At 63.0% G+C, this 57,671-nt stretch carries 27 protein-coding genes (1 of these 27 running past the window's edge); 12 read left to right on the top strand and 15 right to left on the bottom strand.

Annotation, left to right across the window (positions count from 1 at the left end; translation table 11 throughout):
* The 5 genes from AAEZ05_RS20540 to AAEZ05_RS20520 all read right to left on the bottom strand — a co-directional run.
* Nucleotides 1-668 carry the 5' portion of an EAL domain-containing response regulator gene (locus AAEZ05_RS20540; protein ID WP_350648617.1) on the bottom strand. Its footprint begins 538 nt before the window's first position, so 668 of the gene's 1,206 nt are visible here — the first part of the coding sequence; it begins with the start codon at nucleotides 666-668; the stop codon falls past the left edge of the window.
* Between the two features lie 114 nt (nucleotides 669-782).
* A complete protein-coding gene (locus AAEZ05_RS20535; RefSeq protein ID WP_350648615.1) occupies nucleotides 783-4,388 on the bottom strand; it encodes a transporter substrate-binding domain-containing protein in 3,606 nt (1,201 codons plus the stop codon).
* Nucleotides 4,389-5,015: a response regulator transcription factor gene (locus AAEZ05_RS20530; protein ID WP_045062614.1), complete on the bottom strand. Its 627-nt coding sequence runs from the start codon at nucleotides 5,013-5,015 to the stop codon at nucleotides 4,389-4,391. It lies immediately after the preceding gene.
* A 265-nt stretch (nucleotides 5,016-5,280) separates the two neighbouring features.
* Nucleotides 5,281-6,618 (bottom strand): lysine N(6)-hydroxylase/L-ornithine N(5)-oxygenase family protein, encoded by a 1,338-nt coding sequence (locus AAEZ05_RS20525; RefSeq protein ID WP_205892453.1) that lies wholly within the window; start codon nucleotides 6,616-6,618, stop codon nucleotides 5,281-5,283.
* 142 nt (nucleotides 6,619-6,760) lie between these two features.
* Nucleotides 6,761-7,243: a sigma-70 family RNA polymerase sigma factor gene (locus AAEZ05_RS20520; RefSeq protein WP_272873836.1), complete on the bottom strand. Its 483-nt coding sequence runs from the start codon at nucleotides 7,241-7,243 to the stop codon at nucleotides 6,761-6,763.
* A gap of 321 nt (nucleotides 7,244-7,564) precedes the next feature.
* Between AAEZ05_RS20520 and AAEZ05_RS20515 the strand changes: the two genes are divergently transcribed.
* The 3 genes from AAEZ05_RS20515 to AAEZ05_RS20505 are packed head-to-tail and all read left to right on the top strand — an operon-like array spanning nucleotide 7,565 to nucleotide 12,113.
* Entirely contained in the window at nucleotides 7,565-8,737 is a 1,173-nt protein-coding gene (locus tag AAEZ05_RS20515; RefSeq protein ID WP_350600384.1) for an efflux RND transporter periplasmic adaptor subunit, read from the top strand.
* Nucleotides 8,738-10,711 (top strand): MacB family efflux pump subunit, encoded by a 1,974-nt coding sequence (locus AAEZ05_RS20510; RefSeq protein ID WP_205892452.1) that lies wholly within the window; start codon nucleotides 8,738-8,740, stop codon nucleotides 10,709-10,711.
* A 7-nt stretch (nucleotides 10,712-10,718) separates the two neighbouring features.
* The gene (locus AAEZ05_RS20505; protein WP_350648613.1) at nucleotides 10,719-12,113 is read left to right on the top strand and encodes an efflux transporter outer membrane subunit; all 1,395 of its coding nucleotides are present in this window, start codon (nucleotides 10,719-10,721) and stop codon (nucleotides 12,111-12,113) included.
* 146 nt (nucleotides 12,114-12,259) lie between these two features.
* On the opposite strand, the gene pvdP is transcribed toward AAEZ05_RS20505, so the two are convergent.
* Nucleotides 12,260-13,888, bottom strand: coding sequence for a pyoverdine maturation tyrosinase PvdP (gene pvdP / locus AAEZ05_RS20500; RefSeq protein ID WP_350648611.1), 1,629 nt, complete (start codon nucleotides 13,886-13,888; stop codon nucleotides 12,260-12,262).
* Nucleotides 13,889-14,110: 222 nt separating this feature from the next.
* Here pvdP and pvdM point away from each other — a divergent pair, with 222 nt between their 5' ends.
* The 5 genes from pvdM (at nucleotide 14,111) to AAEZ05_RS20475 (ending at nucleotide 22,193) form a co-directional block, all read left to right on the top strand.
* A complete protein-coding gene (pvdM, locus tag AAEZ05_RS20495; protein WP_350648609.1) occupies nucleotides 14,111-15,460 on the top strand; it encodes a pyoverdine-tailoring dipeptidase-like protein PvdM in 1,350 nt (449 codons plus the stop codon).
* Between the two features lie 29 nt (nucleotides 15,461-15,489).
* Nucleotides 15,490-16,770 carry a pyoverdine-tailoring periplasmic protein PvdN gene (gene pvdN, locus AAEZ05_RS20490; RefSeq protein WP_350600390.1) on the top strand — a complete coding sequence of 427 codons (1,281 nt, stop codon included), beginning with the start codon at nucleotides 15,490-15,492 and terminating at the stop codon, nucleotides 16,768-16,770.
* A 101-nt stretch (nucleotides 16,771-16,871) separates the two neighbouring features.
* Nucleotides 16,872-17,750, top strand: a complete 879-nt coding sequence (gene pvdO / locus AAEZ05_RS20485) for a dihydropyoverdine dehydrogenase (RefSeq protein WP_350600391.1) — start codon at nucleotides 16,872-16,874, stop codon at nucleotides 17,748-17,750.
* Between the two features lie 77 nt (nucleotides 17,751-17,827).
* A complete protein-coding gene (locus AAEZ05_RS20480) occupies nucleotides 17,828-19,477 on the top strand; it encodes a cyclic peptide export ABC transporter (protein WP_350648607.1) in 1,650 nt (549 codons plus the stop codon).
* A 238-nt stretch (nucleotides 19,478-19,715) separates the two neighbouring features.
* Nucleotides 19,716-22,193 carry a TonB-dependent siderophore receptor gene (locus AAEZ05_RS20475; protein ID WP_350648605.1) on the top strand — a complete coding sequence of 826 codons (2,478 nt, stop codon included), beginning with the start codon at nucleotides 19,716-19,718 and terminating at the stop codon, nucleotides 22,191-22,193.
* A 178-nt stretch (nucleotides 22,194-22,371) separates the two neighbouring features.
* Here AAEZ05_RS20475 and AAEZ05_RS20470 read toward each other — a convergent pair whose 3' ends face one another.
* From AAEZ05_RS20470 to AAEZ05_RS20445, 6 genes are all read right to left on the bottom strand, one after another.
* On the bottom strand, nucleotides 22,372-22,719 hold the full coding sequence (locus tag AAEZ05_RS20470; protein WP_350648603.1) for a DUF6124 family protein: 348 nt from the start codon (nucleotides 22,717-22,719) through the stop codon (nucleotides 22,372-22,374).
* A gap of 487 nt (nucleotides 22,720-23,206) precedes the next feature.
* Nucleotides 23,207-24,163, bottom strand: a complete 957-nt coding sequence (locus AAEZ05_RS20465) for an alpha/beta hydrolase (protein ID WP_205892445.1) — start codon at nucleotides 24,161-24,163, stop codon at nucleotides 23,207-23,209.
* Between the two features lie 195 nt (nucleotides 24,164-24,358).
* The gene (locus AAEZ05_RS20460; RefSeq protein WP_350648600.1) at nucleotides 24,359-36,235 is read right to left on the bottom strand and encodes a non-ribosomal peptide synthetase; all 11,877 of its coding nucleotides are present in this window, start codon (nucleotides 36,233-36,235) and stop codon (nucleotides 24,359-24,361) included.
* Nucleotides 36,235-47,274, bottom strand: coding sequence for a non-ribosomal peptide synthetase (locus AAEZ05_RS20455; RefSeq protein WP_350648598.1), 11,040 nt, complete (start codon nucleotides 47,272-47,274; stop codon nucleotides 36,235-36,237). The genes AAEZ05_RS20460 and AAEZ05_RS20455 overlap by 1 nt, the downstream gene beginning before the upstream one ends.
* Before the next feature lie 182 nt (nucleotides 47,275-47,456).
* Entirely contained in the window at nucleotides 47,457-48,191 is a 735-nt protein-coding gene (locus AAEZ05_RS20450; protein WP_045058167.1) for a thioesterase II family protein, read from the bottom strand.
* Between the two features lie 86 nt (nucleotides 48,192-48,277).
* Entirely contained in the window at nucleotides 48,278-49,447 is a 1,170-nt protein-coding gene (locus AAEZ05_RS20445) for an MFS transporter (protein ID WP_350648596.1), read from the bottom strand.
* 185 nt (nucleotides 49,448-49,632) lie between these two features.
* Between AAEZ05_RS20445 and AAEZ05_RS20440 the strand changes: the two genes are divergently transcribed.
* Complete coding sequence (locus tag AAEZ05_RS20440; protein ID WP_045058165.1) at nucleotides 49,633-50,433, top strand: glucose 1-dehydrogenase; 801 nt, start codon at nucleotides 49,633-49,635, stop codon at nucleotides 50,431-50,433.
* Nucleotides 50,426-52,252, top strand: coding sequence for a glycoside hydrolase family 15 protein (locus AAEZ05_RS20435; protein ID WP_350600398.1), 1,827 nt, complete (start codon nucleotides 50,426-50,428; stop codon nucleotides 52,250-52,252). The genes AAEZ05_RS20440 and AAEZ05_RS20435 overlap by 8 nt, the downstream gene beginning before the upstream one ends.
* Before the next feature lie 38 nt (nucleotides 52,253-52,290).
* Here AAEZ05_RS20435 and AAEZ05_RS20430 read toward each other — a convergent pair whose 3' ends face one another.
* Nucleotides 52,291-53,274, bottom strand: a complete 984-nt coding sequence (locus AAEZ05_RS20430; protein WP_350648594.1) for a GlxA family transcriptional regulator — start codon at nucleotides 53,272-53,274, stop codon at nucleotides 52,291-52,293.
* An 88-nt stretch (nucleotides 53,275-53,362) separates the two neighbouring features.
* On the opposite strand from AAEZ05_RS20430, the gene inhA reads away from it, so the two are divergent.
* Entirely contained in the window at nucleotides 53,363-54,040 is a 678-nt protein-coding gene (gene inhA / locus AAEZ05_RS20425; protein ID WP_045058162.1) for an isonitrile hydratase, read from the top strand.
* A 472-nt stretch (nucleotides 54,041-54,512) separates the two neighbouring features.
* On the opposite strand, the gene AAEZ05_RS20420 is transcribed toward inhA, so the two are convergent.
* Nucleotides 54,513-55,001, bottom strand: coding sequence for an SRPBCC family protein (locus AAEZ05_RS20420; protein WP_350648591.1), 489 nt, complete (start codon nucleotides 54,999-55,001; stop codon nucleotides 54,513-54,515).
* Nucleotides 55,002-55,205: 204 nt separating this feature from the next.
* On the opposite strand from AAEZ05_RS20420, the gene AAEZ05_RS20415 reads away from it, so the two are divergent.
* Complete coding sequence (locus AAEZ05_RS20415; RefSeq protein ID WP_045058160.1) at nucleotides 55,206-55,610, top strand: lysozyme inhibitor LprI family protein; 405 nt, start codon at nucleotides 55,206-55,208, stop codon at nucleotides 55,608-55,610.
* Here the strand turns inward: AAEZ05_RS20415 and mrdA are convergent.
* Entirely contained in the window at nucleotides 55,601-57,493 is a 1,893-nt protein-coding gene (mrdA, locus tag AAEZ05_RS20410; protein WP_045058159.1) for a penicillin-binding protein 2, read from the bottom strand. The two genes, AAEZ05_RS20415 and mrdA, sit on opposite strands and share 10 nt — an antisense overlap.
* Between the last annotated feature and the right edge of the window lie 178 nt (nucleotides 57,494-57,671).

Here is a 57,671-nt window from a genome sequence, read left to right as displayed (position 1 = left end):
GCGGCCCGCTGCAGCATCAGCGCCTGTTCCAGCTGGGCGAACAGCAGCCGGTCCATCTGCCCGGTCCGCTCCAGTATCGGCAGGTACACCGCCGGCGACAGTACGCCCCTTTGCGGGTGCAACCAGCGGCTGAGCACCTCGACGCCACAGACCTGGCCAGTGTGCAGATGGAATTTGGGCTGGTACCAGGACTGGATCTGTCCTTGAGCGAGCGCCGCGCCCACCTCCTTCTCGCTGGCCAGCAACAACGGCGTTGCCGGCGCGGATGTCACCGGCAGACGGCTCAGGTGTTTGTCGAGCAACTCGCGCAGCGCCTGGGGGTGCAGTGGTTTGCCGACATCACCCAGCAACTCAAGCCCCAGCAGGGAGACGATCTGGTGCACCGCCCGCCGCAGGTCCGCCGACAGCGAACTGCTGATGATGATCGACCTGACCTGCCCGCTGGCACCCAGGCGGCGAAAGAACTCCAGGCCGTCCATGCCTTCCATCTGCAAATCGCACAGGGCGATGTCGACCGGCCCCACCTCCTGCAGGATGGCCAGCGCCTGCGCTCCGTCGCAAGCTTCGAACACCTCGCGACAGCCTGCCTGCCGGAACATGCTCACGGCCACTGAACGTTGAAAGGCGTGGTCTTCGAGTATCAGAACGCGCGGTGCCGGGCAGGTCATGTCATCTCGACTCGTCTTGGAAGGGAAGACGATTATCCAGCGGATCATATTTAGGAAACGCCCCAAACCTTGTAGGAAATTTCCCAAGTATTGTCTGATGATGTCTGAGTGCGGTCACGCCAACCGCTGCGCCAGCCGCTCCATCGCCTGATGCAACTCGTCAATGGCCTCGGTTAATTGCGCCGGGTTCACCACCTCGCAAGCCGTTTCCAGACGCTCGCATGCGCCGATCAGCCCCTGAGCCTTGATGATTCGCGCACCGCCCTTGATGCGGTGAGCCAGGTTCGCCAGCCCCGGCACGTCGTTTTGCGTGAACAACCGCATCAACCGCGCCATATCGTCATCGTTGCTGGACGCCAGGTCATCCAGCAGGCGCTTGATGGAGGCCTCGTCGCCCCGGGTCAACTGGTGCAGCCCGGCCAAGTCAATCTCGTCCGTGAGCGGGGTGGCTGCCTGCTCGGCACTCGGGGCGAGGCTCGACAGCCGGGCGCCGAGGTCCTCGAGGCTGATCGGCTTGAACAGGCAGTCATCCATTCCCGCATCCAGGCAGCGCTGCTTTTCCTCGGCTTGTGCATTGGCGGTAAATCCCAGGATGAGGCTGGGCACCAGGCCCTTGTCGCGCTCTTCCTGGCGGATCACCCGGGCCAGTTCATAGCCTGTCATGACCGGCATGTTGCAGTCGCTGATGACCACATCAAAAGGCTGGCTACGCCATGCGCGCAAACCCTGCGCGCCGTCTTCGGCATCCCGCACCCGATGGCCGAGGTAACTCAGTTGCTGGGACAGCAGCAAGCGGTTCGCCGGGTAATCGTCGACGATCAGGATACTCAACGCACGATGCGCCGGTGCCGGTGCGACCGGCACAGTCGCTGGCTCATGCCGAGGTTGCAGCGTAGGCAGATCGAGGACAACGTCAACCCGGGTGCCCTTCCCCACATGGCTGTTCAACGTCAGCTGGCCGCCCATCATTTCGCACAACGTGCGGCTGATGACCAGCCCGAGGCCCGAGCCGCTGCGCGCCGACTGGCGATTATTGCTGGCCTGGGTGAATGGGCTGAACAACCGTTGCTGATCCTCATCGCTAATGCCGATGCCAGTGTCGGCAACCTGCAGACGCAGCGTCAGGCGCTCGTCTGGACCGGGGTAAACCCTCACTTGCAGATGGACCTCGCCAGCCTCCGTGAACTTGATGGCGTTGCTCAACAAATTGGAGATGATCTGCTTGAAGCGCAGGGGGTCGACCAGCACCTCGCGATGGGCGGCGACATCCAGCTCAAGGCTCAGGCGCAGCTGTTTCTGTCGCGCCAGCCCCTCGAAAATACGCGTGACGGCGATCACCAGCTGACCCAGGTTGGCGCGCTCCGGGGCCAGGCTCAAATGCCCGGATTCAATGCGCGAGACATCCAGGATATCGCCGATCAGATCAAGCAGGCTGCGCGCTGCACCTGAGGCCACTTCGATGGCAAAACGGTCGGTCAGCCCCTGCTCGGCCTTCTTCATCGCCAGTTCCAGCATGCCGATCACAGCGTTCATTGGCGTGCGGATCTCATGGCTCATCGTGGCCAGGAAGGTGGTCTTCGCCCGGTTCGCAGTGTCGGCGTCGTCCTTGGCTTCGCGCAGCGCCTGCACCAGGCGCTGGCGCTCGCTGATATCGATCCAGCCCCCGATCAGACCACTCACTTCACCGTTACTGGCACGGTACGGCAGCATCCAGTGGTAGATGGTCAGTACGTTTGCGCCCAGGGTCAGCTGGCGATCCTGGACCTGGGGCCGGCCGTCCTTCATCACCTGCAGGTAATCTTCATGGCAGGCCGCCGCTTCCTGCACGTTCTTGAACATGCCCTCGATCACGGTCTTGCCGACCACCTCGTCGCGCTCGATGCCAAATACGTCGAGGTAACCCGAATTGCAGATCAGCAGCCGTGCCTGGCGGTCGCGCACGTAGATCGGGTGCGGCGTGCCGTCGATCAGCACGCGCATGAACTCCAGCTGATCGCTGAGGGCCACTTCCGCCTGCTTGCGTTTGGCAATCAGTTGGCGCAGGTAGGCGATCCAGCCCAGTGCCAGCAACAGCAACACAGCCGCCAGGGCGAAGCCTTGAATGATCGCCGCGCGATGCCGTACCCAATAGCTGTCGTCCACCACCACTTCGCTGCGCCAGCGGTTGGACACTTCGTCCAGCTCCTCCGGGGGAATACTCAGCAGGGTTTTGTCGAGGATCGAATACAGTTCGCCGGCATCGCGGGCGGTCGCAAAGCCCAGGCGCGCGGAGTCGGTGCCGACCGTGCTGGTGATCCGCAGCCGGTCGCGATACTGCCGGGAAATCATGTAGTGCGCAGTGATCAGCGCGCTGACTGCAGCATCGGCCTGACCGTTGGCCACCAGGGTCATGGCGTGCTCGGCGTTGTCGGCATCGATCAATTCAATGCCCGGGTACTGCTCGATCAACTGGTCGCGCATCGGCGTGCCGCGAATCACCGCCAGGCGTTTGCCACCCATCTCGTCCAGGGTCGCGGGACTGCCGCCGGAGGTACGGCTGACCAGCACGTAAGGCGTGCTGAGGTAGGGACGGGTAAACTTCAAGGACTTCTCGCGCTCGGCGCTGGGGGTCAGGCTGATCAGCAGGTCCGCCCGGCCGGATTCGACCTGTCGGATCAGTTTGGGGACGGTGTGCAGGCGCTGAATGTCGAACTTCAACCCGGTGCGCAGCGCGACCTTGGCCAGCACATCGGCACCCAGGCCGCGAAACTTGCCGTCCTGACCGTAAAACGACACCGGCAGGAAACTCTCGTCTATGGCCACCTTGACGTGGGGATGCTGCGCCATCCAGCGCCGTTCCGCGGCGCTGAATTGCAACACTTGCAACCCGCTCATGTTCGCCCCGCCCGCGCTCCAGCGTCGCTGGATGCTCACCCGCTCGCTCGCCGGAATCACCGCCAGCGCCGCATTGACGATGCGCAGCAGGCGCGGGTTGTCCCTGGTCACGGCAAAGGCGAAGTCGTTGACGTTGGTGTCGAGAAAAGCCGCCAATTGCACGTTGTTCAGGTAATTTTTGTTGATCAGGTAGTTGGCGCTGATGGAGTCGCCCAGGTAGACGTCAGCCGTGCCGAAGGCTACCGCACCGATCGCGCTCAAGGTCGAGGGATAGAGTTGCAAACGGGCGTTGGGAAAGTGCGCCTTGACGGCTTCCGGCGGCAGGTAGTGGTAAAGCATCGCCACCTGTTTTCCAGCCAGGTCCGGCGTGGCGTTCTGGCTATCGCCGATGCGGGTGACGAGGGTCGGCTGGTCTTCGGCGTAGGGGCTGGACATCACCAGCTGCGGGTTCGCCGCCTCGAAGTCGTTGGACGTACCGAGCAGGTCGACTTCGCCCTGCTGGACCGCGTGCACCACATCCGCCCGGGACGGATAACGCCGCACTTCGATGCGCACCTGCAGTAGCTCGGCGAGCAATGCCGCGTAGTCGGCCGTCAGCCCTTCATAGTCACGCCCGGTGCCAGTGATGCCAAAGGGCGGGTAGTCCGGTGCCGAAGCGCCCAACACCAATATGCCCTTGTCACGCAGCCATTGCCGGTCGGGCTCATCGAGCGCCACCTGGTAGCCTTCGATCTGGGAACGCCCCAGCAACCGCAGGTTTTCCACCGGCGCTGCTGCGGCCCATACGCAATGAACGGTGCGCGACAACAGCACCACGGCCAGCCATTTACCCCATGCCCGACTCATTCACACCAACTGATTGCGCTTGGCGAAATCGGCGAGGTACACCACGGACTTCACGTTGAGTTTTTCGATCAGGCGGGTCTTGTAGGTGCTGATGGTCTTGCTGCTCAGCAGCATGGCTTCGCCGATCTCCTTATTGCTCATGCCGTTGGACAATTGCTGCAAAATCGTCAGTTCTCGATCGGACAGGCTCTGGATCAGTTCCAGGTCAGTGGCCTGGGCATCACTGCGCCGCACTGAGCTGCTCGCCAGGTTTGGAAAGAAGGTGTAGCCGGTCAGGACGGCCTTGATGGCCCTGACCAGTTCGTCGAGGTCGTCATTTTTGGAGATATAGCCGGCGGCACCGGCCTTCATGCAACGCATGGCGTAGAAGATCGGCGATTGCGAGGTCAGTACTACGATTTTGCAATGCGGTTGGTCGGTCATGATCCGGCTGATGACTTGCAGGCCATCAAGCCTGGGCATGGCGATGTCGAGGATGATCAGGTCCGGGGCGAGTTCGCGGGCACGTTGCACGGCGTCCGCGCCGTTGCCGGCCTGGGCGATCACTTCGATATTTTCCTGCTGCAGGAGCATTGAGACTGATGCCCGAATGAACGGGTGATCGTCTACCACCATCGCTTTGACCATAGGCACCTCTGCAAGACATGACGGGCATTGTAGCGAGAGGGCGCGGCGATGGCTGCCTGATGGCGTTTTTTTGATGGGGTACAGGTTGCAGGCGCACGCTAACCTTGCAGGAGCCCGGCCTGTAGCGATGGTGGTCGATCATTGATGTAGGAGCAAAGCTGGCTCGCGATGGCGGTGTACCCGTCAGCTCAAATGTTGAATGCCTGACAGAAATCGCGAACCAGCTTTGCTCCCACAGAGGTGTTTCGAACTAACCTCGGGAATCTCAGCTAGCCGTCGCCAACAACAAATCCACCACCGAGCGGCTATGCCCACGACTCTTGCCATGCTCATACAACGACCCGGCAATTTCGTCTGCGCGAATCGGCAGGATTGACAGCAAGGTGTCGCTCAGTCCGTGGCTGGCCTGACAAAATCCCTGCATGTAAATGCCCGCTGTGCAGCGCTCGTCGGTGATGAGTTTGTAGTGGCGATCCACCTCGAACTCGCCCAGGTATTGTTCCAGCGGCGCCAGCAGTTTGCGGTGCATCTGGCGTTCGTAACCGGTGGCCAGCACCACGGCGTCGTAGAGGCGAACCGTGACTTCACCGGTGGCGTTGTTGCGCACCGCCAGCTCGATGCCGCGCTCGGTGGCGGTGGCTTTTTCGATGGTGGTCAGGGTGCGGAAAGCGTGGCGGGCGATGCCTGAGACTTTCTGGCGATAGAAAATGCCGTAGATGCGCTCGATCAGGTCAATGTCCACCACCGAATAGTTGGTGTTGTGGTACTCGTTCACCAGCCGCTCACGTTCAGTGCTGGCCTGCTGGAACACCAGGTCGGTGAATTCCGGCGAGAACACTTCGTTGACGAAGGGGCTGTCATCCGCCGGTTTCAACGCCGAGCCGCGCAGGATCATGTCCACCTGCACCGACGGGAAGCTGTCGTTCAGATCGATAAAAGCTTCTGCCGCGCTCTGGCCGCCGCCAATGATCGCGATGCTCATTGGCTGGTTGTTCACGCAGGGCTGACGGGCCATCTGCGCCAGGTATTGCGAATGATGGAACACCCGGCTATCGCCCTTGAGTGACTTGAACGCCTCGGGGATGCGCGGGGTCCCGCCGGCGCTGACCACCACCGAACGGGTGGTGCGCACGTGCTGCTGGCCCTGTGCGTCACGGGAGATCACTCGCAGCGCCTCGACCTGCTGGTTGTGCAGCACCGGCTCGATGGTCAGCACTTCTTCACCGTAGCGGCTCTGCGCGTCGAACTGCGCGGCGACCCAGCGCAGGTAGTCGTTGTACTCCATGCGGCACGGGTAAAAAGTGCCGAGGTTGATGAAGTCCACCAGGCGCCCGTGGTGCTTGAGGTAATTGACAAACGAGTAAGGGCTGGTGGGGTTGCGCAGGGTCACCAGGTCCTTGAGGAAGGAGATCTGCAGCTCGCTCTGGGTGACCAGGGTATTGCCGTGCCAGCGGTAGTCGGCCTGTTTGTCGAGGAACAGTACATCCAGTTCACCCTGGGTCGGCCCGCGCTCTTGCAGGGCGATGGCCAGTGCCAGGTTCGAAGGGCCGAAACCGACGCCGATCAGGTCGTGAACGATGGGCGATGCAATTGCCTGTGTCATTTCCAGTGTCCTCTGGATGAGCCCCTCAACAGCGGGGAGAAAAAGCTGAGTGACCAAGGCGGCGAGTGCCAGGTCGTCTGTTGATAGGAAACGAGGACAGTGAAACAAAATTTAATACTTACCCTTGACGAGAGCGTCAGGGTCAATGGCCATCCCATTGCCGCATCCGCACCCGGCAATGTTTCATCGCGTTGACGATGTGTTTTTCCACCAGGGCTCGGGAAATGCCCAGGTGCTCGGCAATTTCGGGATGGGACAGGCCATCGATCTTGCGCAGCATAAAGCTCTCCCGGGACAGCCGGGGCAGTTCCGACAAGGCGCGCTGGAGCATTTCCAGGCGCTGGCCGTGGTCGAGGCTGTTATGTGGCGACGGGGTGAAGTAGCGCTCCTCGTTATCGAGCACTTCCAGCGACTCGACCTGGCGCAGGGCATTGCGTCGGTGATCGTCGATCACCAGGTTGAGCGCAGTGCGATAGAGAAAGGCCCGCGGTTGCTCGATAGGTGTGGTGCTGGAGCGTTCAAGTACCCGCAGATAGGCGTCATGCACCACGTCTTCAGCCACCTGACGGTTACCTAGCTTGGCGTTCAGGAAACACACCAGCTCCCGATAGTAGTTCTCCAACATGACTCCCAGCCGCATGGGTGCGGATTCAATCCTTGAGCCACCCCGCCGAACGCCGAAATAGGCAGTGGCAAGATAGTGGCAGAGCGAGGCGCGTAATTTATAGTAATTCTCATATAGATTTAAAGTATTGCTTGGTCTTGCCCGACAAATTGTCACGGTCTATATGTGTGCCCACATGAGTCCGCGCCTAAATTCGCCGCGGCATTTCTCGTATTAAGGACAGCTCCCCGTCTCTGCCGGCCTGCCGGCAGCGTTCGACTATTGCCGGATATTCCCCGGCAGAGCGCACGACGGGTCGATTTCCATTGGCCGGAACCCTGCATGAAACGTCCCCGACACACCCGACGCGCCCTGCTTGCAGCCCTGTGTCTGATTCCCGTTATCGCCGTCGCCGCCTGGCAGATGATCCCGCCCGGTCGGGACAAGTTCGCCACCGTACAGGTCACCCGGGGTGACATCGAAAGCAGTGTCACCGCGCTGGGCACCCTGCAACCCCGGCGCTATGTCGACGTCGGTGCCCAGGCTTCCGGGCAGATACAGAAGATCCACGCGGAGGTCGGTGATGTGGTCAAGGAAGGTCAGTTGCTGGTGGAAATTGATCCGTCCACCCAACAGGCCAGACTCGATGCCGGGCGCTTCTCGATTGAAAATCTCAAGGCGCAGCTTGAAGAACAGCGGGCCCAGCACGCGCTGGCGCGGCAAAAATTCCAGCGCCAGCAGCAGCTTAAGGCTGGCGGGGCGACCCGCGAAGAAGACGTGCAAACGGCCCAGGCCGAACTGCGCGCCACCCAGGCGCGCATCGACATGTTCCAGGCACAGATTCGCCAGGCACAGGCCAGCCTGCGCAGCGATCAGGCGGAACTTGGCTACACGCGCATCTATGCGCCGATGGCCGGCACCGTCGTCGCCCTGGACGCCCGGGAGGGCCAGACCCTCAACGCCCAACAGCAAACTCCGCTGATTCTGCGCATCGCCAAGTTGTCGCCGATGACGGTCTGGGCCGAAGTTTCGGAGGCCGATATCGGCCACGTCAAACCCGGCATGCAGGCCTGGTTCACCACCTTGAGCGGCGGCAACCGCCGCTGGAGCAGCACCGTACGGCAGATACTTCCGGTGCCGCCCAAACCTCTGGACCAAACCAGCCAGGGCGGCGGCAGCCCGGCCAGTTCGAGCAAGAGCGGCAGCGCGCGAGTGGTCTTGTACACCGTGTTGCTCGACGTCGACAACGCCGACAACGCCCTGATGGCGGAGATGACCGCCCAGGTATTTTTCGTCTCCGACCAGGCCAGGAATGTCCTCACCGCCCCCATCGCCGCCCTGCAAGCCGGCACCCAGGCCGACCAGCAGACCGCCCAGGTTGTCGCTGAAAATGGCAGCCTGCAGCAACGCATTGTGCGCACTGGCATCAGCGACCGCCTGCGGGTGCAGATCCTCGACGGCCTGGAGGAAGGTGATCACCTGCTCATCGGCACGGCCAGCGGGAGTGGCGGCTGAATGCTGACGCCCCTGATCGACCTGCAGGACATTCGCAAATCCTATGGCGGTGGCGACGCCCCTGAAGTCCACGTGTTGCGCGGTATCGACCTGTCGATCCACGCCGGGGAGTTCGTGGCGATCGTTGGCGCCTCCGGCTCCGGCAAGTCGACCCTGATGAATATCCTCGGCTGCCTCGACCGCCCGACCTCGGGTGAGTACCGCTTCGCCGGAGAAAATGTCGCCGGCCTCGACAGCGACGAGCTGGCCTGGCTGCGCCGTGAAGCCTTCGGGTTTGTCTTCCAGGGGTACCACCTGATTCCGTCTGGCTCTGCCCAGGAAAACGTCGAGATGCCGGCCATTTATGCCGGCACGCCAGCGGCTGAAAGGCACGCACGCGCCGCCGCCCTGCTCGACCGCCTGGGCCTGGCCTCACGCACCGGCAATCGTCCGCACCAGCTTTCCGGCGGCCAGCAACAACGGGTGTCGATTGCCCGCGCCTTGATGAACGGCGGCCATATCATCCTCGCCGACGAACCCACTGGCGCCCTCGACAGCCACAGTGGCGCCGAGGTCATGACCTTGCTCGACGAACTGGCAAGCCAGGGCCACGTGGTCATCCTGATCACCCACGATCGCGAAGTGGCGGCGCGGGCCAAGCGCATCATTGAGATTCGCGACGGGCTGATCATCAGCGACAGCGCCCTGGACAACCCCCAGGTGCAGACCTCGGCCAATCCTGGCGCGCTGCAGGCGGTGGACCTGCGCAAGCGCCTGGCCGAGGGCGCCGAAGCCACTGGCGCCTGGAAAGGTGAACTGGTGGACGCGGTGCAAGCCGCCTGGCGAGTGATGTGGATCAACCGCTTTCGCACCGCGCTGACCCTGCTTGGGATCATCATCGGCGTTGCGTCGGTGGTGGTGATGCTGGCTGTTGGGGAAGGCAGCAAACGCCAGGTCATGGCGCAGATGGGTGCATTCGGTTCCAATATCATTTACCTCAGCGGTTCATCGCCGAACCCGCGAACCCCCTTGGGCATCGTCACCCTGGACGAGGTCAAGGCGGTCGGCAGCCTGCCGCAGGTGACCCGCATCATGCCGGTCAACGGCCAGGAAGCCGGGGTGCGTTTTGGCAACCTGGACCACCTCAGCTACGTCGGTGGCAACGACACCAACTTCCCGGCGATCTTCAACTGGCCCGTGGTCGAAGGCAGCTACTTTACCGAGGCGGACGAACAGAACGCTGCGGCGGTCGCGGTGATTGGCCACAAGGTGCGGCACAAGCTGCTGAAGAATGTCGCCAACCCGATCGGCCAGTACATCCTCATCGAAAACGTGCCGTTCCAGGTGGTCGGCGTGCTCGCGGAAAAAGGCGCCAGCTCCGGCGATTCCGACAGCGACGACCGCATTGCCATTCCGTATTCAGCGGCGAGTGTGCGCCTGTTCGGCACCCAGAACCCGGAGTACATCGCCATCGCCGCGGCTGATGCGCGCAAGGTCAAGGAAACCGAACAGGCCATCGAGCAGTTGATGTTGCGCCTGCATAACGGCAAGAAAGACTTCGAACTGACCAACAACGCGGCGATGATCCAGGCCGAAGCGCGCACGCAAAATACCCTGTCGCTGATGCTCGGTTCGATTGCCGCGATCTCCTTGCTGGTGGGCGGGATTGGCGTGATGAACATCATGCTCATGACTGTCCGCGAGCGCACCCGCGAGATCGGTATCCGCATGGCCACCGGTGCCCGTCAGCGCGACATTCTGCGCCAGTTCCTGACCGAGGCCGTGATGCTCTCGGTGGTCGGCGGGCTCGCCGGCATCGCCCTGGCGCTGATCGTCGGCGGCGTGCTGATTCTGAGTGAAGTGGCGGTCGCGTTCTCCTTGATAGCGGTGCTCGGCGCCTTTGGCTGCGCCCTGGTCACCGGTGTTGTCTTCGGCTTCATGCCGGCCCGCAAAGCTGCCCGACTCGACCCGGTCACGGCCCTTACCAGTGAATGATCGATTTATGAAGCCGCCACTCAGCCTGTTGACCCTCTGCCTGTTGCTCAGCGCCTGCGGCACTCCCGCCCAGCGTCCGGACAGTGGCCTGCAGACCCCTGCCGCCTGGCAATCGCCGCACAACACTGGCGCCGCCCGCAGCAATACCCAGTGGTGGTCGCAGTTCGGCAGCCCGCAGCTTGGCCTGCTGGTCGAACAGGCCCGCGTGGGCAGTTTCGACCTGGCGGCGGCGATGGCCCGGGTCCGTCAGGCCCAGGCCGAGACGGTGGTGGCCGGCGGCTCGCAGTTACCTGAGCTCAAGGCCGGCCTGAATGCCAATCGCCAGAAGCTGCTGCGCGGTAATGGTTACAGCCAGCTGGACGCCGACAGCAGTAACAAGGCGGTGGACTACTTCGACGCCAATCTCAGTGCCAGCTACGAAATCGATTTTTGGGGCGGCCAGCGTGCGTCTCGCGACAGTGCGCTATTCGCGCTGCAGGCCAGCGAATTCGATCAGGCCACGGTCGAGTTGACCCTGCAGAGCAGCGTCGCCAATGGTTATGCACAAACCTTGTCTCTGCGCGAACAGCAGCGCATCGCCGAGTTGAACCTGGCCAACGCCCGGAGCGTGCTTAACCTGGTGCAGACCCGTTACGACTCGGGCTCGGCCACGGCCCTGGAACTGGCGCAGCAGAAGAGCCTGGTGGCGGCGCAGCAACGGCAATTGCCGCTGGTGCAGCAGCAGGCCCAGGAGGCGCAGGTCAACCTCGCTGCCCTCCTTGGCCAGCCAGTGCAACAGCTGTCGTTGGGCCAGGAGCGTTTCGATCAACTGGTATGGCCCACCATCGCCGCCGGCGTGCCCAGCGAGCTGCTCAGCCGTCGCCCGGACATCGCCAGGGCAGAAGCGCAGCTGGCGGCCGCACAGGCCGACGTGACCGTCGCCCGGGCGGCCATGCTGCCCACGGTAACCCTGAGTGCCGACCTGGGTTCAGGCGCCGATCGCGCGGCGGATATCCTGCGCAGCCCGTTCTACAACCTCACCGCAGGATTGCTCGCACCGGTGTTCAACAATGGGCGCCTGGGCGCCGAACGTGACAAGGCCACGGCTCGCCAGGAAGAGCTCCTGGAGAACTATCGCGGGGCGATCATCAATGGTTTCGCCGACGTGGAAAAAGCCCTGAACAGCATTCGCGGGCTGGATCAGCAGCGGCAGTGGCAAGGGGAGGAGCTGAACCAGGCCCAGACGGCGTTCAACATCGCGCAGAATCGCTATCAGGCCGGGGCCGAGGACTTGCTGACGGTGCTGGAGACCCAGCGCACCTTGTATGCGGCGCAAGACCTGAATGTACAGCTGCGGCTGGCGCGGTTGCAGGCCAGTGTGGCGCTGTACAAAGCGTTGGGTGGAGGGTGGCGGGCGCTGTGATGGGCGTGTCCATGAGGACCCCTTCGCGGGCAAGCCCGGCTCCCACAGTGATCTGCGCCGAACACAAATGCTGCGTCCACCACCAATACCTGTGGGAGCGGCGGTGCGACGATTCGACTTGCCCGCGATGAACGATAACGCGGCCTTCAAGCCTCGCTTTGCCTGGCCTTCAAATGCCGCGCATACCAGGGCCGCTGCGGTACCTTGCGCAACAGCCCGGCCAGTTTCTGCTCCTCCTCACCAAAAGTAATGCGCAGCGCCAGCTTCATGGTTTCCGGGTCCATCTCCATTGACTTGCCCGCCTGCAAACCCGGTGTGGTGCTGCAACCATGAGTCCCCGGCCCCAGCCACGGGTCATCCACCTCAACCCAGCGCCCCGGCGCAAACCACGCCACGCCATTGACCTCCAGGCGACTGACCTGCCCCGGATGAAAACGCTCGTGGGCGCGGAACCAGTCTTCCAGTCGATCATCGATCCAGCCGTGAAAATGCCAGAACACCGGGCTCACATGGGAGGAAAAGGGATCGCCGAGAAAATCGTTCTCTGCGGCAAACCAGCGCGCGGAAAAATCCGAGGGGTCACGGGCAAACGGCACCGGCTGGCCATTGGACGGATCGCGCGGCACCGAGGCCCAGCGCATGTGCAGCCAGTCGTGCAGGCCCAACTCGACCTCGGAACCGAACTGCCCCAGCGTCAGCTTCGACAGATAACGTGGATCACGATAACGCGACTCCCACACCTGGAAATTGCTGTGGTAGGTCTCGGCCGTCTTGATGTCGGCCACCCACTGCGAGTACTCGGCATCGTCGTCGGCCAGCCAGGTGGGCGGCAAAGACGTGCCATCGTGATTGTCGAAGTAGCGGGCGAAGCCGACTCGATCCCGCGCCAGTTCCGGCTGCGGCAGGGGAAAATGCGGCCACGACGGCAGATCCTGCATGGAGCGCGCCGTACCGAGCATGTGCCGGTGCATAAAGAAAAAATCCACACCGGAGCCATTGCGATCCTTGCGCGCGCCCCGGGCATCGCGCTCCTTGTCCCGCGGCCCGGGCTGCCAGCCGATGCCGCGCAGGGCGTTGCGCTTGTCTTCGGGCAAGGTATGCCACTTGTCCCGGGAGGCGTGCCACAGCTGGTGGAACAGCCGATGCTCCGGCGAAATCAGCCAGGCCAGCAGCGTCGGGTTGAGGCCCGTGCGCTCACGCGCTTCGGGAAACACCCGCTTGAGCGCGATAAAACGATTGTCCTGGGCAGTCATCATCAAGGGCCGATCCAGGTTCAATACCCGGCCGCTGAGCGTCGCGCTGCCGGCGTTGCCGAAACCCGCCCAGACTTCATCCAGGGACATGCTGAATTCGTAATCCGGGGTGTCGTGCAGTGCATCGGCGCTGATCAAGCGCCAGCTGAGCTCGGCGGGTTTGGCATCCGCCAGGTCACCCAGCACCCGGTAGCGCGGGGCTGCAGTGGCGCGCAAGCGCTCGGCGGTGTCGAGGTAACCGGTGAGGCCGCGGCCCTTGTGGCCGATGTCGAGAAACAGTTCCAGGCCATCCCGGGGCAAGCCTTCGATACCGGCATCATGCCCCTCGAAGCGGATCTGCCAGACGCCGCGCAGGGTATTCGCCAGGTGCTGGCCAGCAACATCCGCCACGTCGAACGTCGCTTCGCCGGGGGTGATCGTCGGGTCCGGGCGGGTCCATTCACGATGCCCATAATAAGCCGCAGGCACGGCGGCACCGGTCAGCGCCAGGCCTGCCATGAACCATCGTCGAGAAATCGTCATTGCCCTACCTGTGTCAGCCATGAAGCAGGCTTTATCCAAGCTAGAACGTTTGTTGCCTTCAAGAATTTAAGCGCATCTCGGGCAAGCCTTGCTCCCACAGGGATCTCCATATGGGCCCGCACGCTCATCTAAATTTTCCCACCGGTCAATCGTTCTTCCCAGATAACCGTTCTTCCCAGATAACCAAGGCCCCTGCGGCCGGCGAACCTGACTGAGATGGCAATGACAAAACCACGTTCGAAAAAGGCGCTCTACATCGGCCTGCCGCTGGTGCTGGCCATCAGCGCCGGAGCCGGCTTTGCGGCCTGGGGCTACTGGTTCAAGGACAACCCCGGCTACCCGGTCAAGGTGATGAAGCAAGCCGATGAACTGCAAGAGCGAATCCTCTCCTTCGACAGCCACGTCACCCTACCGCTCGACTTCGGCACCGCCGACAACGAGGCCGACAAGGATGGCAGCGGCCAGTTCGACCTGGTCAAGACCGCACGCGGACGCCTGTCCGGCGCAGCCCTGACCATTTTCGGCTGGCCGGAAATCTGGAATGGCGAAAACGCTCCGCACCGCCCCACTGCGGGGTTTGTCGACGAGGCGCGATTCGAGCAGGAAACCCGCTACAAGATCATCAGCACCCTGGTGCGCGACTTTCCCAACCAGGTCGCCATCGCCTACACCCCGGACGACTTCCGGCGCCTGCATGGCGAAGGCAAGTTCGCCATCTTCATGAGCATGCTCAATGCCTACCCGCTGGGCAACGACCTCAACGCCCTGGACAAGTGGGCCGCGCGCGGCATGCGCATGTTTGGCTTCAGCTACGTGGGCAACAACGCCTGGGCTGACTCCTCGCGGCCGCTACCGTTTTTCAACGACTCGCGCGACGCCCTAGGCGGCCTGTCGGAGACCGGCAAGCAGGCCGTGCACCGGCTCAACGACCTCGGGGTGATCATCGACGTGTCGCAAATGTCGACCAAAGCCCTGGAGCAAGTCGCGCAACTAAGCCGCACACCGATGGTGGCCTCGCACTCGGCGCCACGGGCACTGGTGGACATCCCGCGCAACCTCAGCGACGCGGAGATGCAGCTGATCAAGCAGAGCGGCGGCGTGGTCCAGATCGTTGGCTTCCCGACCTACATCCGCCCGCTCAGCCAGGCGACCCAGGACAAGCTCAACGCCCTGCGTGCACGCTTCGACCTGCAACCGCTGCAGGGGCTGGAGATGGCCTTGATGCCCGGCGACCCGATCATCACCGTCTGGCCGGAGCAACGCTTCGGCGAGTACGCCAGCCAGCTGTACGCAATAGTCGACGAAGAGCCCAAAGCCACCCTCAAGGACTACGGCGACGCCATCGACTACGCCGTGAAAAAAATCGGCATCGACCATGTCGGCATCAGCTCCGACTTCAACGACGGCGGCGGTCTGGACGGCTGGAAAGATGTCAGCGAAGCCCGCAACGTGACGGCGGAGCTGATCAGTCGCGGTTACAGCGAAGCCGACATCGCCAAACTCTGGGGCGGCAATTTCCTGCGGGTGTGGGCCCAGGTACAGCAGTCGTCGAAACCGCTGGCGAACAACTGATGCCCACTTTGCAAAAGCGAACCTGACCCATGACCAACCGTCGATCATTCCTCAAGCAGGCCGGCATCCTCGCGGCGGGCCTGCCCCTGGGTGCCGCTGCAGGCCTGCCGGCCCTGGCGGCTAATCCGGCGCCATTGCCGAAAGACAAATGGGCGCAGTTGCGCCAGCTATTCAACCAGGACCCCGACTACCTGCACTTCGCCAACTTCCTGGTGACTTCGCACCCAAGGCCCGTGCGTGAGGCCATCGAGAGGCATCGCGCCCACCTTGATCGCAACCCCGGCCGGGCCATGGACTGGGACCTGGGGGAAACCGAGAAGCGCGAACAGCAAGTGCGCGAATGGGCCGCACGCTACCTCAACGCCAGGCCCGAACAGATCGCCCTCACCGGCAGCACCACCGAAGGCTTGTCGCTGATCTACGGCGGCATCCATGTGCGTGCGGATCAGGAAATCCTTACCACCGAGCACGAGCACTACGCAACCCACTACGCGCTGGACTACCGCCAGCAGAAAGACGGCGTGAAAGTGCGCAAGCTCAAGTTGTTCGAGAACAGCCGCGAGGTGTCGGTGGATGAAGTGCTGGGCTCGATTGCCAAGGGCATACGCCCCAACACCCGGGTACTGGGCATGACCTGGGTGCAATCGGGGTCCGGCGTGAAACTGCCCATTGCTGAAATCGGCAAGCTGGTGGAAGAACATAACCGCAACCGTACGGACCAGGATCGCATCCTGTATGTGGTCGACGGCGTGCACGGTTTTGGCGTCGACGATCTGGATTTTCCCGACATGCACTGCGACTTCTTTATTGCCGGCACCCATAAATGGATGTTCGGCCCGCGCGGCACCGGGATCATCTGCGCCCGCTCGGCCGAGCTCAAGGACGTGACGCCGACCATTCCGACCTTTTCCGAAGCTACCGCTTTCTCGACCATCATGACCCCCGGTGGCTACCACAGCTTTGAACATCGCTGGGCGCTGGATGAGGCGTTCAAGCTGCACCTGGAACTGGGCAAGGCCCAGGTGCAGGCACGCATCCATGGGCTGAACACCTATGCCAAGAATCGCCTGCTGGAGCACCCGCAGATGGAACTGGTCACCCCCTTGAGCCCGGACCTGTCGGCCGGCTTCAGCTTCTTCCGGGTCAAGGGGCGCGACTGCGAAACGGTCGCCGCACAGCTGATGAAGAACCGGGTGGTGTGCGACTCGGTGGACCGCGATGTCGGCCCGGTCATTCGCATTGCGCCAGGCCTGCTCAACAGCGAACACGAGATCGACCGCTTCATGGCCTTGCTGGGCAACACCGTCTGATGCCTGCCCCCCGGTATGACACGTACCCCTTGTGGGAGCGCGCTTGCTCGCTCCCAAAAGGGAATGTCCACGCCCTCAGTTTTTCTTTCGACGAGACACCCATGAAAAGCAATCTGATAGTCCTGCCGCTCAAGGCGCTCGCCCTCACCGCACTCATCGCCGCACTGGCCCCAACCACCGCCCAGGCGGCCGCCGCGCCGCAACCGGGCAACGTATTCAAGGACTGCCGCGACTGCCCGGAAATGGTCGTGCTGCCCGCCGGCACTTTCACCATGGGCACGCCGGAAGACGAAGTCGGCCGCGAACCCGACGAGGGCCCGATGCACGAGGTGACCTTCGCCAAGCCATTCGCCATGAGCCGCTTCCAGGTCACCGCCGGCGAGTGGGACAGCTACGTGCGCGAAAGTGGCGTGACCATCGCCAATGGCGACACCCGCCCCGGACGCGAATGCATTGCCAGCAAGCCACGCTATCCCCAGGGCGCGCGTCAGCCGGCGGTGTGCATGAACTTCGATGACGTGAAGAACTACGTCGCCTGGCTGTCGAAAAAGACCGGCCAGACCTACCACATGGTCAGCGAGGCCCAACGCGAATACGCCGCCCGCGGTGGCAGCCAGGGCCCCTTCCCTTTTCCGTTCGACGAGGGCAAGGCGTACAGCATCGCCAAACACGCCAACACCTATGGCCCGGCCGACGGCTACAGCTACAGCTCGCCGGTGGGCAGCTACCCGGCCAATGCCTTCGGCATGTACGACATGCACGGCAATGTCTATGAGTGGGTGCAGGACTGCGAACACCCCAACTACGTCGGCGCGCCTGCCGATGGCAGCGCCTGGCTCGAAGCCAATTGCGAGGCCGTACGGATTCGCGGCAACGACTGGGGCGAAGCACCGGTGTTTTCACGCTCGGGCAATCGCAACAGCCAATACCCGCAAGAGCGTGGGGACTGGATCGGGTTTCGCGTAGTGCGCGATCTGTAGGAGCTGTCCTGCTAAATTAACCCCCGCACCAGACGTTCTACTGGGTATCTGCCTTTACACCCAAGGAACCGTCTTCCATGACCCAGCCTCCCCGTGGCGCCATCGGCGAATTGTTCGCCCTGTTGAAACCCTTTCGGCTGATCGTCGCCGCCTCCATCTTCCTGGGCATGGTTGGCGGCCTGAGCGTCACGGTGTTGCTGGCGACCATCAACAACGCGCTGCACTCCGAAACCGGTTTGACCCAGGGTGTGGTCGCGCTGTTCGCCGGCCTGTGCCTGCTGGCGCTGGCCAGTTCGATCTGCTCGGACATCGGCACCAACTACGTCGGCCAGCACATCATCGCCAAGCTGCGCAAACAGCTGGGCGAGAAGGTCCTCTCGGCCCCCATCGAACAGATCGAGCGCTACCGCAGCCATCGCCTGATCCCGGTGCTGACCCATGACGTCGACACCATCAGCGACTTCGCCTTCGCCTTCGCACCACTGGCGATTTCGCTCACGGTCACCCTGGGCTGCATGGGCTACCTCGCCATCCTGTCGTGGCCGATGTTCCTGATCATGGTTGCCGCGATCCTGATCGGCACGGCGATCCAGGCCTATGCCCAAAGCAAGGGCGTGCAAGGGTTCATGGCCGCCCGCGATGCCGAGGACGAGCTGCAAAAGCACTACAACGCGATCGCCGAAGGCGCCAAGGAGCTGCGCATCCATCGCCCTCGCCGCCAGCGCATGTACGCCTCGGGCATCAAGGCCACCGCCGAATTCATCTGCAACACCCAGGTGCGCTCGATCAACACCTTCGTCATCGCCAAGACCTTCGGCTCCATGCTGTTCTTCGTGGTCATCGGCCTGGCCCTGGCGCTGCAAACCTACTGGCCCAGCGCCGACAAGACCGTGATGAGCGGCTTTGTGCTGGTGCTGCTGTACATGAAAGGCCCTCTGGAGCACCTGATCAGCACCCTGCCGATCGTCAGTCGTGCGCAAATCGCGTTCCGCCGGATCGCCGAGCTGTCCGAGCAATTTTCCACCCCTGAGCCGCACTTGCTCCTCAGCGATCAGGGCCAGGTCAAACAGGCGGTGCATGAGCTGAAACTGTCTGATGTGCGGTTCACTTTCCCGGCCGCCGAAGGTGCCGCGCCGTTCCAGCTGGGCCCGGTGAACCTGACGATCAAGCAAGGCGACATCACCTTTATCGTCGGCGAAAACGGTTGTGGCAAGACCACGCTGATCAAGTTGCTGCTGGGCCTGTACACCCCGCAACAGGGCGAAATCCGCGTCAACGGCGAGGCGATTGACTCGCACAATCGCGACGACTATCGCCAGCTGTTCACCACCATTTTTGCCGACTACTACCTGTTCGACGACGTGATCCAGGGCGACCAGCACATCCCCGAAGACGCCAACCAATACCTGCAGCGCCTGGAGATCGCCCACAAGGTCAGCGTCAAGGATGGCAACTTCACCACCACCGACCTGTCCACCGGCCAGCGCAAACGCCTGGCACTGGTCAATGCCTGGCTCGAAGAGCGCCCGGTGCTGGTGTTCGATGAATGGGCTGCCGATCAGGACCCGACCTTCCGCCGCATCTTCTACACCGAACTGCTGCCGGACCTGAAACGCCTGGGCAAGACCATCATCGTGATCTCCCACGACGACCGTTACTTCGACGTCGCCGACCAGTTGGTGCGCATGGAAAGCGGCCGGGTGGTTACCGAACCCGTCAGTGCCTGAAAACCGGCTGCACACACCTGTGGGAGCGGGCTTGCTCGCGAAAGGGCCAGCACATTCTGCATGAGTGTTATCTGACCCACTGCTTTGGCGACCAAGCCCGCGTCCACAGGTAGTGCTTTATCGGGTCCGGCGAATTTTATTTGCACGTTTCTTTCCGGTTTTACCTGCGCGCCCCGTCTTAATAATCATTCTTATTCACAAAAAACTGCACAACACTTTTCAGGAGCTCAGGTAAGTAATGCGACCTCTCACCCGCCGCACACCTCTCGCACTGGCCGTACAGCGCCCGACGCTGCATCGCAGCCTGTTTACCAGCGTACTGCTGACCGCCACCTTGCTGGGGAGCTCGATGGTCAATGCGGCACCTGTAAAAGTGAGTATCCCGGTGCAGCCGCTGTCCAGCGCGCTGACCGAGTTGGGCATGCAGACCAACCTGCAGATCCTCTACAGCCCTGACCAGGTCGCCGGGATCAAGTCCCGCGCAGTCTCCGGTTCGCTGGAGCCGTCCCAGGCCCTGGCGGAACTGCTCAAGGGCAGCGGCATCTCTTTCCAGATCAACGGCAACACCGTGACGCTGGTGTCCGGTGGCAGCTCGAGCCTGCAATTGGGCGCCACCACCATCTCCGGCCAGGCGCTGGGCCTGACCACCGAAGACACGGGCTCCTACACCACCGGTGCAACGACCACGGCGACCAAGCTGCCATTGACCCTGCGCGAGACCCCACAATCGGTGACCGTGGTGACTCGCCAGCAGATGGATGATCGCGGCGCGCAGAGCGTCGGCGACGTGCTGCGCAACACCCCCGGGGTGACCACGCAAAAGTACGACAGTGACCGTACCGAGTTCTCCGCCCGTGGCTTTGCGATCACCAACTTCCAGTACGATGGCGTCAACCAGCCGTACGACGGTGTCTACGGCGAAAACCCCAACAACAGCGACGACTCGGCCAGCCTCGATCGCGTCGAAGTCATCAAGGGTGCTACCGGCCTGATGACCGGCGCGGGCGACCCGTCCGCCACCGTCAACCTGGTGCGCAAGAAGCCGACCAAGGATTTCAAGGCATCGGTCAGCGCCACCGCAGGCTCCTGGGATAACTACCGCACCGAAGGCGACATTTCCGGCTCGTTGAACGACTCCGGCACTGTGCGTGGGCGCTTCGTCGGCGCTCTTCAGGACAAAGATTCGTACATCGACCACTACAGCCAGAAGAAAGACCTGTTCTACGGCGTCCTCGAAGCCGACCTGACCGACGATACCTTGCTGACCCTGGGCGTCGACAAGTCCAGCGCGACGCCGCGCGGCAGTTCCTGGACCGGTAATGCGCCCTACTTCACCGATGGCGGCCGCACCGATTTCTCCCGCAGTTTCAACCCGGGCGCAGACTGGAGCCGTCGTGATTTCGACAGCGTCACCTACTTTGCCTCGCTGGAACAGGCGCTGGCCAATGACTGGAAATTCAAAGCCAGCTTCGACCAGAAAACCACCGATCACGACACCCAGCTGGCCTCTGCCAGCGGTGGCTACGCCGACCGTGCCACGGGCGAAGGTAACTTTCTGTACTGGGGACGCTGGGAAGGCCATCGCGTACAAAACACCGCTGACGTGAGCGTTTCCGGTCCTTTTACCCTGGGTGGCCGCGAGCATGAATTGGTCGCCGGCTTCATGGCAGCCCACTCGCGCCAGACCGGGGCAACCTACGACACCAGCGCCTTTGAACTGGTCCCGGGCAGCATCTACGACTGGAACGGCACCCTGCCCAAGCAGGAGTTTCCGAAAAACGGCAAGTACGAACGCACCCAAAGCCAGAACGGCCTGTACCTGGCCACCCGCCTGCGTCCGACCGACGACCTGTCGTTCATCCTTGGCAGCCGCCTGAGCACGTTCAAGTACAACGAAGACTACTCCTACTACCCGGGTGGCAGCCTGACCGACACCCATGCCAGCTACAAGGAACACGGGGTAGTCACGCCCTACGCCGGTGTGGTCTACGACCTGAACGAGACCTACTCGGTCTACGGCAGCTACACCAAGATCTACCAGCCGCAGATCAACAAGGACATCAACGGCTCGACCCTGGCACCGGTTGAAGGCGACAGCTACGAAACCGGTCTGAAAGCCGCCTACCTCGACGGTCAACTGAACGCCAGCCTGGCCTTCTTCCGCATCGAGCAGGATAACGTCGCGCAATCGGTCGGTACCGATCTGAACACCGGCGATGGCATCTTCGAAGCCACAGACGGCGCCACCACCAATGGCGTGGAACTGGAAATGGCCGGCGAACTGGCACCGGACTGGAACGTTTCGGCCGGCTACACCTACGCCCGCACCCGCGACAAGGACCATCAGCGCATCTACGGTTTCCCGCTGGCCACCAGCAAGCCGGAACATGTGATCCGCACGTTCACCACCTACCGCCTGCCCGGCGCGCTTAACCAGGTCACCGTCGGCGGTGGCATCAGCTGGCAGAGCGCGTTCTACGGCCTGAGCTACAGCCCGGACGTGGGCGGCGGCGAAGGCGGCGAGACCTCACTCAAGCAAGGCGGCTACACCCTCGTCGACCTGATGACCCGCTACAACTACGACGATCACCTGAGCTTCACCGTCAATGCCAACAACGTCTTCGACAAGAAATACCTGTCGGGCCTTGGCAACTTCGGCACCACGTTCTACGGCGAACCGCGCAACCTGCAGCTGACCGCGAAGTATGATTTCTGAGCGATAGGCTGAAATGAAAATGCCCGCTTCTTTCGACGCGGGCATTTTTTTTGGAAGAAGGTTGAACGGCAAGATCAAGTTGAACGGCAAGATCAAAAGATCGCAGCCTTCGGCAGCTCCTACGGGTGTACCCACCATCCTGTAGGAGCTGCCGAAGGCTGCGATCTTTTGACTCTAGTTACTCAGAACATCCAAGCTGATCCAATGCCCGTTTCACCGCCAATTCCCCCATCATGATCACCTGCGCAATCCCCAACAAGGCATTGCGCGAACTGCCCTCCATTTGATCCACCAGGTCGGTGGCCATGACATTGGCCGACGCCAGCGACTCGCAGGCATAGGCCAGCAAGGTTTCGGTGTCGAGCTCGGGGTTGACGGTGAACAGCGTGCAGAGTTTGCGCGGGGTGGCTTTGATGTCGGCGATCGAGGGCCGGGGTGCGGCAGTTTGGTGGGGGCCAGGTGAATCGGAATTATCAGGGGCTGTTGTCGGATCAGTGTCCGGCGGGTTGGGCGTTACCTTGAACATAGATGAAACTCCATATGTGACTAAAGGAGCCCTCACCCTCGCTACCAAACGAAGGTGGCGGCCATACGGAGGTTGGTAGACCGGTACATATGGCAAAACCGGCGCGCTCGAAAGCGCCCTGCGCACGGCCACCATATTTCAAATGCCAGAAGCACCTTGATCAGGTGACGTTATGCGTCATATGTACGAGGGCTACCAAACCCGATCGCTGTTTTCCAGCGACCACGCAACGATAGCGCCCGCACCCAAGGCGCACAAGTCGGCGGATTCTGACGTACCTGTAGGCAATGGCGCAAGGCGTTGTAGCCTGCAGGAAGTAATCATGGGCACGATTAAACACACAGCATCAATCGCTGTTTAAAGAACAAAACTCTATTGGGTTGTGTCCTCAAGACATGCGAAATTTTGCCGCCACCATCGCACCACACAAACTTGCCCGGAAAATCGTAATCCCCGTTTGAGGGATCGCGAGTGTTGTCGCTGCAGATCACAATCTTGCCCGCACCCACCCCGCCACTTGCGCGTGAATCCCTTCCACTTCGCTCAACAACCCACCCATGCGCATGAAGTCATGGGTCATCCCCGGTTGTTCCAGCAGCGTCATTTCATTCCCCGCCTCGCGCAGTCGTTCGGCGTATGCCAGCCCTTCGTCGTGCAACGGATCGTGCCCGGCCAGGTAGACCAGTGCCGGTGCGAGTCCTGCCAGGTCTTGTGCCAGTAATGGCGAGCAGCGCCAGTCCGCGAGGTCGGCGGGGGTGCGGCTGTAGTGGCTGTAGAACCAGTCCAGTGTCGGGGTTTCGAGCAGGTAGCCTTCGGCGAAATCCCGGTGGGAGGGGCGTTTGGTGGTGGCGTCGGTGACGGGGTAGACCAGTACCTGGGCCTTGGGTTTGAGTTGCAATTCTGCGGGGGTTTGTATCGCGATAATCGAGAGGACGGTGGCCAGGGTTGCACCGACGCTGTCGCCGGCCAAGGCTGCGCGGATGGCATCCAGGCCCTGGGCGGCGCCTTCTCGGGCCAGCCAGTTGGCGGCATCGCAGGCGTCCTGGATCGGGGTTGGGAATTGCCATTCAGGGGCCAGGCGGTAATCGACCGTCAGGAGGTCGAAGCCGCCTTGGGCGACGAGGCGCCGGCACAGGGCGTCGTGGGAGTCGAGGCTGCCGACGACGTAGCCGCCGCCGTGGAAGTACAGGATGACGGGTTGCAAGCCTTCGACCGGGTTGGCGTCGCGGTACAGGCGGGCCGGAAGGTTGTGGCCGTCTCTTGCGGGGAGGGTGAAGTGTTCGCAGTTGATGTGGGTCAGTGGGGTGTCGAGGAAGCTTGAGGAGGCTTCGAAATCGCTGCGGGCCTGTTCTGGGGTGAGGTCGTGCATGGGGCGGCTTTTGCCGGTGAGACGGCCGAATTCGGCGAGTTCAAGGAAGGCTTCGAGTTCGGGCAGGACGGGCATGGGGGGATCCTTTTACACAATAATCGGTGGGGAACGCGCAATGTTGGAAACACCGGTATTCCCGTAGGAGCTGCCGCAGGCTGCGATCTTTTGGCGGTGTTCGATGCACCGATAAGATCAAAAGATCGCAGCCTGCGGCAGCTCCTACAGGAGGCCGTGTTGTCAGACGAAGGCCAGGGTGCGCTCCACGTGTCGTCAGGCGATGGCCAGGGTGCACTCCAATAGCAGTTCGAGGTCGTCGAGCAATTCGTCACCGCGTAGCAGCTCGTAGTGCCCGCCGACCAGCAGACGGTCCACACCGTGATGGCCGACCTGGGCCTCGAACACTCGACGCTCATCGTCACGCCCGGCTACCCACCAGCGGTGCGCCGTGACTTTGATCGCGGGCAGTTGGAGCTGGGCCAGGGCCAATGCCTTGAGGCGTGAACCGCTGTTGAAGATTTGCGTGAGCTCTCCAGCGCCCAGTGCGGCTTGTTCATTGGAGCCATGCAGCGCGGCTTCGATGACGGCGGCGGCCTGATGCTCAGGCAGATCTGCGGCGTGCAACGCCATTAACGCCTGTGCTTCTTCAGACGAATGACCGAGGACAAACTTCAGGAAATCCCCCAGGTCCTCGCGCCAGTCCCCCGCTTCGGCGGTGCCGGCCACGTAGCTGTCGACCAGGCCGGCGAACGCGACGGTCTCGCCTTGCTGTTCCAGCTCATGGGCGACCAGTTGCGTCAACGCACCACCCAGCGACCAGCCCAGCAGGTAATACGGCCCCTTGGCCTGTTGGGCACGAATGCGCTGGGTGTAGGCCTGGGCCATGGCCAGCAGCGACTGATCCTGCCAGAGCGGATCGAGCAGCATGCGGCATTGCAGGCCGTAGACCGTGCGCCGCCCTTCCAGGCGTCGCGCGAGCGGTTCGTAGTCGAATACCGTGCCAAAACCGGCGTGCAGGCAGAACAGCGCCGGCCCGTGCGCCAGCCGCGAGTTCAGTGCCAGCAATGGGTCTGGCGCAGCGGCGGCGGGCTCGGCGGCCTGGTAGCCGCAGAGTTCGGCAATGCTGGGTTTTTGCATCAGGTCGCGCAGTTTCAGTTCGAAGCCCAGTTCGGGTTGGCTGCGCACCCGCGAGATGACTTTGAGCACTTGCAACGAATCGCCACCCAACTCAAAGAAGTTGTCGTCGATACCCACTTGCGGCATGCCGAGCACTTCCTGCCAGATCCCGGTCAACGCGCGCTCCAAAGCATTGCGCGGTGCGCGATACCCGCCCAGGGCCCATTCCGGCACCGGCAATGCACGACGATCGAGCTTGCCGTTGGCCGACAGCGGGAAGCGTTCCAGGACCAGTATCCGCGCGGGCACCATGTAGTCCGGCAGTTGCGCCTGCAGTTGCGATTTCAGGCGCCGATCAAGTCCGACCGTGCCGAGCGCCACCAGGTAGCCCACCAGCTGTTTGCCCGTTGGCGTGTCGTGCACCACCACGGCTGCATCCTGCACCCCTGCGCACTCACGCAGGCGCGCTTCAATCTCGCCCAGCTCGATGCGGAAACCGCGGATCTTCACTTGCTGGTCCAGCCGCCCCAGGTAGTCGATCAAGCCGCAGTCGCGCTGGCGCACCAGGTCGCCGGTGCGGTACATGCGCCCGCCCGCTGCAAATGGATCGGGAATGAAGCGTTCGGCGCTCATGCCCGGGCGCTGGTGGTAGCCCCGCGCCAGGCATTCACCGCCCAGGTACAGCTCGCCGCTGACGCCCACCGGCAGAGGGTTGAGGTCGGCGTCGAGCACATACAGGCCTCGCCCGGCCACACCGCGCCCGATCGGCGCATAGGCCGCGTCGCAGGTTTCGCTGACCTCGGCACGCCACAACAAAGGCGTGACCACGGTTTCGGTCGGGCCATAGCCATTGACCAGCCGCTGCGGGCGCAAGGCGCGCTTGACCTGCTCGAAACTGGCTTCGGGCACGGCATCGCCGCCGAAGCAGTACACCTCGACCGCTGGCGGATTGCCCAGGCGTTCGGCGACTTCGGCCATCTGTTGCAGGTATGCCGGCGGGAAGCAGGCGACGGTGACGCCATGACGCTGCAGCACTTCCAGGGTTTGTTCCGGGGTCCACAGATTGTCATCACGGATCACCAGGCTGCCACCGGCCAGCAGCACACTCAGCCAGCGCTCCTGCGCACCGTCGAAAGCGAACGACATGAAGTGCAACTCCCGGCTGCGCGGTGCCAGTTCATAGAGCTCGACGATGCCACGGCAATGCCGGGCAATCGGTCCCCGCGCCACGGCCACGCCTTTGGGTTGGCCCGTGGAACCGGAGGTGTAAATCAGGTACGCCAGGTGCCCCGGCAACGGATGGGAAATCGGGCACACCACGTCGTCGGCAACGCTCAATTGATCCAGCAGCAAACGCGGCGGGCTGTCGGCCAGGGTCAATTGATCACCCAGATGACTGTCACACAGCAACAGGCTGGCTGCCGAATCGCTCAACAGGTACGCCAGTCGTTCGGTCGGGTACGCCAGGTCCAAAGGCAGGTAAGCAGCCCCCGCCTTGAGCACCGCGAGGAACGCGACGATGGTGCGTTCAGAACGCGGCAACGCTACCGCCACCAAGGTCTCCGGGCCAATACCGCGAACGATCAGTTGCTGCGCCAGCCCATTGGCCTGCGCCTCAAGTTCGGCGTAACTGACTTGTCGATCCTCACAGATCAAGGCGATTTTCTGCGGCTGCGCTGTGGCGTGTTGATTGAACGACTGCAGCAAATCAGCGGTGTCGTCGGACACCTGCGGCAGGCTCATGCGTGCTTGCGGCAAGCCGATATTGCCGAGCAGGCACGAAGCGTCCTCCGGCAACGCACGCAGCAATCCTTCCAGCTGCGCACGAATCCGCTCAACTTCAACGTCACTGAAACGATCGCGCAGGAACAGGTATTCGACTTCCAGCCCTTCCTCGTTGGCGCTGACCATCAGGTCCATCGGGAAGTTGGTGACCCCGCCGCTGCCGACTTCGGCAAAGCGTAGCTCGCCCTCCTCGCCGCCTTTCAAGGCGCGGTCCACCGGGTGGTTTTCGAACACGATGATGCTGTCGAACAAGCCCTGGCCACCCTGCCCGGCCCAGCGCTGAATGTCGGACAACGGCGTGTGCTCGTAGTCGCGCACCATCAGGTTGTAATCCTGCAAGTCCCGCAGCCACTCGCCCAACGGCTGTTGCGGATCGAGGGTCTGGATCACCGGCAAGGTGTTGATGAACAGGCCAAGCATGTCCTGGGCACCGGCCAGCCCGGTCGGGCGGCCCGCCACCGTGGCGCCGAACGCGACGCTGCGCTGACCGCTGTGGCGTTGCAGCAACAGCAGCCACGCGCCCTGCACCAAGGTATTGAGCGTCACGCGCTGACGCTTGGCAAAGGTGTGCAGTTTGCGCGTCGCTTCGGCGTCAAGGTTGCTGTACATCACGCCGTGCCCGGAGCCTGCGGCACCCGAAGCCTTGGCCAGAATGGTCGGCTCCTCAAGCAACGCCAGGCGCTCGCGCCAGAAGTCTTCGGCCTGCGCCCCGTCCTGACGTTGCAGCCAGGCGATGTAGTCAGCGTAGCGCCCGGTCAGGGGCGCCAGGCTGTCGTTGTGATACAGGCGCAGCATGTCACCCAGCAACCGTGAGGCGCTCCAGCCATCGAGCAACAGGTGATGATAGATCCAGATCATCTGGTAGCGATCCTCGCCCAGGCGCACCAGGATGAATCGCATCAACGGCGGGCAGCTCAGGTCGAAGCCCTTGGCCTGTTCCGCAGCCGCCAGTTCGCCCAGGGCCTTTTCGGTATCGCTGCGTTCACGCCAGTCGAGCTCTTCGATCGGCAGTTCGACCTCAGCGCATACCGCCTGCAGCGGATCGGCCAGGCCGTCGCGCCAGCGGAACGCCGCCCGCAGCACTTCATGGCGCTCGACCAGCGCCTGCCAGGCGGCACGGAAGCGTGGCACCTGCAAACCCTCCACCGCCACGCTCAACTGGTTGACGTAGGGGTTGAGTTCCGGCGAGTCGAGGCAGTGGAACAGCATGCCTTGTTGCATTGGCGACAGCGGATACAAGTCTTGCAGACCGACCCGGGCCGCAAGATCAATGTGCGGCACCAGGGCAAACGCCTCGACTGTCGGCGCGTCGACCAACGCTGCTTGAGGACGGGTAGCCACCGCCGCGAGGGCGCGAATGGTCTGACGTTCGAACAGCTGCCTGGGACTGAACACCAGCCCACGCTGCCCGGCACGGCTGACCGCCTGCAGCGAGATGATCGAATCGCCGCCCAGCTCAAAGAAGTTCTCGGTGACGCCCACTGTGTCCAGGCCGAGCAATGCCTGCCAGATCTCCACCAGCAAGGTTTCGGCAGCTGTCGATGCGGCCACCTGCGCCTGGTGTTGACGGGAAGCCTGTGGCGCCGGCAGGCCCTGGCGGTCGAGCTTGCCGTTGGGTGTCAGCGGCAGCGCGGCCAGGCACATCAGGTGCGCCGGCAGCATGTGCGCCGGCAGACGGCTGCGCAGATGCGCGCTCAGCGCTGCCTGCAGATCCTGCTCGTCGGCCAACGGATCCCGGGGCACCACGTAGCCGACCAGTTGGCGACTCACCGGGCCTTCGCGATCGATCACAAGGGCTTCGCGCACAGCCGGGTGTTCCATCAGGCAGGCTTCGATTTCGCCAAGCTCGATGCGGAACCCGCGAATCTTCACCTGCTGGTCGATACGGCCGAGGTATTCAACCACGCCGTCGGCCCGGAACCGCGCCAGGTCGCCACTGCGATACAAGCGCCCGCCCGGCACGAACGGGTCCGGCACGAAACGCTCGGCGGTGAGGTCCGGCCGCTGATGGTAACCCCGGGCAACGCCCTCGCCGCCCAGGTACAACTCGCCCGCCACGCCGACCGGCAATGGCTGCAGGCCGCCGTCGAGAATATAGGCACTGCGGTTACCGACCGGTCGCCCGATCGGCATGAATGCCGAGTCGAATTCAGTATCCGGATAGGCCAGCCAGATCAGCGGCGTGATCACGGTTTCGGTTGGCCCGTAGCCGTTGATCAGGCGCTTGGGTTGCAGCACCTGCTGGACCTCATCGAACGCATGCTTGGCCATGCCTTCACCGCATGGCGTGTAGGAGCGGATGGGCAAGTCACGGCCCGCTTCGCCCATGAAGTCGGCGATCTGCGCCAGGTAGCTGGGCGTGAAGCAGGCGATGGTGATGCGGTGTTTTTCGATCTCGGCGCAGGTGCGTTCCACGCTCCACAACTCGTCGTCCCGGGGCATCACGGCCGAGCCGAACACCAGGGGTGTCAGCCAGCGCTCGTGGGCACCGTCGAAGCTGATGGAGGCAAATTGCAGTTCGCGATCCTGCGGGGTCATGCCGTACAACTCGCCGATTGCCAGACAATGCATGGCCAGCGGGCCATGGGCCACGCTCACGCCTTTGGGGCGACCGGTGGAACCAGAGGTGTAGATCAGGTAGGCGAGGTTCTCGCCGCCCGTCAGGTTACGCGGGTTGCTTTCAGGCATGAGGGCCAGCGGTTCGTGATCGATGTCCAGCACCGCTAAACCTTCGGGCGACGGCAACTTCTCGCGAAGCCACGACTGGCTGATCAGCAGCGCGATGCCGCTGTCTTGCATCAGGTAACGCAAGCGCTCTGCCGGGTAGGCCGGGTCCAGCGGCACGTAGGCGCCGCCAGCCTTGAGGATCGCCAGCAAGCCGATGATCATCTCGGGCGAGCGCTGCATGGCCAGGCCCACCCGGACTTCCGGGCCGATGCCCAGCTCGCGCAGGCGATGGGCCAACTGGTTGGCGCGGCGGTTGAGCTGGTCGAAGCTCAGTTCCAGATCGTTGAAGATCAGCGCCGTGGCGTGCGGTCGAATGTCGGCCTGGGCCTCGATCAGCTGGTGTACGCACAGCGGGTTTTGGACCACGGTAAACGCCGGGTTCCACTCGACTAACTGTTGCGCGCGTTCCGCTGCGGTCAGCAGCTGCAGCTCACTCAAGGCGACTTGCGGCGCAGCGACCATGGCGGCCAGCAGCCCCGCCAGGTGCTCGCTCATGCGGGCAATTGCGGCGCTGCTGAAGTGGCTGCACTGGTAGCTCCAATGGATGCTCAGCTGATGCTCGGCGGTGGCAGCAAGGGTCAGCGGGAAGTTGGTGCGCTCGTGGTTCTGGGGAATCAGGAAACTCAATCCCGCCGGCGCACCCTGTTGCAGCGCGGCGGCCACCGGGAAGTTTTCGAACACCAGCAGGCTGTCGAACAGCGGTTCACCGCTGCGTCCGGCCCAGCGCTGAATGTCGCCCAGGGCGGTGAATTCGTGCTCGCGCAGTTCCAGGTTTTGCGCCTGCAAACGGCCCAGCCACTGCCCGACACTTTCAACGGAGTCGGGGCTGCTGATCACCGGCAAGGTGTTGATGAACAGGCCAAGCTGGCTTTCGGCTCCCGGCAGGTCCACCGGCCGACCGGCCACGGTGGCGCCGAATGCGACGCTGCGCTGACCACTGTAGCGTTGCAGCAGGATGGCCCAGGCGCCTTGCAGCAAGGTGTTAAGGGTGACTTTCTGTTGTCGGGCGAACGCGCTGAAGCGCTGGCTGGTGGTGACATCGAAGCGCTGGTGATGGTCTGCGAACACGCCCGGGGTCCCCTGCCCGCCATTGCCATGGGCCAGGCTTTGCGCCAGCAGGGTCGGGTTGTCGAGGCTGGCCAGTTGTTCGCGCCAGAACAACTCATCGGCCTGGGCATCCTGGCGTTGCAGCCAGCCGATGTAGTCCGCAAAACGCCCGGTCGGCGCCTGCACGTCCTGGCCGGCGTAACGCTGCAGGACTTCGCTCAACAGCAGGGAATGACTCCAGCCATCGAGTAACAGGTGATGGTGGGTGTAGATCAGCTGCTGGCGCTCATCGTCGAGACGCACCAGGGTCAGGCGCATCAAAGGTGCGCGGGTTGCGTCGAGCTGCAGGCGTTCACTGTCGAGCAGCTGCGCCAGCGCTGCGGCCTGATCATTGCGGCCGCGCCAGTCGAGACAGGTCATCGGCAACTGCAGATGACGATGGACCAATTGCACCGGCGCATCGAACCCCTCGGGGAAATGGAAGCTGCTGCGCAGGATCCCATGGTTGTCGAGCACCGCTTGCCAGGCGCGGGCCAGCCGCTCGGCGTCGAGGCCATGGGCTTCGACGCTGAGCTGGTTGACGTAGGCGCCGCTGTCGGATTCGTAGAGGCTATGGAACAGCAAGCCGGCCTGCATGGGCGACAGCGGATACAGGTCCTCGATCTGCGCCGGTGGCACCGGCAGGCCGTCGAGTTGCGCCTGGTTCAAGCGCGCCAGGGGGAAGTCCGCCGGGGTCACGCCGCCTGCGCCATCGCTCAGGCAATGGTCAATCAGGTCTAACAGCTCTTCACGGAAATTCGCCGCGAGGGTTTCGATTTCGTGCAGGTCGAAGCATTCGCGACTGAAGGTCCAGTCCAGTTTCAGTTCGCCGCCATACACCTGGCCATCCACCGACAGCCAATTGGGCAGCGGCGCATCCGCGGCCTGCGCAGCGCCGCTGGATTCGCGAGCCGGTGTGAACAGTGCGTCTTCGGCAAAGCTCTGGTCAAACTGGCCAAGGTAGTTGAAGGTGACGCGCGCTTGCGGCAACGCGGCCAGCGCGGCTTGCGCCGAGTTGTCGCCCATGTAGCGCAGCAGGCCGTAGCCCATGCCCTTGCCGGGGATCTCGCGCAACTGCTGCTTGATGGCCTTGATCGAACCCGGCAGGTCTGCGGTTGGGGTCAGGCACACCGGGAACAGGCTGGAGAACCAGCCCACGGTGCGGGTCAGGTCGATGTCGTCGAACAGCTCTTCGCGGCCATGGCCTTCGAGCTGGATCAGCGCCGAGGGGTGACCGGTCCAGCGACTGAGGGTGCGGGCCAGTGCGGTCAGCAGCAGGTCGTTGACCTGGGTGCGGTAAGTCGCCGGTGCCAGCTGCAGCAGCTGGCGAGTGTGTTCGCGGTCCAGGCCGATGCTGACGCCCTGGCGCAGATGCCCGGCCTGGCTGGCCTGCGGGTTGGCGGCTGGCAGCAAATCGTTGCCGAGGCTGAGTTGCGCCTGCCACCAGTCCAGCTCGCTGGCAGCCGCTTTGGAACGTGCGTAGGTGTCGAGCTGCTCAGCCCAGGCCTGGAAGGAGCTGGTCTTCGCCGGTAGCTCCTGGCCTTGATAAGCCGCTTGCAAGTCCTCCAGCAACACCCGCCACGACACGCCGTCCACCGCCAGATGGTGAATGACCAGCAGCAGGCGCTGGGTGCCATCCGCCTGTGCGATCAATGCGACTCGCAGCAGCGGGCCGTCTTGCAGGCTGAGGCTGCGCTGGGCTTCATCGCACACCGACTCCAGGGATGCATCGCTGGCCACGCGCGCGGTCCAGAGCATGTCGACGACATCGGCGCTGTCCGCGCCAACATAGCGCGCAGACCACTCTGTGGCAGCGAGCCTGCTCGCGATGAGCTCAGCACCGGCAACATGGAGGTCGCCTGCCCCACCGCCATCGCGAGCAGGCTCGCTCCCACAGGGATTTGTGGCGTCGCTCACACGCGGGACCTGCTGGCTGAAGCGCAAGCGCAGGGCGTCGTGTTGCTTGAGCAAGCGCTGCAGCGCGGCCTGCAGGCGCGGCAGTTCGAGGGGCTCGCGGGGGGTCAGCAAGAGGGCCTGGTTCCAGTGCGCGCGTTGCGCGATTGGCTCGTCGAAGAACCAGCGCTGGATGGGAGTGAGTTTTTGCAGGCCGTACACCGGTCCTTGCTGGGCCAGCGGAGCGGCCTGTTCCTTGACCACGGCGGCCAGCGCCTGGAGGGTTTGCTGCTGGAACAAATCCCGCGGTTGCAGGCTCAAGCCGGCGCGACGGGCACGGCTGACCACCTGGATCGAAATGATCGAGTCGCCACCCAGCTCGAAGAAATTGTCCTGGCGGCCGACCTGCTCAACGCCCAGCACCTCCTGCCAGATCTGCGCCAGCACCTGTTCGTGCTCGCTGCGCGGCGCTTCGAAGGCGCGCTGGGTGACCTGCGCGGTTGGCGCCGGCAGGCGTTTGCGCTCGAGTTTGCCGTTGGGGCTCAAGGGCATTTGCTCGATCATTACGGTCTGCGCGGGCACCATGTAGTCCGGCAGGCTGGTGAGCAGATGGGCCTTGAGCGCTTCGCGCCAGGCACCTTGCTGCCCGGCATCGGCGCTGATCAGGTCGCGTTCCCGGGGCACGATGTAGGCGACCAGTTGCTTGCCGCCCGGGCCATCGACGGCCAGCACCACGGCTTCCTGCACCTGGGCATGCTCTTGCAGGCGCGCCTCGATTTCGCCCAGCTCGATGCGCAGGCCGCGAATTTTCACTTGATGGTCGATGCGCCCGCAATACTCGATGGCGCCATCGGCGCGATAGCGTGCCAGGTCGCCAGTGCGGTACAGGCGCTCGCCGCTGCCGAACGGGTCGACCACAAAACGTTCGGCGGTCAGCGCACCTCGACGGTGATAACCCCGCGCCAGGCCGACCCCGCCCAGGTACAACTCGCCCACGGCGCCCAGGGGCAAGGGCTGCAGTTCGCTGTCCAGGACACAGGTACGCAGGTTGGCAATCGGCCGGCCGATCGGCACGCTGTCGCGGCCTTCTTCCACGCACGTCCAGTGGGTCACGTCGATGGCCGCTTCGGTGGGGCCATACAGGTTATACAGATTGGCTTGCGGCAGGCTGCGCAAGGTCTGGCGTTGCAGCTCCATCGGCAGCGCTTCGCCGCTGCAGATGATCCGCTGCAACGAGGTGCAGGCCCGCGCTTCGTCGGCACCGATAAACGCCGCGAGCATCGATGGCACGAAGTGCAGCGTGGTGATCGCCTGCTCGACGATCAACCTGGCCAGGCCTTGCGGATCGCGATGTTCGCCGGGGGCGGCGATGACCAGGGTGGCGCCCTTCATCAGCGGCCAGAAAAACTCCCACACCGACACGTCGAAACTGAACGGCGTCTTTTGCAACACGCGGTCCGCCGGTTGCAAGTCGTAGGCTTGCTGCATCCATTGCAGACGGTTGTGCAGCGCCACATGACGGTTGCCCGCGCCCTTGGGTTTGCCGGTTGAGCCTGAAGTGTAAATCACGTAGGCGAGGTTTTCCGCGACCGCAAGGTTCGGCAGATCGGTACCGGGCAACTCCCCGAGCCAATCGCCTGCGGCCTGCAGGCACAGGGTGCGCACGCTGTCCGGGGTCGGCAGTTGTTCCAGCAAATGTTCCTCAGTCAGCAGCAAGGCGATGCCACTGTCTTCGATCATGTAGCTGAGGCGATCAAGCGGGTATTCAGGGTCCAGCGGCACATAGGCGCCGCCAGCCTTGAGAATCGCCAGCAGGCCGATGACCATCTCGAACGAACGGTCGCAGGCGATTCCCACCAGCACTTCCGGACCGACGCCCTGGGCGCGCAGGTGATGGGCCAGGCGGTTGGCGCGCTGGTTCAGCTCGGCGTAACTCAGGGACTGGCCCTGGAACACCAACGCCGTGGCCTCGCCGTTTTCAACCACGCGTTGCTCGAAATGCCGCTGCACGCAGACTTCGCCCGGATAGGCCTGAGCGGTGTGGTTGAGGTCGTCGAGAATGCGCAGACGCTCGTCGGCGTCCAGCAATGGCAACTCGGCAAGCGGGCATTGTGGGTTGGCCACCACACCGGCCAACAGGTTGCGCCAGTGACGCGCAAAGTGCTCGATGCGTTCGGCGTCGAACAGATCGGTGGCATAGGTCAGGCTGGCAAACAGCAGGTCGCCCTGTTCCTGGGTGTCCAGTTGCAGGTCGAACTGGGTGGTGTGCGCGGTGGCATGCAGTGGCTCGACGCGCAGGCCAGCAAGTACACCGCTGGCGCCAGCCGGCTTGGCTTGCTGGTGATTGAACATGACCTGGAACAACGGGCTGTGGCTGAGGCTGCGTTCGCCCTGCAGCGCTTGCACCAGTCGCTCGAATGGCAGGTCCTGATAGTCTTGGGCATCCAGCGCTGCGGCGCGAGTCTGGTCGAGCAACTGGATGAACGGCTGACGTCCATCGAGCTCGGCGCGCATCACCTGGGTGTTGACGAAGAAGCCGATCAGGCCACGGGTTTCTGCGCGATTGCGGTGGGCAATCGGCACCCCGACCCGCAGGTCCGACTGGCCGCTATAGCGATAAAGCAGCGCCTGGAAACTCGCCAGCAATAGCATGAAGGGAGTCACGCCGTGCTGTCTGGCCAGGGTCATCAGGCCGCTGGCCAAGGTGGCATCGAGGGCGAAGTCCAACCGTGCACCGCGTTGGCTCGGTTGCGCAGGACGTGGACGATCCGTCGGCAATTCGAGTAGCGGCTGCTCGCTGCCTAATGTGTCACGCCACCAGTTGAGTTGGCGCTCCAGCTCACCCGCTTCCATCCAGCGACGTTGCCACAGCGCATAGTCTGAATACTGGATCGGCAATGCTTCAAGCGCAGCGTTCTGGCCCTGGCAATGCGCGGCGTAGAGCCGTGAAAACTCTTCAACCAGCACGCCCATCGACCAGCCATCGGTGACGATGTGGTGCAGGGTCAGCAGCAGTACGTGGTCTTCGGCGTCGAGCTGCAACAGGCTGACCCGCAACAGCGGCCCCTGTTGCAGATCGAATGGCCGGGCGACTTCCTGCTCGACGCTGTGCATTGCAAGATCGAGGCGCAGGGACTCGGGCTCGCCGCGCAGGTCGATACGCTCGATCGGCAGTGAGGTGCACGGCGCCAGCGTCTGCAGCACCTTCCCGTCGTCCTCGACGAAACGGCTGCGCAAACTTTGATGCCGCTGCAGCAGCACGTCAAAACTGTGCTGCAACGCCGCGACATTCAGCGGTCCGTACAAGCGCAGCGCCGCTGGAATGTTGTACGCCGAACTGTGCGGATCCAGCTGCCAGAGAAACCATTGGCGCTGCTGCGCGTAGGACAGTTCGAAGCTTGTTTGCGCCTCAAGGGCAGGCGGAATCGGCAGCTGGCCAAAGCTCACGCCCTGCTCCTGCATGCGGCTCAGGAACTCGCGGCGCTTGGCGGCTGGCAGGCCGGCGAAGCGGCTGGCGATACGCTGGGCAGTGGTGTGTTCCATCAGTTGATCTCCATCTCGTCCAGAAGCGACTCAAGCGCATCCAGGCGTGCATCGTTGTCAGCCGGGGCGTGTTGCCCGGCCATGGCGGCATAAGCCTGAAGGTCGGTGGACTCGAACAGCGCACGCAGCGGCAGCTCGATGCCCAGGTCCAGTTCCACCCGGGCGCTGGCCTGGGCGGCGAGCAGCGAATGCCCACCCGATTCGAAGAAGTTGTCGCGCCGACCGATCTGCGCCACGCCCAGCACCTCGGCCCAGATCGCCGCCAGTTGCTGTTCGAGCTCACCTTCAGGGGCTTCGAACGGTCGTTGCCAATCCCCGGCATCCGGCAGCGGCAGGGCCTGGCGATCGAGCTTGCCGTTGCCGGTCAGCGGCAAGGCGTCCAGCAGCAGCCAGTGACTGGGTACCATGTAGTCCGGCAGGCCGACCTTGAGCGCGGCGCGCAGTTGATCGCGCCAGGCGATCGGGTCGAGTGGGGTTTGCGCAGGCACCACGTAGGCACACAGCTGCGGGCCGCCCTCACCGGCGTGCACACTCAACACCGCGTGGCGCACGCCCGGCAGGGCCAGCAATGCAGCCTCGATCTCGCCCAGTTCGATGCGGAACCCGCGGATCTTCACTTGCTGGTCGATCCGCCCCAGGTAATCAATGCTGCCGTCGGCGCGCTGGCGGGCCAGGTCGCCACTGCGATACAGACGCTGTGACGCGTCGAACGGGCTTGGCACGAAGCGCTCTGCGGTCAGGCCGAAGCGGCCGTGATAACCCCGCGCCAGGCCAGCACCGGCGATACACAGCTCGCCCGCCACGCCCACCGGTACCGGGTGCAACTGGCTGTCGAGCAGGTACCAGCGCAGATCGCGAAGCGGCAGGCCGATCGGACTTTGCGCCTTGCCTTCGAGGTCGGCCAGGCGGATGGCGCGGCAGGTCACGTGTACCGTGGTTTCGGTGATGCCGTACATATTCACCAGGCTCGGCCGCTGGTCGCCGAACCGTTCGAGCCAGGGGCGCAGGCTCGCGACTTCCAGCGCTTCACCGCCGAAAATCACCTGACGTAGCGCCAGGGTGCGCGGGCTGGCGCAGGCGATCGGCAGCAACTGGCGGAACGCCGTGGGGGTCTGGTTCAACACAGTCACGCCTTCGTCGCACAGCAAGCGGTGCAATTGCTGCGGATCGCGGCTGATGTCATACGGCACTATCACCAGGCGCCCACCCATGCACAGTGAACCAAACAGTTCCCATACCGAGAAGTCGAACGCGTAGGAATGGAACAGGGTCCACACATCGTGCGGGCCGAAGTTGAACTCGCCAGCGGTGGCCGTGAGCAGTCGGCCGACGTTGCCATGGCTGAGCAAAGCGCCCTTTGGCCGCCCCGTGGAACCGGAGGTGTAGATCACGTAGGCGAGGTTATCGGGTGCCGCCAGTGGCGGCAGGTTAGCGTTGCTGAAACCCTCCAGTTGCAGTGATTCGAGGCTTAGGACTCGCACGCCATCCCGGGCTGGCAAGCCTTTGACGAGGTGTTGTTGCGTGAGCAGCAACCGGATGCCGCTGTCTTCGATCATGTAGCTCAGACGCTCGGCCGGGTACTGCGGATCGAGCGGCACATAGGCGCCACCGGCCTTGAGAATCGCCAGTAAGCCGATCACCAGTGGCATCGCCCGCTCGGTCGCAATACCGACCCGCACCTCGGGGCCCACGCCTTGCTTGCGCAGGTGGTGCGCCAGGCGGTTGGCCTGGGCGTTGAGCGCGGCGTAGGTCAATTGTTCGCTTTCACAGACCAGCGCCACGGCGTTCGGGCGCAGCTGGGCCTGTACTTCGAACAGCTGATGCAAGGTGGGCGACAGCGGCTGTGCCTGGAACGCCGGATTCCAGTGCTGCACCAGTTCGTCGCGCTGTGACTGGCCAATAAGCGGCAGTTCGGCGACGCGTTGCTGCGGGTCCGCGACCACGGCACGCAACAGGTTCAGCCATTGCGCGGCGAGTCGCTGCATCGAAGCCTGGTCGTACAGATCGGTGGCGTAAGTCAGGCTGGCATCGAGTTCCTCGCCATGCTCCTGGGTATCGAGCACCAGGTCGAATTGCGTGGTGAGTTGCGACCAGTGCAGACGCTCGACCTGCAGACCGGCCACCGTGCGTTCGACGCTCGCGCCCAGTTGCTGCTGATGGTTGTACAGCACCTGGAACAGCGGGCTGTGATTGAGGCTGCGATCCGGCTGCAAGGCATCGACCAGTTGCTCGAACGGCAGGTCCTGATGGGCCTGGGCAGCCAATGCCGTCTGCTTGACCTGTTGCAACAAGCCACTAAATGGCTGCTGCCCGTCGATCTCGGCGCGCAGCACTTGAGTGTTGATGAAGAAGCCGATCAGGCCTTCGGTCTCAAGACGCGAACGGCCGGCGCTCGGCACTCCCACGCTGATGCTCGACTGCCCGCTCTGGCGATGCAGCAACGTCTGGAAGCTCGCCAGCAGCAACATGAACAGCGTCACCTGTTGGTCCTGGGCGCATTGGCGCAAACCGGCCAGCAAGTCGCGATCCACGTTCAGCATCAAACTGGCACCGCACTCGCTGCGGCGTGCCGGCCGGCTCAGCTCGCTTGGCAACTCCAGCGGCGCCTGGCTGCCAGCCAGTTGCTCGCGCCACCAGGTCAGTTGTCGTGCGCCCTCGCCCGCCTCCAGCCAGTCGCGCTGCCAACGGGCATAGTCGCTGTAGTGCACCGCCAGCTCAGCCAGACCGGCTTCGCTATCGCAGGCGGCCGCCTGATACAGTGCGCTGAACTCATCGACCATGACCTGCATCGACCAGCCATCAGCGGCAATGTGGTGCACGGTCAGCACCAGCACGTGTTCGTCGGTGCTCACTTGCAGCAGCAGTACGCGCCACAGCGGGCCGTTGCGCAGATCGAAGGGCCGGGAAATTTCCTCAGCCACCGCCTGGTCGACCGACAACGAATCGATTGTGCGATGCTCCAGGCACAACGCGAGGTCATCGTGCAGCACCGGACGCGCCAACTGGCCGTCCTGTGTGAAGGTGGTGCGCAGGGTCTGGTGACGGGCTTGTAACTGGGCGAAGGCTTCGCGCAGGACGTCGCGGTTCAGTGCGCCCCTCAGGCGCAGCGCGGCGGGAATGTTGTAGGCCGGGCTCTGGGGGGCCAGCTGCCACAGGATCCATTGACGCTGCTGGGCGTATGACAGCACCGGCGGCTGATCGAGCGGTGCCTGCTGCAGGACGGGTTGGACGCTGGCCTGCGCCCGCGCCACTCGTTGGGCGAACTGTGCCAGGTTCGCGGCACTGAACAGGCTGCTCACCGACAGTTCGAGCCGCCACTGCTGACGCACACGGGAGATGACCTGCAGCACCAGCAACGAGTGCCCGCCCAGTTCGAAGAAGTTGTCGTCGCGAGCTACGCGCTCGACCTGCAGCACGTCCTGCCAGATCAGCGCCAACTGCGCTTGCAACCCTTCGCCAGGCGCTATGAATGGGCGTTGCGCATCGCCGGCATCGACCCGTGGCAGCGCTTTGCGGTCAAGTTTGCCGTTGGTGTTCAGCGGCAGTCCCGGCAGCAGAATCAGCTCAGTGGGCACCATGTAGTCCGGCAACGACTGGCGCAAGGCCGCTTTGAGTGTCTTCAGGTAATCAACCGCAGAATCGACCTCGGCGCTGGCCACGATGTACGCCACCAGTCGCGTGCCGTCCTGGGCGATGACGGCCGCTTCGCGCACCTCATACCGGGCTTGCAGGCAGGCTTCGATTTCGCCCATCTCGATGCGCATGCCGCGAATCTTTACTTGATGGTCGATGCGCCCGACGTATTCCAGGTTGCCGGCAGCGTTGCAGCGCGCCAGGTCGCCGCTGCGGTACAGGCGGGCGCCGGGTTCGCGGGCGAACGGGTCCGGCAGGAAACGCTCGGCGGTCAGCGCCGGGCGGTCGAAATAGCTTTGCGCCAGGCTGGCCTGGGCGCCGATAAACAGTTCACCCACGCCGCCATCGGGCAGCAGGTGCCCGGCACTGTCGAGCACATACAGCGCCCGGCCGGCGATGGCGCGACCGATGGGGATGCCAGACACGTCGCTGGCATCTTCCAGGCGGCAGTCATGGATGCTCGATACCACGGTCGCTTCGGTAGGGCCGTAGGTGTTGAGCAGTCGCACCTGAGCCAGGCCGGCTTGATGCCACAGGCGCAGGCCTTCCACCGACATGGCTTCGCCGCCCACGTGCACCTGGCGCAGAGCACCGAGATTGCGGATGACGCCGCTGGCGCATTCTCGGGCCAACAGGTACCAGTACGCAGCCGGCAAGTCGGCCACGGTCACGCCCTGCCGGACGATTTCGGCGGCCAGGCGCCCGGCGTCCCACAGCTCATCACCGCGCATGATCAACGCGGCGCCCACGCACAGCGCCGGGAAACACTGCTCGACGAAGCCATCGAAGCTGAAGGTGGCGAACTGCAGCACGCGGTCTGATGCTGACAGGCCCGAATAGTCGGCGGCGGTCTGGCAGAACTCGCGGAGGGCGGCGTGGGTGATGGCTACGCCTTTGGGTTGGCCGGTGGAGCCGGAGGTGTAGATGATGTAGGCCAGGTTTGCGGCGTCTGGGAGGGCGCTTTCGCGAGCAAGCTTTGCTCCTACAGGGTTTGGTCCTACCGGCTCTGCTCCTGCAGCCGCAGTGGTGGTGGTTTTGTTCAGGGTCAGGCGCGGGATGTTTTTTATGTTTTGCAGCAGGCCGGGTTCGCAGAGCAGTTGGTCGAGGCGGCTGTCTTCGATCATGTACGTCAGGCGTTCGACGGGGTATTGGGGGTCCAGTGGCACGTAGGCCGCGCCGGTTTTCAGCACGGCGAGCAGGCTGACGATCAGTTGCGGGCCACGGTGCAGCGCCAGGCCGACACGGGTACCTGGGCCGGCACCGTTGGCGAGCAGGCGCTGGGCCAGGTCGTTGGCCTGGGCATTCAACTCGCCGTAGCTCAAGGACTGACCGTCAATCTGCAACGCCAGCGCGTCGTGATTGGCCGCAGCCTGGGCAGCGATCTGCTGGTGGGCGAAAAGTGTTGTGGATAACTCGACGGCAGATGATCGATTGGCCCCGATCGCCGCACGGGTTTCGACCTCGTCTAGCAGCTGCAGCGCGCCCAGCGGAGCATCCGGCAACGCTGCAAACTGCACCAGCAGATGCTGCAGATTGGCGGCCAGCTGAACAATGTGCGCCGCACTGAAGCGCGCCGAGTCGTAGCTGAAATCCAGGCTCAGGCCGTCGCCCAGCTCGATGCCCAGGGTCAATGGATAGTGGGTGCGTTCGTGGTTGTGCAGGTTGCTGAACGACAACCCGGCCGGAGCACCTTGCTTGAGCGCTGCCGCTACCGGGAAGTTCTCGAACACCAGCAGGCTGTCGAACAGCGCGGCCCCCTGCTGCCCCGCCCACCCTTGAATGTCGTAGAGCGGCACATGCTCGTACTCGCGCATGGCCAGGTTCATCTCTTGCAGTTCACTCAGCCATTGGCTGACGGTGCAATCAGGCTTCATCGCGCAGACCAGCGGCAGCGTGTTGATAAACAGCCCGAGCTGTTCTTCGATCCCCGGCAACGGCGCGGAACGACCGGCGACCGTGGCCCCGAATACCACGCAATCCTGGCCGGTATAACGCTGCAGCAACAGGCTCCAGGCGGCTTGCAGCAAGGTGTTGAGGGTGACCTTCTGCTGGCGGGCGAACTCGGCCAGACGTTGGGTCGCAGGGCCGTCGAGGGCAACGCGGTGGTCCTCGCTACCTTCGGCTCCCACCGGCGGGCGCAGGGCGTCGGCCAGCAACGTCGGCGCTTGCAAAGGTGCCAGCGCGGCCTTCCAGAAGTGCTCGCCCGCCACGGCGGACCGTAGCTGCAGCCAGTTCAGATAGTCGCGGTATTGCTCACGGTTTTGCCCCGCTGCTGCTGGGCTCCAAGGGCCAGCGGCGTAGTGCTGGATCACTTCGGCCAGCAGCTGGGCGTTGCTCCAGCCGTCCATCAAAATATGGTGGCTGGTGTAGATCAGGTGCCAGTCCTGGTCGCCCGTCTGCACGAGTTTCAAGCGAAACAACGGCGCGCTGCCCAGCTCAAAACCTTGAGCACGTTCGGCGTCGGCCAGGGCATCGGTGTCGGTCGCGTCCAGCACCTCAAGCGGCAAGGCGACCTGACGGACAATCGCCTGATGCGCGCTGTCGAGGCCCTGCCAATGGAAGCTGCTGCGCAGGATGTCGTGCCGGGTCAGCGCAGCCTGCCAGGCTTGGGCGAATCGCTGCGGGTCGAGGCCCCGAATGTCCAGGCGTAACTGGCTGATGTAGGCACCGACCTGCGGTTCATACAGGGTGTGGAACAGCATGCCCTGCTGCATGGGCGATAACGGATACAGGTCTTCGAGCGTCGCGACCGACAAGCCGTCGAGTTGCGCCTGGCTGATGCGCGCCAGCGGGAAATCCGAGGGAGTGGCCTGGGGCGCTTCAACGCCGCAGCAGTGTTCGATCAGCGCGTTGAGCTCAAGTGTGTATTCGTCCGCCAAGCGCTGGACGGTCGCCGTGTCGAACATTTCGCGACTGAAGCCCCAGCTCAGCGCCAGCTCACCGCCGTACACCTGGCCTTCAACGGTCAGCCAGTTGCCCAGGGGCGCCGATGGATCCTGGGCTACACCACTGCCTTCAGTGGAGGGCAAAAACATCGCGGCATCGTCGAACTGGCGGTCGAACTGCCCCAGATAGTTGAAGGTGATGCGCGGTTGCGGCAGTGCCGCCAGTTCTGCGCGAATCCCTTGGGCGCCGAGGTAGCGCAGCGCGCCGTAACCCAGGCCTTTGTCCGGCACGGCACGCAGTTGTTCCTTGATGGATTTGATCGACGCGCCGAGGTTTTGCGACGGCACCAGGTTGACCGGGAACAGGCTGGTGAACCAACCCACTGTGCGCGTCAGGTCGATATTGTCGAAAAGGTCTTCGCGACCATGGCCTTCGAGCTGAACCAGCGTGCTGCCCTGCCCGCTCCAGCGACAAACCGCCCGTGCCAGCGCCGTCAGCAGCAGGTCGTTGACCTGAGTGCGATACGCCGCCGGTGCGTGTTGCAGCAGCTTGCGGGTCTGTTCGGTGTCGAGCCTGATCTCGAGTTTTTGTTCGAAGCGGTTTTGCAGGGCCCCGGCTGGACGCTCGCACGGCAAATCGTTCGCAGCCTCACGCAACTGGCTTTGCCAGTAAGGCAGGCTGCTTTCAAACGCTGGCAGATGATCTTGCAGGCGCGCAACCCAGCGCTGATAAGTGCTGGTTTTCGCCAGCTTCCTGGCGCTGGCGCTGTAGAACTGCTGCAGGTCTTCCAGCAGCACGCGCCATGAAACGCCGTCCACCGCCAGGTGATGGATGACCAGCAGCAAACGCTGGGTGCCATCGGCCATTGCCACCAACAGCGCGCGCATCAGCGGCCCTTGGTGTAAATCCAGACTGCGTTGGGCTTCATCGCACACAGCGTTGAGCGCTTCGACCGACTGCTCCTGACGTTGCCATAATACCGATTCAGTGGTCGCTGCCGAGTAGGTCTGCTGCCAGCCTTCGGCGGTCTGTGCATAACGCAGGCGCAAGCTGTCGTGATGGCTCAGCAATTGCTCAAGCGCACGCTGCAGCGCCTCGACGTTCAACGCCTCGCGCGGCACCAGCAGCAGTGACTGGTTCCAGTGTTGCCGCTCAGGGATCGCCTGGTCGAAAAACCCCTGTTGCACCGGCGCCAACGCCACCGCGCCACTTGCCGGCCCCTGGTCAATCAGCGGCCGCTCGCCGCTGCGGGCGGCCTGGGCCAGGCTGCGAACCGTCTGGTGCTGGAACAGATCCTTGGGGCTCAGCACGATGCCGGCCTGCCGCGCGCGGCTGACCACTTGCATGGAGACGATGGAGTCACCGCCCAGTTTGAAGAAGTTATCTTCCAGACTGACGCTGTCGAGAGCCAACACGTCCTGCCAGATCGCCGCGAGGGACTTTTCCATGACCGTGCGCGGCGCTACGTGCTCGCGCTGTTGTTGCGAGCCATCGACGGCCGGCAAGGCCTTGCGGTCGAGCTTGCCGTTGGGCGTCAGCGGCAGTTGTGCGAGGAACAGCAGGAACGCCGGGACCATGTAGTCCGGCAGATGCTGGCGCAGCGCGGTCTTGAGGCATTCACGCAGGTTAGCTTGGGCATCGATGTCATCCACCAGCGCCGGATCACCGGGCACGATGTAGGCGACCAGTTGCTGCCCGTTGACACCGTCTTGCGCCAGCACGGCCAACTCGCGCACGGCTTCTTGTTGCAACAGCCATGCTTCGATTTCACCCAGCTCGATACGAAAGCCCCGCACCTTGACCTGATGGTCGATGCGCCCGACGTATTGCAGCGCGCCATCGGCCTGATAGCGGGTCAGGTCGCCGGTGCGGTACAGGCGCTCGCCGTTGCTGGCGAACGGGTTGGGCACATACTTTTCGGCGGTCATGCCCGGGCGTGCGAGGTAACCGCGGGTGATGCCTGCGCCGCACACGTACAGCTCGGCGGACACCCCTTGCGGCACGGGTTGCAGGTCGGCGTCCAGCAGATAGCTGGCGCTGTGTTTGAGCGGTCGGCCGATGTTCGCGCGGCCACCCGCCTCACGGCGAGTCCAGGTGGAATAGGTGGTGTCTTCAGACGGGCCGTACAGATCGTATACGTGCTCCACGCCCGGTTGCTGGTACAGCGCCTCGACCAGGCTTTGCTTCAGCGGTTCGCCCGCGAGGTTGATGATGCGCACGCTCGACGGAATCTGCCCCTCGCGCTGCAAGGCATTGATGGCCGACGGTACAGTGTTGATCAGGCGCACCTGATCACGGGCCGGGAGTTGCGGCAGTTCCAGGGCGTTACGGGCGATGATCAGCGAGCCGCCGTTGGCCAGGGTCACGAACAGCTCCCAGACTGACAGGTCGAAGCACACCGAGGTGGACGCCAGTACGCCCTGAATATCTGCGTGGCTGTAGACCGATTTCGACCAGTCGATCAGCGCCAGCACGTTGCGGTGGGTGATGGCGACGCCTTTGGGTTTGCCTGTGGAGCCGGAGGTGTAGATCACGTAGGCCAGGTTGTCCGGCGTGACGCGGGTGACCGGGGCGCTGGTCGGGTAGTCGGCGACTTGCAAATCGTCCATGAGCAGCACTTGGGTGTCGGTGGATACGGCCAATGTCGCCGCAACCGATGGCTCCGTCAGCAACACCAGGGCGCGGCTGTCTTCAAGCATGTAGGCGACGCGTTCGGTCGGGTAATCCGGGTCCAGCGGCACATAGGCGGCACCGCTCTTGAGTACGGCGAGCAGCGCGACCAGCAAGTTCTCGGAACGTTGCATGGCCACGCCGACACGCACTTCCGGGCCAACGCCCAGGGCGATCAACCTGTGAGCCAGGCGATTGGCCTGGGCATCGAGTTGGGCGTAGGTCAGTTGCCGGGTGGCGAAGGTCACTGCCAATGCGCCGGGGTCTGCGGCGACTTGCCGGCTAATCAGTTCGTGAACGCACAGCTCTTGCGCGAACGCTTCGTCAGCGCGATTCCAGTCATGCACGATGCGCTGGTATTCAGTGGTTTCCAGCATTGGCAATTCACTGATGCGCTGCCGGCAATCGCAGACCATGCCCTGCAGCAAACGCGTCCAGTGCTGCGCCATGCGCGCGATGGTCGGGGCGTCGAACAGGTCGTTGGCGTAGGTCAGCGCAGCATGCAATTTGCCGTGCGTTTCATTGCTGTTGAGGTCATAGGTGTCGAGGGTCAGGTCGAACTGGGTGGTGCGCCCTTCCCACTCGATCACCCCCAGAGCCAGGCCGGACGCAGTGCTAACGGTGGAGATGTCTGCGACCTGCGGCTGGTGGTTGTACATCACCTGGAACAGCGGTGTGTGACTAAGGCTGCGCTCGAGCTTGAGCGCTTCGACCAGGCGCTCGAACGGCAGGTCCTGGTGGGCCTGGGCGCCGAGGGCGGTTTCCTTGATGGCGCGCAGCAAGTCGTCGACCCGGGTCTGACCGTCCAGTTGGGTGCGCAGTACCTGGGTATTGACGAAGAAGCCGATCAGGCCTTCGATCTCGGCGCGATTGCGGTTGGCAATCGGCACGCCGACGCGGATGTCGGTCTGCCCGGTGTAGCGATGCAGCAGCGCGTTAAAGGCGCCCAGCAGAAGCATGAACAGGGTGATGTTGTGTTGCTGGGCCGTGGTTCGCAGTTGCTCGGCCAGTTGCGGGTCGATGGCGAACTCGTAACGGGTGCCGCGATGGCTGGGCAGCGCCGGGCGCGGATGGTCGGTGGGCAGCTCCAGCACCGGGTGTTCATTGCCCAGTTGCGCCTGCCAGTAGGCGAGCTGCCGCGCCTGCTCGCCCGCTTCCAGCCAGCGCCGCTGCCACAAGGCGTAGTCGCTGTACTGGATCGGCAATGGCGGCAGTTGCGGCTGTACGCCGGCTTCAAAGGCGTCGTAGCAGCGGATGAATTCGTCGATCAGCACGTTCATCGACCAGCCGTCGGACACGATGTGGTGCAGGGTCAGCAGCAGGACGTGTTCCTGTGCTGCGAGCTTGAGCAAGGTGACTCGCAGCAATGGGCCGCTGGATAGATCGAAGGGTAATTGCGACTGCTGCCCGGCGGCGTTCGCGACGGCGAGTTCTCGCTCATCGGCGGATAAATGGCTGAAGTCGACCTGATCGATGGCCAGCGACGCAGAGCCAGGTACTTGCCGCAAGCTGTCATCGGCCTGGCGCTGGAACAGGGTGCGCAGGGTTGCGTGACGCGCCACCAGACTGGCGAAGGCCTGCTCCAGTGCGCCCATGTCCAATCGCCCGCTCAGACGCACCGCCCCCGGCAGGTTGTAGGCGCCACTGTGGGGATCCAGTTGCCAGAGAAACCACATGCGTTGCTGGGCGTAGGACAGCGCCTGGCGATCTTCGGCTTCGACGCCGGCAGGAATCGGGAACCGGGCGAAATCAACACCTTCCTTGTCCAAGGCCGCGAGGAACATCTGGCGCTTTTCCAGGGGCAACCCGATAAACCGGCGAGCAAGTTTCAAGGAGTCTTCAGCGTTCATTTCTTGGTATCCGGATCAGTGGCGGGAAGCACAAAGGCACGTCGTCCCTATAAAACGAATGCAGACCGGAAAAATTAGCGAATGAGAATAACTATCAGAGAGACGAGATTTGATGAGGAAAGTGGCTGCGCGGCAAACCAAAATGTGGAAGCGGGCTTGTCCGCTCCCACAAAGGCGTTGCATCAGACGCTGGCGACGATGGCGTGTCGGCGGTGGTGGATGTCGAGTTGATCCTTGATCAGCTTCAGCACCTTGGCCTCGTGTTCATGGATGAAGAAATGGCCACCGGCAAGCATGTCCACCGAGAAACTACCGCAGGTTTCCCTGCTCCAGCCAATCAACTGTTCGGTGCTGGCGCGATCGGCCTTGCCACCGAGGACATGCACCGCACACTTGAGCGGCGCACGCTCGACAGGTTCGAAGCGGCCGCACAGCAGGAAGTCGGCGCGCAGCACCGGCAAGGTCAGGCTCATCAACTCTGCGTTGGCCAGGACTTCCTCGCTGGTGCCGTTGAGGCTGCGCAGTTGCTCAATCAGCTCGGCATCGGATTTGGGCTCGGCGAAACCCCGGTCGTAGTCGGCGCGCATCGTCGGTGCGGCGGTGCCCGAAGCGAACAGCGCTACGGGTTCCGGGCTACCCAGCGAACGCAAGGCATGGGCCATTTCACAGGCCAGCAGCGCGCCGAGGCTGTGGCCGAACAAGGCATACGGAGCCTTGAGAGTGACCAGTTGTTCCTCGGCCAATTGCCGCGCCAGGCGGCGCATGTCGGTGTGCAGCGGCTCGCCAAACCGTGCACCGCGTCCCGGCAGTTCCACCGGTTGCAGCTTGATCCACTCCGGCAGCTTGCGCCGCCAGCGGCTGTAAACCATGGCGCTCGCGCCTGAATAGGGCAGGCACAGCAATGTCAGCTGGGTCACCGGGCTCACCTCGATAGTTGTCTGGTTGGAGAACGTATGAGGCGGGCGGTGAATTAGTCGGCTAGCCATCGCGAGCAAGCTCGCGCCTACAATTTGCGGAAGCTCTGGATGGCCGAGCCCAGCACCACGGCGCCAGCCGCAATCGCCACCCAGAACCCGCTGGGTGCGCCAAATGCGTCCACCAGCCAACCCGAACTGGCCGCACCAATGGCCACGCCGATGCTCAAGCCGGTGACCAGCCAGGTCAGGCCTTCGGTCAGCTTCGCCGGGGGCACGATCTGCTCAACCAGAGCCATGGCGACGATCAGGGTCGGGGCGAAGAACAGCCCGGCGACGAATACCGCCAGGGACAGGCCGAGGATGTTGGTCGCCAGCAACAACGGCAAGGTCGTCACCGCCGTCGCCACGCCGCCGTAGAGGAACAGTCGCGGCAGCGGCACTTTCGAACGCAGTGCGCCGAACGCGAGCCCCGCCATGCACGAGCCGATGGCGTACACCGACAGCACAATGCTCGCCGTCGCCGGCTGGCCCTGATACCGGGCAAACGCCACGCTGACCACATCGATCACGCCGACAATAGTGCCCATGGCAACCATCAGCAACACCAGCAACCGCAGCTCGCCGGAGCGAATGATCGAGCCTTGGTGGTGCGCTTCGTGGGGATGAATCGCAGGTTCGGTCGCCCTCTGCAGGACCAATGCAGTCACGCCGATCGCCAACATCAGCAACGCCGCCAGCGGCCCGGCTTCAGGGAAGACCACCACGCATAATCCCACCGACAACGGGGGCCCGACGATAAAGCAGACTTCATCGAGCACCGACTCCAGTGCATAGGCGGTTTGCAGCTCAGGCTTGCCGCGGTACACCTCGGTCCAGCGTGCCCGCACCATGGCCGACATGCTGGGCATGCAACCGGCCAGCGCCGCGAACAGGAACAGTGTCCAGTGCGGGGCCTGCAGTCGAGTGCAGAGCAGCACCATCAGCAGCGCGCCGCCACCGATCAGCGCCGACACCGGGAGGATGCGGCGCTGGCCGAAACGGTCCACCAGACGGGAAACCTGTGGTGCGCAAAAGGCAGTGGCCAGGGCAAAAGTCGCCGCCACCGCCCCAGCCAGGCCATAGCCCCCCTGTAACTGCGAGAGCATGGTGATCAATCCGATGCCGGTCATGGAAATCGGCATGCGCGCGATCATCCCGGCCAACACGAAGGCTCTGCTGCCTGGGGCCCTGAACAGTTCGCGGTAGGGATTTGCCATGGTCTGACTGTCTCTGGAAGGGAGTGCAAATTGCCATAAGGCGGGGGGCGGGGAAAGCGCTGAATTGTTGATTGAATGTTAAGGCCCCAGGATCAAAAGATCGTCCGATCTTTTGATCTGCTGGTGAACTCTTGAAGTCCGAAACCAGTCAGCTGATAAGGCCCTCAACTCAAGGCGCTAACCCTATGCTGATATCCCTGAACCAACAGGTCGCCCTCATCACCGGCGCCAGCTCCGGCATCGGTGCCGGCGCCGCCAAGGCCCTGGCCGCTGCCGGTGCTGCCGTGGTGCTCAACTATAACTCCCAGGCCGCCCCGGCTGAAGAACTCGCCCGGCAGATCAACGCGCAAGGCGGTCGCGCCATCGCCATCGGCGCGGACGTTGCCAAGGAGGAAGACGTCGAACGACTGTTCGCACAAACCCTCGAAGCCTTCGGCTCGCTGGATATCCTGGTGGCCAATTCGGGCCTGCAGAAAGACTCCTCGGCAGTCGACATGAGCCTCGCGGACTGGAACCAGGTGATCGGCGTGAATCTTACCGGCCAGTTCCTGTGTGCCCGCGCCGCCCTGCGAATTTTCAATCGACAGGGCATTCGCGAAGGCGTGTCCCGGGCCGCCGGAAAAATCATTCACATGAGTTCGGTGCACCAGCGCATTCCCTGGGCCGGCCATGTCAATTACGCCGCCTCCAAAGGTGGCGTCGACATGCTGATGCAGAGCCTCGCCCAGGAAGTCAGCCACCAGCGCATCCGCATCAACGGCATCGCCCCAGGCGCGATTCGTACCGCTATCAACCAGGCAGCTACTGAGGGCGCCGCTGCACAGGAACTGCTCAAACTTATTCCCTATGGCCGCATCGGTGACGTCGAGGACATTGCCAATGCAGTGGTCTTCCTCGCCTCCGATGCCTCTGACTACATCGTCGGCACCACCCTGTTCATCGACGGCGGCATGAGTCTCTATCCGGAGTTTCGCGGCAATGGCTGATCATCATCCCGAACGACAAAGCGCTATCGACGCCCACGGCATCATCGGCGACATGCGCAGCGCTGCACTGGTCAATGATCGAGGCAGCGTGGACTTTTTCTGCTGGCCGGAATTCGACAGCCCGTCGATCTTCTGCTCGCTGCTGGACACCCCCGACGCCGGGATTTTCCAGCTGGCGCCGGACTTGCCGGATGCGCGTCGGGAGCAGATTTACCTGCCGGACACTAACGTCCTGCAAACCCGCTGGTTGAGCGACCACGCGGTGGTCGAAGTCACTGACCTGTTGCCGATCGGCGACAGCGAGGACGACCTGCCGGTGTTGATGCGCCGGGTTCGCGTTGTCAGCGGTCGGGCGACCTTTCATATGCGCTGCGCTGTGCGACACGATTACGCCCGCGCCAGCACTCGCGCGCAGATGGCTGATCAGGACGTGGTGTTCGAGGCGACCGACCAGCCTGCCCTGCGCCTGTCCTCGGATCAGGTGATGCGCATCGACGCGGACGCAGCCGTAGCGCAATTCAGCCTGGAACAGGACCAGAGCGCGCAATTCATGCTCGGCGGCGTGGATGACCCGCGCTTTAAACAGGGCGCGGCGGACATGTGCATGGAGCGCACCCTGAAATTCTGGCGCGACTGGAGCGGCCAGTCCAATTACCGAGGCCGCTGGCGGGAGATGGTCAATCGTTCGGCCCTGGCGCTGAAGCTGCTGACTTCACGCAAGCATGGCGCCATCCTTGCGGCCGCCACCTTCGGCCTGCCGGAAACACCTGGCGGCGGGCGCAACTGGGACTATCGCTACACCTGGATCCGCGACGCCTCGTTCACTGTCTATGCGTTCATGCGCCTGGGTTTCGTCGAAGAGGCCAATGCGTACATGGGCTGGCTCCGTGGACGGGTCAGCGATTGCCGCGGCAAGTCGATGAAGCTGAACATTCTCTACGCCGTCGATGGCCGTCAGGAACTGCCGGAATCCGAGCTGTCCCACCTTGCCGGCCATGGTGGTGCAACGCCGGTGCGCATCGGCAATCAGGCTTACGACCAGGTGCAACTCGACATCTTCGGCGAGCTGATGGACGCGGTGTACCTGGTGAATAAGTACGGCGATGCGATCTCCCACGAGGGCTGGAAGCACGCGGTTGAGGTGGTCGATCAGGTCTGTGAAAACTGGCAGCACAAGGACGTCGGCATTTGGGAGATGCGCGGCGAACAGCATCATTTCCTGCACTCGCGATTGATGTGCTGGGTTGCGCTGGACCGGGCCATTCGCCTGGCGTCCAAGCGCTCGCTGCCAGCGCCTTTTGCGCGCTGGGATGAGACCCGACAGGCCATTTATGCGGACATCTGGGACAATTTCTGGAATGAAGAGCGGGGTCATTTCGTCCAGTATATCGGCGGCACAGCCCTGGATGGTTCGATGTTATTGATGCCGCTGGTGCGTTTCGTCAGCGCCAAGGATCCCCGCTGGCTATCAACCCTGCAGGCTATCGAGAAAACCCTGGTGCGTGACGGCATGGTCTACCGCTATCGTAACGAGGATGCAGGAATTGACGGTCTGGAAGGCACTGAAGGTGCATTCGCAGCGTGCTCGTTCTGGTACGTCGAATGCCTGGCCCGTGCAGGCCAGGTGGAGAAGGCGCATCTGGAGTTCGAGCAGCTGCTCAGGTACGCCAATCCGCTGGGGTTGTATGCCGAAGAGTTCGACACCCGAGGGCGGCACCTGGGCAACACGCCGCAGGCCCTGACCCATTTGGCGTTGATCAGTGCGGCGAGCTTTCTCGATCGCAAGTTGAGTGGCGAAAAGAATTATTGGCAGCCATGATGAAGGCCTAAACCCCGAAGAAGCCCCCCAAGCCACGCTCAGGGCATTACTGGATCTGCTGCAGCGCTGATGCAAAAGCGTTCCCGATAGGCTTGCGGAGTGACCCCCATCGCCCTCAGGAAACTGCGCCTGAGGGTCTCTTCGCTACCGAACCCGCATTGCATCGCCACGCGCTTGATCGGCACACCGGTGTCGCTGAGCAACCTGCGCGCCGTTTCCACTCGAATCGACTCAATCGCCCGGGCGGGGGTCTGGCCGGTGTCGGCGCGGTAGTGGCGAACGAAACTGCGTTCGCTCATGCCGGCCTGGGCGGCGAGTGTTGGAATCCCCAAGTCCAGGGGAAGATTTTCGCTGATCCAGGCATGAAGTTCGTCAAAGCGGTTACCTTCTTTTTGCAACGACAAGGTCACGCTGAATTGCGACTGGCCACCGGGACGCTTGAGAAATACCACCAGCTGGCGGGCCACTTCCATGGCCATCTCGCGACCGAGGTCCTGTTCGACCATCGCCAGCGCCAGATCAATGCCGGCAGTGACGCCGGCCGAGGTCCACACCGGGCCATCGTTGATGAAGATCGGGTTGGGCTCCACCCGCAGCAACGGATGCTGCTGCGCCAACTGTTCGCAACGGGTCCAGTGAGTGACTACCCGCCGGCCATCGAGCCAGCCACTGGCGGCGAGCAGAAAAGCCCCGGTGCACACCGAGGACACGCGCCGGCAAAGGGCTCCGTGCCTGCGCACCCAGCTCACCAGTGCAGGGTCCTGAGCCGCTTCATACACGCCCCAGCCGCCGGCGATGATCAAAGTGTCGCTGGCCGACTGTGGGAGCGGTTCAGTTAGCATGGCCAACCCGGCAGAGGACGTGACCGCCCCGCCACCGCTGGCGATCACCGTCGGTGCGTAGGGCGCTGGCAGGCCTTGCTGGCGCACGATGTCATTGGCCGAGGCAAACACTTGCAGCGGCCCGGTGACATCGAGCAACTGCACCTTGGGGAACGCGAGCACATGAATGACTTTAGGCATATTGGCGTAATTCGTGGGTTGATTGGCGTATGCGCCACATCCTAGAAGGCTAGAGTGAAGTCGTCCACCCACTTCATGAGAAATCACCATGGCGTTGCAAATTGGTTTTCTGCTGTTCCCACAGGTCCAGCAATTGGACCTGACCGGGCCTTATGACGTGCTGGCGTCCCTGCCGGACGTACAGGTGCATCTGGTCTGGAAGGACCTGGCGCCAGTGACCGCAAGCACCGGGCTGGTCTTGCAACCGACTACGACGTTCGAGGACTGCCCGGCTCTGGATGTGATCTGCATCCCCGGCGGCAGTGGCGTCGGGCCATTGATGGAGGATGAGGTGACGCTGGCGTTCATCAAGGCCCAGGCCGCCAATGCACGGTATGTGACGTCAGTGTGCACCGGCTCCCTGGTACTCGGCGCGGCGGGCCTGCTCAAGGGCAAGCGCGCCACCACGCACTGGGCCTATCACGAATTGCTCAAGCCTTTGGGGGCTATCGCGGTTCAGGACCGTGTGGTGCGCGACGGCAACCTGCTGACCGGCGGCGGGATCACGGCGGGTATCGATTTTGCCCTGACGCTGGCTGCGGAACTGTTCGATGAGGGCACTGCGCAGTTGGTACAGTTGCAACTGGAATACGCTCCCGCGCCGCCCTTTGCTTCGGGCAGCCCGCACACTGCGCCGGCTGCAGTGCTGGAAGACGCCCGGCGCCGTGCAGCGCCATCGCTTGAGCAGCGAACGCGGATTACCGAGCGGGCCGCCGCCAGGCTGTAACCTCTTATTGTAGGAGCGAGCTTGCTCGCGAAAAATGAATGAACGCCGCGGGGTATCTGGCTTTCCGCGTTATCGTCGGAACGCAGCCCGGAACAAGCTCGCTCCCGCAGGGATCGCGGAGGCACCCATCGTCGAACGGCCGGTTTTGTACAGACGAAAAAAAACCCGCCGAAGCGGGTTTTCCCAAGACCATGTCGACTCCCTGTCGATAGCGTTCCGTGCTGATGGTCGATCGTCCCTGATCCCGAGGCACTTCCTGTGCCTCGGTTGATGGGGTCAGAATACGCATCGGATCCAAAATGTAACAGACGATATCAGTACCATAGCGTGTAGGACATTCGCTATAGCTGCTAGCGGGGAACCCTTGGCGCTCCCCTCGCTGAAAGCTGCAAGCCTGGGACGCGGGGGTGATGACAGTTCTGCATCACCCAACTGGGCCCGGCGCTTCAACCGTGCCAGAACCTGCGGGCATCTACTCTTGCTGGGGTTGCGGTGCCTTGTGGCTGATTTTGAGGAATTCCTCGATATTGTTCATCTGCTCATCCCAGCCCCGGCTGTCCATGCGGAATGCCTTGAGACGGCGCTCCTGGGGAATGTGATCGAAACCGGACTCGGTGACCTTGAGCAACGTGCCGCCATCCATATCTTCCAGCTCGAACAACACCAGGGTGGTCGGCTCCTGGGCATAATCGATGTGCGGCTCCACGGCGTAGGGATGCCAGCGAAACGAGAACACCCGCTCCGGCTCAACCCGCTCCACGAGTACGTTCCACAGCAGGTGCTCATAACCGGGGTAAGTGATCTGCCCCTGGGTCCACTCACCGGCGACAAACCGCTTGCCCTCCAGTGCCACGCCAAACCACTGGCCGAAGGCTTCGGCATGGGCGATTACGCGCCAGACCTGCGAACGCGGGGTCCTGAGCAGGATTTTCCTTTGGATACGATCTGATGCTGGGTTCATAAGTCACCTCCTGTAATGAACAGTAGGCCTGTAAGACCACAAGACCAACCTTAAAGTTGTACCAAGCGCATGCTGTAATCAACCCATGGCGCTCATTCGGCTGGGAAATGACTGCAGCGCAGCGGCTTTTGCGCGACCGGTAACCGACTTCGCCGGGGTTCGCTACACTGCCCTTCTCTTTAAGATGTCATAGCGAGAACTCTCATGTACTCACGCTTTCTCCTGGCGCTGACGCCCCTGCTGTTTACCCACCTGGCCCTGGCCGCAGATTGCGATAACGCCACCGACCAGGCGACGATGAACCAGTGCGCCACCCAGCAGAACAAGGCAGCGGACAAGGAACTGAATGCGCTGTACCAGCAGATTACCGGGCGGCTGAAGAGCGATCCGGACCGCAAGAAGCTGTTGATCGGCGCGCAGCGCTCGTGGATTGGGTTCCGGGATGCGGAGTGCAAGTTTTCAGCTTCGGGGGTGGAAGGTGGGAGCGTTTACCCAATGATCTACGGTAATTGCATAACAGAGCTGACCCGCGCACGGGTGGAGACTTTCAAGAATTATTTGAAATGCCAGGAGGGCGATATGGGGTGTCCGGTGCCTGGTCAGACGTGAGGATCCCCGGGAGCCTTGCTCGGCGTGGCGTATTGCGGCTTGAGATGGCCCTCCTGATCGAGTAACCAGGCGTCCATGATCTGCCGCACCACCGGGCCGGCGACGCGACCACCGGCTTCACCGTTTTCAATCATTACCGAGATGACAATCTTCGGGTGCTCGGCTGGGGCGAAGCCGACGAACAAGGCATTGTCGCGGTTGCGTTCCAGCGTCTTCGCCCGGTTGTAGCGCTCGCCTTGCTTGATGGCGACCACCTGCGCGGTACCGCTCTTGCCGGCGATGCGGTATTGCGCGCCCTGCGCGGCCGCTCGGGCAATCCCTCGAGCGTCGTGCATGACCATCTGCATGCCGTGGTTGACCTGCTCCCAGTCCCGGGGATCCTTGAGCAGGATATTCGGCATCGGGTGTTCGTCTACCGGGGCGACACCGTCTACGGTTCTGGCCAGATGTGGCCGGTTCCACACACCTTTGTTGGCGATCAAGGCGGTGGCCTGAGCCAGTTGCAGTGGCGTGACCTGCATATAGCCCTGGCCGATGCCGAGGATCACTGTCTCGCCCGGGAACCAGGGCTGGCGACGCGTAGCGCGCTTCCACGCCTGGGAGGGCATCAGGCCGGCAGACTCTTCGAACATGTCCAGCGAGACCTTTTCGCCAAGCCCGAACATGGCCATGTAGTCGTGCAGGCGATCAATGCCCAGCTTGTGGGCCAGGTCGTAGAAATACGTATCGTTGGAACGCATGATCGCTGCGTCCATATCGACCCAGCCGTCACCGCTGTGATTCCAGTTGCGGTACTTGTGATCGAAGTCCGGGAGCTGATAGTAGCCGGGGTCGAAGACGCGGGTCTGGGGGGTGACTACACCGGCATCAAGGCCTGCGATGGCCACTTCAGGCTTGATGGTTGAGCCGGGGGCGTAGAGACCGCGTAGCACGCGGTTGAACAGCGGCCGGTCGATAGAGTCGTGCAGCGCGGCATATTCCTTGAAGCTGATGCCGGTGACAAACAGGTTGGGATCGAAGCTGGGTTTGCTGACCATCGCCAGCACTTCGCCGGTTGCCGGATCAAGTGCTACCACGGAGCCGCGGCGGTCTCCCAATGCTTGCTCGGCAGCTTCCTGCAGTTTGACGTCAAGGCTGAGCACGATGTTTTTGCCGGGGATCGGATCGGTGTGCTTGAGCACCCGCAACACCCGGCCCTGGGCATTGGTTTCGACTTCTTCATAGCCTACGTGGCCGTGCAGCTGCGACTCGTAGAATTTTTCGATGCCGGTTTTACCGATCGACTGGGCGCCACGGTATTCAACCGTATCGAGCACCTTGGACTCTTTCTCGTTGATTCGTCCCACATAGCCGATGGAATGTGCGAAATGGGCGCCCATCGGGTAATGGCGAACAAACTGTGGTTCCACATCGATGCCCGGCAAGCGGAACTCGTTAACTGCAAGCACCGCGATCTGCTCTTCGGTGAGCTCATAGAACAACGTGACCGGCACGAACGGGTGCCGCACCTGCTTCATAGCCTTGTCGAACAGCGCGCGATCCTCGATCGGAAGGTGCAGGAGGTTGACCACCTGATCCAGCTCGTCTTTGACGTCTGTGGCGCGTTCACGGGTGATGGTCAGGTTGAAGCTGGGACGGTTGTCCGCAAGCACCACGCCGTTGCGGTCGTAGATCAAGCCACGGGTCGGGGTGATCGGGAGGACATGGACGCGGTTGTTTTCCGAGATCGTCGAGTGGTAGTCGAATTCGAGTACTTGCAGCACATACAGGCGCACAACCAGTGCGCAGGAGATCGCCGCAACGAACAAGGCGCAGGCCATGAGTCTCCTGTTGACCAGGCGCGTCTCTTTTTCGTGGTCTTTGATCGGTATCGGTTGGGGCATTTCTGCAGGAGCTCTATGGATATGAAAAGAAGTGCCGGTCCATAGGCGTTGCTAGCAGTTCCTTGAAAAACGAGGTGCACCTTACCAAAAAGTGCCGAAGATTTCCTGCGGACAAAAACAAAACCCCTACCTGCATACGCAGATAGGGGTTTCGGAATTTAATCTTGACGATGACCTA

Origin of the sequence: Pseudomonas sp. HY13-MNA-CIBAN-0226 (assembly GCF_040310305.1) — a bacterium.
Classification (GTDB): domain Bacteria; phylum Pseudomonadota; class Gammaproteobacteria; order Pseudomonadales; family Pseudomonadaceae; genus Aquipseudomonas; species Aquipseudomonas gregormendelii.
Note: the sequence above shows the minus strand (reverse complement) of the source record. Positions and strands in the feature narration are given on the sequence as shown.

Excerpts from the sequence above, each read along its gene's own strand:
- AAEZ05_RS20535 (WP_350648615.1), bottom strand. The coding sequence starts at position 4,388 with ATGAGTCGGGCATGGGGTAAATGGCTGGCCGTGGTGCTGTTGTCGCGC.
- AAEZ05_RS20530 (WP_045062614.1), bottom strand. The coding sequence starts at position 5,015 with ATGGTCAAAGCGATGGTGGTAGACGATCACCCGTTCATTCGGGCATCA.
- AAEZ05_RS20525 (WP_205892453.1), bottom strand. The coding sequence starts at position 6,618 with ATGACACAGGCAATTGCATCGCCCATCGTTCACGACCTGATCGGCGTC.
- AAEZ05_RS20520 (WP_272873836.1), bottom strand. The coding sequence starts at position 7,243 with ATGTTGGAGAACTACTATCGGGAGCTGGTGTGTTTCCTGAACGCCAAG.
- AAEZ05_RS20515 (WP_350600384.1), top strand. The coding sequence starts at position 7,565 with ATGAAACGTCCCCGACACACCCGACGCGCCCTGCTTGCAGCCCTGTGT.
- AAEZ05_RS20510 (WP_205892452.1), top strand. The coding sequence starts at position 8,738 with ATGCTGACGCCCCTGATCGACCTGCAGGACATTCGCAAATCCTATGGC.
- AAEZ05_RS20505 (WP_350648613.1), top strand. The coding sequence starts at position 10,719 with ATGAAGCCGCCACTCAGCCTGTTGACCCTCTGCCTGTTGCTCAGCGCC.
- pvdP (WP_350648611.1), bottom strand. The coding sequence starts at position 13,888 with ATGACGATTTCTCGACGATGGTTCATGGCAGGCCTGGCGCTGACCGGT.
- pvdM (WP_350648609.1), top strand. The coding sequence starts at position 14,111 with ATGACAAAACCACGTTCGAAAAAGGCGCTCTACATCGGCCTGCCGCTG.
- pvdN (WP_350600390.1), top strand. The coding sequence starts at position 15,490 with ATGACCAACCGTCGATCATTCCTCAAGCAGGCCGGCATCCTCGCGGCG.
- pvdO (WP_350600391.1), top strand. The coding sequence starts at position 16,872 with ATGAAAAGCAATCTGATAGTCCTGCCGCTCAAGGCGCTCGCCCTCACC.
- AAEZ05_RS20480 (WP_350648607.1), top strand. The coding sequence starts at position 17,828 with ATGACCCAGCCTCCCCGTGGCGCCATCGGCGAATTGTTCGCCCTGTTG.
- AAEZ05_RS20475 (WP_350648605.1), top strand. The coding sequence starts at position 19,716 with ATGCGACCTCTCACCCGCCGCACACCTCTCGCACTGGCCGTACAGCGC.
- AAEZ05_RS20470 (WP_350648603.1), bottom strand. The coding sequence starts at position 22,719 with ATGTTCAAGGTAACGCCCAACCCGCCGGACACTGATCCGACAACAGCC.
- AAEZ05_RS20465 (WP_205892445.1), bottom strand. The coding sequence starts at position 24,163 with ATGCCCGTCCTGCCCGAACTCGAAGCCTTCCTTGAACTCGCCGAATTC.
- AAEZ05_RS20460 (WP_350648600.1), bottom strand. The coding sequence starts at position 36,235 with ATGGAACACACCACTGCCCAGCGTATCGCCAGCCGCTTCGCCGGCCTG.
- AAEZ05_RS20455 (WP_350648598.1), bottom strand. The coding sequence starts at position 47,274 with ATGAACGCTGAAGACTCCTTGAAACTTGCTCGCCGGTTTATCGGGTTG.
- AAEZ05_RS20445 (WP_350648596.1), bottom strand. The coding sequence starts at position 49,447 with ATGGCAAATCCCTACCGCGAACTGTTCAGGGCCCCAGGCAGCAGAGCC.
- AAEZ05_RS20440 (WP_045058165.1), top strand. The coding sequence starts at position 49,633 with ATGCTGATATCCCTGAACCAACAGGTCGCCCTCATCACCGGCGCCAGC.
- AAEZ05_RS20435 (WP_350600398.1), top strand. The coding sequence starts at position 50,426 with ATGGCTGATCATCATCCCGAACGACAAAGCGCTATCGACGCCCACGGC.
- AAEZ05_RS20430 (WP_350648594.1), bottom strand. The coding sequence starts at position 53,274 with ATGCCTAAAGTCATTCATGTGCTCGCGTTCCCCAAGGTGCAGTTGCTC.
- inhA (WP_045058162.1), top strand. The coding sequence starts at position 53,363 with ATGGCGTTGCAAATTGGTTTTCTGCTGTTCCCACAGGTCCAGCAATTG.
- AAEZ05_RS20420 (WP_350648591.1), bottom strand. The coding sequence starts at position 55,001 with ATGAACCCAGCATCAGATCGTATCCAAAGGAAAATCCTGCTCAGGACC.
- AAEZ05_RS20415 (WP_045058160.1), top strand. The coding sequence starts at position 55,206 with ATGTACTCACGCTTTCTCCTGGCGCTGACGCCCCTGCTGTTTACCCAC.
- mrdA (WP_045058159.1), bottom strand. The coding sequence starts at position 57,493 with ATGCCCCAACCGATACCGATCAAAGACCACGAAAAAGAGACGCGCCTG.